Source organism: Plantactinospora sp. ZYX-F-223 (assembly GCF_039649625.1).
Classification (GTDB): domain Bacteria; phylum Actinomycetota; class Actinomycetes; order Mycobacteriales; family Micromonosporaceae; genus Plantactinospora.
The window spans coordinates 173,015-230,310 of record NZ_JBDJAV010000007.1 but is presented as its reverse complement, the minus strand read 5'-3'; the positions used below and the strand labels follow the sequence as shown (position 1 = coordinate 230,310).

Genomic DNA, 57,296 nt, shown 5'->3' with positions numbered 1-57,296 from the left:
GCACGGACGTCGGCGAAGACCGAGGTCTCGCCTCCGACGTGGACGGTGCTGCCGGCCGGCGCGGCGGCGTGTGCGGCCGGGCGCAGCTCGTGCACCATAGCGTCGAGCGCCTTCTCGCTGAACGGGGCGGCGGCGAGCAGCAGGTCGATCTGGGCCGCCTCGCCGGTGGTCCGCACCCCGCCGACCTCACCGACGATCGGCAGCGCGGCGAGCCGCTCGGCGTACGCGCCGACGGTCTGCTCGGTCAGGCCGGGACCGGACAGGTAGACCGAGGTGGGGCTGAGGGTGCCGGCCGGGAAGCCGGACTCCAGCCGCTGCATGGTGCGGGCCGACTCGGTACCGGCCGGCATCGTGGCGATGTCGTAGCTGGGGCGGTGCGCCAGTGCGGCCGCACCGAGCGCCGCCAGGATGGCGATCGCGGCCAGCGCCACCGCCGCCGGGCGCCGGGCCACGAGGTCACCGGTCCGGGCGGCCAGGCCCGCCCTCGGCTCGTTCCGCCATGCCTTCGACGGCCAGAACGCCCGGTGGCCGAGCAGCGAGAAGACCGCCGGGATCAGGGTCAGTCCGGCCAGCACCATCACGAGTACGGCGAACGCCAGCGCCGGCCCGAGGATCCGGAACGACCCGAACCCGGAGAGCAGCAGCGCGCCGAACGACACCGCCACCGCCAGCGCGGAGACCCCGATCGCCGAACCGACCCGCCCGAGCGCGGCCACCATCGCGGTACGCCGGTCCTCGCCGAGGCGCAACCGCTCGCGGTACCGGTACAGCAGGAACACCACGTAGTCGGTGCCCACCCCGAAGAGCACCACCGGCAGCAGCCCGGTCACCGAGCCGTCCAGGGTCGTCCCGGTCGCCTTGGCCACGATCGCGATCACCGCCACCGCGCCCTGACCGACCAGTGCGATGATCAGCAGGTTGAGCAGGGCCACCCACGGGCTCCGGAAGATCACCACCAGTAGCACCAGGATCATCACGATCATGCCGACGCTGACCAGCAGGTCCAGCAGTTCACTGTCCTTGGCCACGGCCGCCTCGCCGGTGTAGCCGGAGCGCAGCGGGGTACCGGAGAGCCGCTCCGACGTCTCCGCACGGAGCCGGCTGACCGCGCTGGACACCTCCGGCTGCCCCACGTCGTCCGCGAACGTCACCTGGGCGAGCATGACCTTGCCGTTGGGCGACAGCGTGGGTTCGCTGACCTCGCGTACGCCGGCACCGCCGAGACCGGCGACCGCGTCGCGCCCGCTGGCCTGGTCGTCCGCGCCCAGCGCCGCACCGTCGGCGCGGGACAGCACCAGTACGGCGCTCGCCCCCTCCGGCCCGTCGGACGGGAACGCCCGCTCGGCGAACCTGGCCGCCTGGACCGACTCGTACCGCTCCGGCAGGAAGTCCGCCTCGTTCTGTCCGGCGACCGCTGCCACCCCGTCCGGCCCGAGCACCAGATAGCCCAGGCCACCCAGCCCCATCACCAGCACCAGCCAGGCCGCGATGACCCGCACCGGGTGCCGGACCACGGCCGCCCCCCACCTCTCGAACACGTCCCGCTCCCTTCGACAAGGTCTCGGGGTCGACGCTATGGATCGCAGCGGGCGTCATCGATGGTGCGCGAGGGTCTCTTGACAGTGGTGCCAGCACCACCCTCCGCCCGGTGGGCGGTGCGTGGCCGCGACCAGGGCGCGCCGTGGCGCGAGCTGGTTACCGGGCGGGCTGGAAGAGTTCGACCAGGTTGCCGGCGGGATCGGCGAGCAGGATCTGCCGTCCGCCGGGCCCGGAGACCAGTTCGCTGCGGAACGAGACCCCGGCGTCGCGGAGTCGGTCGATCTCGGCGGCCAGGTCGTCGACGACGAGGTGGATGCGGTTGCGGCCCGGGTCGGCGGCGTCGGCGGGGGTGGCGCGGGCGCCGGAGCTGGCGGGACCGGACAGCAGCAGTCGCAGCGGACCGCGGACCACGTCGGCGAAGGCCGGAGCCGCGTCGCTGTTCGCTTGGAAGCCGAGGTGGGTGGTGTAGAAGTCGAGCGCCGCCTGGACGTCGTCGACGAGATAGCGGACGCTGGCGTACCGGTCGGCTGCGGTCACGGCTGGACCTCCGTAGGGTCGATGGTGGCGAGCACGGGTATCAGGTGTCGGATCCGGGTGTCGATATTGGCCGCCGTACGCGCGAAGGCCGGATAGTGCTGCCGGTCGGGGTCGCCGGACGGCGCGGGATCGGGAATGCTCCAGTGGATCCGGCGATCGTGGTCGACGAGTTCGGGGCCGACCTCGCGAGCCTTGTCGCAGAGGGTGATCAGGTAGTCGAAGCGCCGGCCGGTGAGCGTGTGCAGGTGTCGGGGGCGCCGGGGTGGCAGGTCGATGCCGTGCTCCCGGCGCAGCACCCGCGCGGTGTGTGGGTGCAGACGGGGCGCGGGGCGGGTGCCTGCGCTGGTCGCGGTGACCTGGCCGGAGGTGTGGTGCCGGAGCAGGGCTTCGGCCAGAGGTGAGCGGGCGCTGTTGCCGGTGCAGACGAAGAGCACCGTGACTGGCGCGACCGGACTTGCCGTCGTCGGTGCCGGGGCAAGGCGCAGCGCCGGATGCAGGGCCGTGCCGGTCGCCGCCAGCCCTTCGGCGCAGTGCTCCAGATCGAGGTGGTAGTAGCTGTCGCGGCCGTCGAAGGTGCTGCGGGTGGTGCTGACCAGGCCGGCCTCGCGGAGTAGCCGCAGGTGGTAGGAGACCAGGTTCTGGGGTTGGTCGACCAGGGCGACCAGCTCACGCACCCGCAGGTCGCTGCCGGCCAACTCGGTCAGCAGTTGCCAGCGCAGCGGGTGGCCGGCCAGCCGGACGAACGCCGGGGCGGATCGACTCGACATGACCATCCGCATACGATACATCAAACTAATTTGATGGATGGAGTGGAATCCCATGCGCGCCTGTCGGCCCGGCGGCGCGATGCCGGCGGTTCCCGGGGTCTGAGGCGGAGTCTCCGGTCAGGGCGTCGGGGTCGGCGGTGGCGGGTCCACCGCGATCCCGATGCGCGCGGGAGCGGAGAAGTTGCCCGAGCTGTCGAAGGCCCGGACCTCGAACAGGTAGGTGCCGTACCCACGGGAGATGCCGTAGCCGAAGGCGCCGCCGACCAGGGTGACTCCGGAGACGGTGCCGGTCTGCCGCACCTCGTATCCGGCGACGAAGACGTTGTCCCGGGAGGCGTCCCAGGTGAGGCGGTAGTGGCCGTCCTGCGGGCCGGTGAGCCGCAGGTTGCCCGGGGTGGTCGGGGGATCGCTGTCCGGCAGCGAGCCCAGCTTGATGATGGCGAACGGGGAGGAGTTGCCGGCGGCGTCGAGTGCCCGGATCCCGAAGGTGAAGATCATCGGCGGTGGGATCGGCATGGTGTGGCTGGTGCCGGTGGTAGTGGCGATCCGGCTGCCGTTGGAGAAGACCTCGTACCCGGTCACGCCCCGGTCGTCGGACGAGGCGTCCCAGAGCAGGGTGAGGGTCTGGCTGCCGAGGGCGCTGCGCGGGTTCGCCGGGATGGCCGGCGGGCTGACGTCCGGCCCGCCGCCGTCGCCGCCGTCGCACGCCACGCCGTTGACCAGGCAGGACTGGGGAGTGCCGGTGCCGGCCGCGAGCCAGCCGAAGCTGGTCGAGGCGCCGGCGGCGAGGGTGCCGTTCCAGGCCAGGCTGGTGAAGACGTGACGCGTCCCGACCCGGCTGAGTTCCGCGTTCCAGTGGTGGCCGACGCTGGTTCCGGCCGGCAACTCGAACTCCACCCGCCATCCGGTCATCGTCGCCGCGGTGTCGTTGCGGACGGTCATCTTCCCGAGGTAGCCGGTCGACCACTCGCGCTCCTTCTGGAACGCCGAGGTGGCCGCCTCGGCGGGAGCCGGGAGCAGCACCACCGCCGCGACGCCGAGAGTCAGTGCCGCCGCCAGGACCACCGCACATGCCGCGCGACGCGTCAGGATCGCCATGTGCGTACATTAATTGCCTTCGATTTAAATGGCAATCACGTCCCGTCATTCCGGGCGTACCTGCGGAATTCCGACTCCGCGGCTGAGCCCAAGGAGCGCTCGCGCACGAACTCACCGGCCTGGTCGATCGCACCGCTACCCGCCCCGGACCCGCCACGTCGTCCGCCGCGAGATTCCGCACCTCGGGGCGCAACTGTCGCCGTTCGACACCATCGCCCGTCGCCTACCTGGTCGCACAGACCTGCCGGCCCCTGGCGGGGCCGGCAGGCGATGACGCGGGCTCAGCGTTGCAGCATCCAGAGTTCATACGGCGTCAACGGCTTGTGCCTGTTCGTGGTGCATTCGAATCCACGCCACTTGTCGGGGTAGTAGTAATACAGATAGTAACCCTGATCTATGCAGTCCTCGATGTATCCATAGTCACCCCAGTGCACCCACGTATCGGCCGGCGCCTGCGTCGCGGCTGTGGTGATGCTGGCCGCAGACGCCTGTGCTCCGACGGCAATCGGTGCCATGAGCGTCACTGTTACGGCGAGTAGCGTCAGGATCCTTCGCATCGTTCGCTCCTTCATTCGGATGGTGCGCTTGAACCACCGTTGTCGGTGTCGTGCGAGCGGGGTCGTTCCAAGGGCTACCCCTCCAATATCCTTCCCCTCCCTTTGGTGCAATGCGTATCAGACGTGGTGGAGCCAGAGTTGCCAGGTGCCATCCGCGTTCAGGCTGCACTGCCAATTGTCGTAGAGGTGAGGGTAATGCATGGCAAACTTGGCTCCCCAGTCATTGCAAACGGTCCAATTTCCGAAATACGTCTGAGTGTCAAACCAGAATCCGCTGGCCGTACTCGCAGTTTGCGCCGACATGTGTTTGGCGGTCTGCGGCGACGTGGCCGCGGAGGCTGGTGCCGCAGTGGCAAGCGGGATAGCGATGGCGGCTACAATGATCGGCAGCAGGGTCAGGATCTTCCGCATTGGCTGTTCCTTTCGGGATTGGTTGTTCGGGCTTGCTGGCTTGCGTGTTGTGTGCGCTCAGCGATATTTCGTGGTTTCACCTCCCGTGACTTCAGGTTTCGGGTCGCGACCGCGCCGGATCACGCAGTGCGCGCCGGGTCAGCTCTCAATGACTGATCCGTACGGCGGAACCGCGATAGTGCGGGCTCCGGCCGTGCCGCCGAGGACGATCTTGCGTAGAACCGTGTTGTTGGATCCTGTTGTCTCGACGAGGTTCCCGTTCGGATTGGCGACGATTTCGACAAAATACTCGCCGTTGGGAAGGTCTGTAACGTCGAAGGACTGACCGGGAAGCGTCTGCGCGTACGTGTCTCCCCATCCAACGGCCAGCGCCTGGCTGACAGCGAGCGACGAGACCTTCCCGCAGGACGAGTGCAGGTCCCGATTCCCTGGGTCGAGGCTGGCATTTTCCACCAGGGTGTCCACGGCATCGGTATTCGCGAGACAGAAGGCTTCCTTCTGGCTGCGGACGATCTCCTGCCGATCGGCGCCGAGTAGGCTGTAGCGAGCGAAGTCCGTGAAGTGCCAGTGCTCGTGCCCCTGCCGCGGGTCCCATTCCATCGTGCCGACCGGCTCGAACGCGGCAGTCCGGCCAGCCCTGTCAACGGCGTACTGATATGCGTCCATCACGTCCTCGCCCGGCCGACGATAGCCACGCACGATCAACGGCGCTGGTCCGGCGTTCCAGACTGTCGCGCTGAATATGACATGGTCCCGGCCATTCTTGCTGTCGATGGTGAGCCCTCTGGGTGGCAGCGGCCGTAGATCCGGTCGTTGATGGTTGGCCTTGACCGCTGACGGTGCTTGTTGTGGTGGGTCCGCCGAAGGGACGCCAGCCGGGTGCGGGGCAAGACCTGCGGGCATGATCGGTCCCTGGCTGGTTGTTCGCACCGTGACGCGTACGATCTTCACCTCAGCGGGCATGTCGAGGAAACCGCGATAAGGCTCGTTGACAGAGATGGTCGCCGTGTATTCGCCATTCGGAATGTCAGGTCGGAGGCTCTCCGAGGAGTTGACCGGTGCGGCCCACCCGGCGTCAATTCCCCAAAGCGCGCCAAGAGCAAAAGGGTGCGTGGTGCACGCGGCCGGGAAAGATGAGTCCTGGACGGCGTCAGGTCGAGCCGCAACAGCTGCTGAGTTGGGACAGAAGGTCAGGTTCTGATCTAGGACAATCACACCGGCCGCATTGGTCAGGGTGATGTGGAAGAAGTCCGTCAGACCCGTGAGGTCCTTCACCAGACCAGTCGGAAGTGGCCTTTGGACAGTTCGGCCACGTTGGTCGATGACCTGAGTTGCCGTAACCGGTTTGTCGTACGAGCTGCGCACGGCCCGGACTTCGAACGATGATCCGTCAGCTCTGATGAATGTGCTCAGATCGAGCTTGGGTGGTATGACCACCCCTGGAGCCACCTGAACCCGGTCCAAGGTAACCGAGGCTGCTCCGACCACAAGCCGCAGCCCTGAGGCCCATGAAGGCGCGGCACCTCCCGGTGCCGGGCTGAACATGGTCAGCATCAGGGCGATGCTCACGACCAACCGGCAGACGACTCGCACGCGGCGCACCTCCGTTTGTGTCGATGCAGAGCCAGCGAGGGCACAGAATTCCAGCGTGACCTATCGTGTACAGTGAATCTTCTTTCAACCTCCCCTTGCGGTCCGGCAGACCGCAAGGTCGGACGCGTGGGTAGGCGCCGCGTGGTTCAGGTTGAAAAAGGTTTGGTGATCAGAGGGCTCTGTAGCTGTTACCGCAACCCTACGGTGAGCACCTTTCAGTGACCTTTCACAAAACTTTCAGAGAACGCGGTCATAGCTTCTAGGATGAAAGGCGCCGTCGCGCCGTCGCCGCCGCGCTCGTATACTTTTCCGGCCCAAGGACGTCCGACCTGCGGTCGGCATACCAAGGTGGACCGTTGACGACCCTCGCGCAGCTCCGCAAGACCGCACTCTCCCTGCTCGAAGCCGTCGAGCGGAGCGGCCGGGCCGGCAGAGTCGAGTTCACCGTGCGCGACAAATGGTTCGCCTCGGCGGGTGGGGACGGCGATGTGTGGCTCCATCTGCCCAACACGGAGGTGGACGCGGTCCTCGCGGCCCACCCGAACGCGCAGCGGCTGACCCGTGGTGCCGAAAGGCATCGGACGGCCGGCCACCCAGGCGCTACTCAGCGCCGGCATCACCACCCTCGGCCAGGTCCGCCCGGCTGACCGAGGGCGAGCTGCTGGCGATGCACGGGATCGGTCCGAAGGCGGTCCGGATACTCGGCGAGGCGCTGACCGCGTCCGGACGCTCCCTCCGGGCCTGACCCGGCACCTCCGGCGAGCCGGCACGCTGTCACGGTCCCGCCCCGGTATACCTCGTGCACCGTCACGGTGCATCCCGACAGCGCCGGTGGCACGTCGACAAGGGCTCCGGTCACCGTGACCCCACAGGCCGGGCGGGCTACGGTGCTAGTGATCGACAAGGACGGGCGTCGGCGGCACGTCGCCTCGGGGCGGTGCGAGCCGGCCGGGGCGACGGGCGGGAGAGGGAGTGGGCGTGGCACAGCGCAGGGCACTGGTGGTTCGCGGCGGCTGGGAGGGGCACCAGCCGGTCAGGGCGACGGAATTGTTCATCCCGTTCCTCGAACGCAACGGCTACGCCGTACGGGTCGAGGGGTCGACCGAGATCTACGCCGACGCCGCCGAACTGGCCGACACCGACCTCGTCGTGCAGTGCGTGACGATGTCGCAGATCACCCCGGAGCAGTTGAGCGGGCTCAGTGCCGCCGTCGTCGCCGGCACGGGCTTCACCGGCTGGCATGGTGGCATCGCGGACTCGTTCCGGGCCTCCTCCGACTACCTGCATCTGGTGGGCGGCCAGTTCGCGACCCATCCGGGCAAGGAGCCGTGCGAGCGGCGCGGAGGGGAGGAGGACAACTTCCTGCCGCACCGGGTGAACATCACCGAGCTGGGCCGGGAGCATCCGATCACCGCTGGGATCGAGGACTTCGACCTGGTCACCGAACAGTACTGGGTGCTGCACGACGACCTGATCGACGTACTGGCCACCACGACACACCCGACCCGGCAGTGGCACCCGTGGCACCGGCCGGTCACCTCGCCGGCGATCTGGACCCGCCAGTGGGGCGCCGGGCGGATCGTCGTGACGACTCCGGGACACAGCCTCGACGTGCTGGAGCACCCGAGCGTGCGCACGGTCATCGAGAGGGGGATGCTGTGGGCGGCTCGCACGGCGTCGGCGTCGTAGGTCTCGGAGTCATCTCCGGGGCGTACCTGGGCACGCTGGCCAACCACTCCGAGCTGCGCATCGCCGCGGTGGCCGACCTCGACGCCGCCCGGTCGGCGGCGGTCGCCGCCACGCTGCCCGGTGCCGAGGCGGTGAGCGTCGCCCGGCTGCTCGACCATCCCGACGTGCGGACGGTGCTCAACCTGACGATCCCCGCCGCGCACGCCGAGATCTCGCTCGCCGCGATCGACGCGGGCAAGAACGTCTACGTCGAGAAACCGCTCGCCGTCACGTTCGCGGAGGGCCGCGCGATCGTCGAGCGGGCCGGATCGGCCGGCGTCCGGCTGGGCTGCGCCCCGGACACCGTCCTGGGCACGGGTACCCAGACCGCCCGCGCGGCGATCGACGGCGGCCTGATCGGGCGCCCGTTTTCCGCCTCGGCCGTGATGGTCACGCCCGGGCACGAGCGCTGGCATCCGCACCCCGACTTCTACTACGCCCCGGGTGGCGGTCCACTGCTCGACATGGGTCCGTACTACATCTCGGCCCTGGTGCACCTGCTCGGGCCGGTACGCGCGGTGGTCGGCGCCGCCAGCCGGCTGCGCGCCGAGCGCGTCATCGGCTCCGGGCTACGCACCGGCCAGCGGATCCCGGTCGCGGTGGACAGTCATGTGACCGGCGTACTCGAACACGTCGGCGGCGCCCTGTCCACCATCACGACGAGCTTCGACGGCGTGGCGACCACGGCCGCACCGATCGAGGTGCACGGTGAGACGGGCAGCCTCGCGGTACCCGACCCGAACCGCTTCGACGGCGAGGTCCGGCTCTTCCCGCTCGGCGGCACCGGGTGGCGCACGCTCGAACCACGGGCGGGCTATGCCGACGGCTCCCGGGGGCTGGGCCTGATCGACCTGGTCAGGGCCGACGGTCAGCGCCCGCCGCGGGCCGGCGGCGACTTCGCGCTGCACGTGCTCGAGACGATGACCGCGCTGCTCCGGTCGGCCGCCGAAGGCCGGCGGATCGCGCTGACGACGGTGGTGGAGCGGCCGGCACCGATCCCGCACACCCGGGCCGAGGACTGGAAGGGAGAGCCGGCGACCGCGAGCTGAGCAGGGCCGTCAGGTGCGCCCGGCGGCCAGGAACTCCCGCGCCCGGTCGCGGTGGGGCTCGACCTTGCCCGGCGCGAGCACCCCGACCCCGTAGTTGGTGTACGGCACCTCGCGGTAGTCCGGGATGCGGGTGACCGAGCCGTACGGCACGGTGAAGTCGCCGAGCGGGTTGTCGGCCCAGACGACGTTGGTGTGCACCGGATGCTCGCCGTCGTCGAAGACGGGTGGCAGGGGCTCGAAGCCGGCCTGGACGCAGGGACGGGCGTTGAGCGAGTTGGCCTCGCCGATGACCAGTACGTGCCGCCCGTGCCGGTCGACGACCAGCGCGTTGGCCAGGAGCATCAGCACGGAGGCCACGCTCAGGTCGAGGATCGGCCCGAGCTGCCTCCGGTCGATGATCGTGTAGGTGGGCTCGAACCCCCACGGCCAGGCGGCCATCACGAACACGCACATCAGCCGCCCGTCGGGCCCGTTCATTCCGAAGAGGTAGTTCCCGCCGGGCGAGTACCCCCGGCCCCGCGCCATCCCGCGCGCGGTCTCCGGGTCGAGATAGAAGAAGTGCGTCACCAGCCGGACGAACTTTTCGACGTCGATGCCGCCGGATCCCCAGTCGCCGAACGGGTCGTGGCAGACCAGGCTCAGGCCGTGCTGCCGGGCCCGGTCCAGCATCGCGGTGGCCTGTTCGTGGAAGACACCGTCGAGTCCGCGCTGGTAGGCGCGCACCTCCTGGATCTCCCGGAAGACGTCGTCCCGGACGTGGCGGGCGGGCAGGCGGTCGGGGAGGTTCCGGGCGACCCAGAGGCAGGTTCGGGGTCGCCCGTCGACGACGGCGGGGGCCTGGCTGACCTCGATCGCCGTGTCGAGGGCGAGCACGTCGGCCACGTTCCGGGCCGAGACCGGTCCGTCGTCGACGAGTCCACGCAGTGACCACCTGCTGCCGCCGACGCCGTGGGTGTGCGCCTCCAGCGCCCGACAGGTCCGCAGGTACGCCCCGACCGGGACGGGCCGGGTCAGGTACGCACGGACCCGTCCCATCCCGTCCAGGGGCTGGTGCCGGACGTGGGGGGCACGGAGCGCTGATCCCGCATCCAGTTCTGCCGGCATGGCGACCTCCTCCGAGACGATGCGCGGTACGTCACGGCTTCGCGATGGAGGCTAGGTGTAGGCGCTGTCAGATCCCTTTCGCACAGCTGTCACGCCTCGGCGGCGATGGACGTGGTCGAGTCGGCGGGGCGGGAAAACCGGTTGCCGCACCCAGCCGGGTTCCAGGAGGCTGGGATCATGACGTTCTGACGGGTAGCACCCCAGTTGAGCCGAAGCCCCTACACCGCGCCGTCGCGCGGCCGGGCGAGCCGTAGCGCCTGTCCTTTCCTGCCTTTCTCGAAAAGAGAGCGTCCTTGTCGCAGCAGAAGTCCCGGCCGGAGTCCGCGCCGACCGCCGGGTCCGCCACCGTCACCGTCTTCGCCTCCGCCCGCAGTTGGATCGAGTCCGACGCCGTCGACCAGTGCCACCAGGTGGCCGCGCTCGACGGCATGCGCTCCGTGGCCGGCATGCCGGACCTGCACCCCGGCAAGGGTGCCCCGATCGGTGCCGCCATGACGTCGACCGTGCTGTACCCGTTCCTGGTCGGCTCCGACATCGGCTGCGGCATCGCCGTCTTCCCCGTCGGACTGAAGCGGGTCGTACCCGAGCAGGTCGCCCGCCGCTTCCCCGACCTCGACATCGCCCTGGACCCGGAGCGGGACGCCGACGACCCGGCCTGGGCCGTCGTGGACGGCGAGATCCCGGCCGGTCACCTCGAGGGCCTGGGAACCGTGGGCCGGGGCAACCACTTCGTGGAGTTGGCGCGGATCCAGACCGTCCTCGACCCCGGCCACACGGCCCGGCTCGGGCTCGCCGCCGACGATCTCGTACTGATCGTGCACAGTGGATCCCGAGGGCTGGGCGAGCGGATCCTGCGGGCGCACACCGAGCGGCACGGTGCGGGCCCCGCCGCCGACCCGGCCGGCTACCTCGAACTGCACGACGCCGCCGTACGCTGGGGATCGGTCAACCGTCGACTTCTCGCCGCCCGGGTGCTGCACGCCCTGGGCGCCAAGCCCACCGAGCCGATCGTCGACCAGTGCCACAACCTCGTCGAGGTCCGGGACGGGGCGTACCTGCACCGCAAGGGAGCCGCGCCGGGCGACGGCCGGGACGTGCTGATCGCCGGTACCCGGGGCACCTGCTCCTATCTGGTGGCCGCCCACTCCGGGCCGCAGGCCAACTTCTCCGTCGCGCACGGCGCCGGCCGCAAGATGTCCCGGGCCGACGCGCTGCGCCGGGGCCGGGCCAAGCACACCGTCGAGGAACTCCGCCGTACCCCGGTGGGGTCGCTGGTGGTCTGCGGCGACCGGCAACTGCTGTTCGAGGAGGCGCCGACGGCGTACAAGCGGATCGAGCAGGTGATCGCGGACCTGGTCGAGCACGGCCTCGCCACCCCGGCCGCCACGACGGTTCCGCTGGTGACGTACAAGACGGTCGACCGGGGCGGCGACGCCCGGCCGGCTGGGCGACGGGATCGCCACGACCACCGCCGCGGCCGGGGGCGGTCGTGACCGCGGCGCGGAGCCGGCACCACCTGCTGATCTCGGCCGGGCGCGGCCCGCAGGAGTGCGCCTGGGCGGTCGCCCAACTGCTCCACCGGTTGGAGGCGGAGGCCCTGCGGCGGGGTCTGCGCACGTCGCGGGTCGAGACGGTCCCGGGCGACCGGCCCGGCACCTACCGATCGGTGCTGGTGGAGATCTCCGGAGCCGGTGCCGAGGAGTTCGCCGGCTCGTGGACCGGCACCCTCTGCTGGCAGGCACCGAGCCCCTACCGGGCGAGCACCGGCCGGAAGAACTGGTACGTCGTCGCCCGCCCCTGCCAGGTCGACGCTCCCCGGACGTCGTTCGCGGAGTCCGACGTCGACATCGTCGGCTGCCGTACCGGTGGCCCGGGCGGGCAGCACCGGAACAAGGCCAGTACCGCCGTGCGGGCCACCCACCGTCCCTCCGGGATCGTCGTGGTGGTCGACACCGAGCGGCAGTTCAGCCAGAACCGCCGCCTCGCCCTGGAACTGATCCGGCAGCGCCTCGCGGACGGCGACCAGGCGGCGGGCCGGGCCGTCACCGCCGCCCGCTGGCGCATCCACGACGAACTCGTACGCGGCAACCCGGTACGGGTGGAACGACCGGACCTGCCGTCTGGCCAGCGGTAGCTGCTTAGTTGCACCCCTACACAGAGCGGCCCCGGCCTTTCCCAAGAGGTCGGGGCCCTCTTTCGGCATTGCTGTCCGTTTGGATGACACTCGCACCGTAGTTCGCTCGATACTCTCGGCTTCCGTTTAGGCTTGAGTGCAGGAAGGCGGACGACATGGCGTACACCTCTGCATTGACCGCAGCACTCGGCGGGGCCAGCGAGGGACAGCTTCGGAACTGGCGTCGTCAGCCAAACCCTGTACTTCTACCGGAGTATGCCGCGCCCGGCAAGATCCGCTACAGCTTCCGAGACTTGCTGGCCGTTCGCACACTGGCCAAGCTTCGCACCGATGTGTCCTTGCAGAAGATCCGCAGGGCGGTGGCGAACCTCAAGGACTTGGACAACTTCGATCATCTCTCCAACTACACACTGGTTGCCGAGCGGGACACGATCGTATGGGTCAAGGACGACCAGATGATCGACATCGTTCGACGTCCTGGGCAACACATGCTCGTAACCATGAACGACGTTCTCGGGGAGTTCGTCGGTTGGACGGGCGCTACCGTCGTTCCGTTGGAGCGTCCCAAGCCTGGCCTGCGGATCGATCCGGGAGTCTTGCGGGGATACCCCGTCATCGAGCAGACCCGCATCCCGTTCGACACCGTTTCCGCCCTTGCAGCTGATGGGCTCGACGCTCGGTCGATCCGCTACTTCTATCCATCTGTGACCGATGTCGGTGTGACCGGCGCGGTTGCCTTTGAGTAGTACGTGGATGAGTACAACCGGGCCGCGTGAGCCCGATGAAGATCCTTCTTGATGAGCAGACCCCTGAGCCAATCATGGGACCGCTTCGATCCATGATGCCCCAGCACACGTTCGACCATGTCCAACGGATCGGTTGGAAGGGCAAGCGGGACCTACAGCTAATACCGGATACGGCGCGACGCGGTTACGACATCCTTGTTACCGCCGACGTCGGACAGCTCGAAGATCCCGATGAATGCGATGCTCTGCGGAAGGCTCGCTTCCATCACGTGCGGTTCCAGCGCAACGGCATGGGTGTAGCGCAGACTGCGAGTGCGATCGCGACAGTCACCGCCGGCCTGCCGCTCGTGATCCCACAGCTGGAAGTCGTGACAGGGCAGAGGCTTGTCGAGTTGACGCTGGTTCGGTGCAGCGATCGAAAGACGCGTTACACGATCACGGACCCAGATAGGGACCCTCCTACGCAATACTGGTCTGGCCGGGCAGCCACGAACCGCCGCCGAGCACCGCGACAGCGCGGCGAACGAAACGACCAACCGGCTGCCGGCGCTCGCTGAGCCGCCGAGCCTGCAAGGCTGTTGGCCTCAACAGGGAGGGCGCCGCGTCCAGACATGATGCGGAGGTTGCCGGTTCGAGACCGGCCCAGAACACCGAGCGGCCTCGGTCGTCCCTACGGGATCGGACGGGGTCGCCTTCGTTATGACCTAGGTGACCGAAGCTCTACCTGTATTGCGGGCAGGTGACCTTGGGCGAGGTCGGTCGTCGTCCTCTCCGTCGGCGACAGTTTGCTGATCGGCTGGTCGCAGTTCGTTCGTCTGTTGCTGGACCTGACTCGATACACCACCACGTTCCTCTTTCTCTGGTCAGTCCATGCCGGTGATGCGGCGCAGGTCGTCATCGGTCGGGACCGCCGTGGGCCGGAGGGCCTGGACCGCAGGCGGCAGGTAGTTGTCCCGGACGACCTCCAGCCAGGTCGCGGCGACCTGCATCCGGGTGCAGTCCGGCAGTCCGCACGGACGGCAGCCGTCGACGCCGTACGGCCAGTGCGCCGTGAGCACCTGCCGGGCGACAGTGGTCACGAGCTTCTTCCCGCCCTCACCGGGCGGCGGGGTGTGTTCGGTGACGACGACCCAGAGTGCCCACTCGGCGGTCGGGCACCAGCGGGCCCGGCACTGGCCGCAGCCGCGACCCTCGGCGTGCTCGGTGATGATCCGGTGCGCCCAGGTGATCGCCAGGCCCGGCGCGCTCTCCGGCACCATGCTCACCGGACCCGCTCCAGTGCCGCCCGGACGTCGCCGGCCGTCACCGCCGCCGGCAGGGTGCCGCCGAGCAGCACCCGCACGGCGTGTTCCCGGCGGTGGACCTCGGTCGCCCACGACCAGAGCGGGCAGCCGTCCGGTCCGCACCGGCCACACTCCCGCAGCGCGTGCGTGCCGAGCACGAGGCGGGCGAAGGCACACTCGACCGGCACCGGCCACTCCACCGTCAGCCAGCGCCGCACCATCCGGATCACCACACCAGCCGCCCAGGGCCGGTCCGGATGCCCGTCCACGCGGCGAGGATGTCGGCGTACGCCTGGCGGCGGCGGATGACCCGGAGCATCCGCATGCAACCACCCTGGGGGGCGCACTCCGCACACCGGTGCCCGGCGAGATGCTCGGCCATGATCTGCTCGTCGGTCTGCTGCTGGGCCACGATGCTGTCCATGCCCGTCCTTCCCGGTCGTGGCGCCCCGGAGCGCTACGTCACGGAGCGCCACTCTCCACCTGATCGGCACCGGCCCGGGGCGTCCGGGGGACGGGGCCCCGGACCGGCCAGGACGCAACCCTGTCCGCCCGGACGGCTACAGGTCGTGTCGATGCGTCCCGTAACGGACCGTACGGGTTCGGGCACGCAGCACCGTCACGCCGCGGGGGAGTACCCCACCGCGTGGCAGTTGTCGGGGCTGATCAGCCGATGCCCAGGCGCTCGGCGAGGGGACGCACGACCGGCCGGGTCGTCGGGGTCTCACGTACCAGCAACTCCCGCAACACAGCCCGCATCATCACGTTCAGCTTGGACTCTTCGGGGATCTCCTGGTCGGCGCGTAGCAGCATGTGACCGGCCGCCAGATCTTCCCGCCGAATCGCGTACGCCCGAGCAAGATGCAAGTAGTGCGCGTGGCGCCGTTCCAAACTGGGCGTCTGCTCGATGTCGACGCGCTCCGCGATCCGAAGTGCCTCCGTGGCGCGGGACACCTCCAACGCCACCGCCGACCGGTGCACCCCGACGTTCGTCGGCCCGAAGAACAGATGATGGGTGGTCGTCTCGCCGGTCACCCCCGCCGTCCGCTCGGCAACGTCCAGCGCATCCGCCGCCGCGCCGTCGCGACGCAGCCGCGCGTCCTGGACCGCCAGCATCAGATGCAGGGCACCGAGCAGCACATGCCGATCAGCCTCGGTCACCCCGGAAACGTCCTTCAGGTCGGCGATCGCGTCCCGGCACAGCGCGGCAGACTCCTCGGTGTGGCCGGTCGCACTCAGCACGTTCGCCATGTGCCAGGCCGCGCTGGCCCGGTACAGCGGATCGTCCGCGTTGTGCGCGGCGGCCACCGCCCGGTCGGCACCGAGGATCGAGATGTCGAAGGCGCCGAGCCGCTTGCCGTAGGCCCGTACGAGTAGGTACACCTCGGCCGCCAGCCGTAGCGCGTCGCGCCGCTGCTCGCCGTCGACCGCGGCAACGGTTGCCCGGGTGGTGTGGATCAGTTCGGCGAGCAGGGGCCCGGTCCGGGTGTACCGTTCCCCCGAGCCGTACCAGGTGTCCCAGCCCCAGGCGATCGACCGCCTCAGCGCGTCGAGATCCGGCTCCGCTCCGTCGAGAGACGGCGCGTATGCGAGCAGCGCGGCCCGGATCGGCGCAACGCTCTCGTGCTCGCCCGGCTCGTCCGGTAGCTGCCCTACGGGCAGGCCGGTCAGCCGGTACAGGTCGCGGACCTTGAGGATCCGGGCGATGTCGATCCAGTCGCCGATGCTGTTGACGGAGCGTTCGCCGGACTCCCACTTTCGCCAGGCGCTGACGGTGCAGCCCTTGAGCTGGGCGGCCACCTCCTGGGTGATGCCGGCACGCTTACGGTAGAGCTTGATCCGCTGGCCCGGGGTCGTACCGGGCTCGATGACAGGCTCCATGGTGGGCCACCTCCCGCACGAGGTCATCGACTCCGACCGTACGCGCTGGTGGTCACCGCTGCTACGCTGGCGCGCACTGGGGTCGGCCCGCACGCCGGCGTCCGCTGCGACGCCGCGCTGTCCGCTACGCCGGCAGTGGCCGGTACGCCTCGTAGGCGTCGCGGAGATCCCGGGCCTCGCTGATCCCGGTCGCCTCCACGCTCGCGACCACCTCGGACGCCCGCCACCAGTTCGACACCACCACCCGGCCGGAGGTGATCGCCTCCTGGGCCGTCACGCTGGCCTCGTCCGGCTTCCCAGCGGCGACCAGCGCCAGGCCGAGATCCAGTCGAGCCGACGCAGTACGTCGTGGCCGGGCGGTTCCGTCCAGTTCCGCGACCGCCGCCCGGGCGTAGTCCTCGGCAGCCGGGTCGCCGGCCCAGGCGAGCGTTGTCGCGGTGTACGAGAGCGCCTTTGCGGGGTCGTACTGGTAGTGGTGCTCGGGTCTGTCCGGCACCGGCAGCGGCGCCACCAGCCGGGACAGCCGGCCGAGCGTCCGCCGCGTCTCCCGCTGGTCACCCATCCGGGCCCACGCCCGGCCTTCCTGCGCGGTCGCCTGGATGTACGCCGAGCTGCCACGCGGCGCCACCTCCTGTGCCTGGCGGGACAGGTTGAGCGCCCGCCGGTAGTCGCCTGCGGTGAGCACGTCCCACGCCACCGTCTCCAGGCACCACGCCTGGATCTCGCGGTGTCCGGTCTGCTGCGCCATCTGCTCGGCGATCGACAGGTGCGCGGCGGCGGCGCCCCGGTGGCGTAGGTCGATGTGCACCGTGGCTCGTAGCAGACTGAGCCACCCTCCGGCGACCAGCAGGCGCCGCCGCTGGTCGAGCGTCGTCCGGGCATCGAGGAGCCGGCCGACCTGGGCGAGCTGCTGGCGGATCGGGTCGAGCAGAAGGCCGGGTGGGGTGGTCGCGTACGCGCTCGCCAGGTCGTCGACGGCCAGCTCGACAGTAGCGAGCACGTCGGTGCCGACGTCGGTCGTGTCGATCAGGTGGGCGAGGGATGCTGCCTCGGTCTCGTCCCGGGTTGATCGCGCCGGGGTCAGGCAGCCGGTCAGCGCGCCGTCGGCGTCCAGTACACGGTCAAGATGCTGGGCGACGTGGAGGCTCGGCGGCTTCCGCCCGGTCTCCAGCTCGTGGATGTGACTCTTCGACCGATGGGCGAGCTGTGCGAGACCGCGCAGCGACAATCCGCGCTCGCGGCGTAGCCGGCGGAGCAGTGGCCCGAAGTACGGGTCGACGTCGTGCATCGTGACCGTCCCAGGTTACGGCTGGGGTGGTGGCGACCCGGGCCGTAACCCCGAGCCGCCACCTCGGACGGTACACCGGACCGGGTATAGCTTCCTCAACCCGGGACAAGGTGTGCGCCGCGCTGCGTTGCGGACGAGTCAGGCGGGCGGTAGCGCCGTCACGCCGAGACGTGCGCCACGCCCGGCCGCCCGCTCTGCACGTAGACGCTGGCCCGGGTCGAGACCGGGGCGTCCGGGGCATCGACGAACGGCACCACCCGGTAGTCGGTGCGCATCTCGTGCCGGCCCAGGTGGCACACCTGGTAGCCGCGCTGCGAGTTGTGGAACTTCATGTGCGGGTTCTCGGCCAGCCAGGTCACGCCGAGCGCGTCCATGTCCGTCCCGTTGCCGCCGGAGCTGATCGAGGTGCCGAGGAACTCGGTACCGATCGTGCGCGAGTTCGGGTCGGCGAAGTCCAGCAACAGGTCGGCGGCCACGCTGCGGTGCGCGTCGCCGGTGACGATCAGGAAGTTCTCGACCCGCCGCTGCACCACACCGTCGAAGAGCCGCTGCCGTGCGGCGGCGTACCCGTCCCAGGTGTCCATGCCGAACCTCTCGCCCTCGCCCGCCGTGTGGTCGGCCTCCATCGCGAAGATCTGGTTGCCGAGCACGTTCCAGCGGGCGGTGGAGGCGGCCAGCCCGGCCAGCAGCCACGCCTCCTGCTTGGCGCCGAGCATCTGCCGGTTCGGGTCCCACCGCAGCGACGGGTCGGTGAGCTGCTGGTCGCGGAACCGCCGGGTGTCGAGCACGTCGAGCTGCAACAGGTCGCCGAACCGCAGACGCCGGTAGACCTGCATCTCCGGGCCCCTGGGCATCGACGACCTGCGCAGCGGCAGGTTTTCGTAGTACGCCTGGTAGGCGGCGGCCCGGCGGAGCCGGAACACGGCCGGGTCCTGGTCCGGCTCGGTGTCCGGCTGCGAGTGGTCGCCGGCCCAGTTGTTCTCCACGTCGTGGTCGTCGGGGGCCACCACCCAGGGCGCGGAGGCGTGCGCCGCCTGCAACGCCGGGTCGAGCTTGTACTGGGCGTACCGGATCCGGTAATCGGTCAGCGAGAACGTCTCGGTGGCCGGCAGGTGGGCGCGCCCGATCGAGCCGGCGCCGCCGCCCTCGTAGATGTAGTCGCCGAGGTGGACGACCAGGTCCAACTCCTCCCGGGCCAGGTGCGCGAAGGCGGTGAAGTAGCCGTCGGTGTACGCCTGGCAGCTCGCGAACGCGAAGCTCATCGCGCGCAGCGCCGTCCTGGGCGCGGGCGCGGTACGGGTCCGTCCCACCGGGCTGACCTGGTCGGCGATCCGGAACCGGTACCAGTACACCCGGTCCGGCCGCAGGCCGTGCACCTCGGCGTGCACCGAGTGCGCCCACCCCGGGTCGGCCCGTTCGACTCCGCGCCGCACCACCCGGCGGAACCTCTCGTCCTCGGCCACCTCCCAGCGCACCTGCACGCTGTGGCCGGGCATCCCGCCGAGCCCGTCGAGGGCGAGCGGGTCCGGCGCCAACCGGGTCCAGAGCACGACGCCGTCCGGCGTCGGGTCGCCGGACGCGACGCCGAGCGTGAAGACGTACCCCGGCAGGGTGATCCGGTCGTTCGGGTCGGCGGAGGTCGCCGAGGCCGGCTCGGCGGCGAGCACCGCCGCACCGGCGGTGACACCGCCGAGGGCGAGGAAGGACCGACGGGGCAGCGTCAGCGGGGACTGCGACATGGGTGGGGTGCCTCCACAGGAGCGGTCGGTGTTGCCGTTGATCTCGCCCATCCCAACTTTTCGACGTGACACCCGCCGGAACTCACGATGAACAGCACGAACAGTCCGCCGAGGCCCGGTGCGGCGTGACCCGCCGGATGGGTCAGTTCAGGTCGGCGAGCGGGTGTTGCTCGACGAGTTCTTCGGGTGCGGAGAGGCACCAGGCCTCGTGGACCAGTTCGGCGAGCTCGTCGGCGTCGATCCAGGGCAGGTGGACCACGACCCAGCCGAAGCCGCCGGAGGTGAACTGCACCTCGAAGACGTCCGGCCGCTCGGCGACCAGCGCCGCCTGCTCGGAGAGCGTCTGCTTCAGCCCTACCGTCTTGGTCCGGGGCCAGTGGTAGCCGAAGCGCCTGCCCCGGACGCTGAACGAGGTGTAGTCGCGGGCTTGGGCCCGCTCGACCTCGGCGAGCCTGTCCACCATCCGCAGGAACTGCGCACCCGTCACCGCCACGTCGAACATTCTCGCCTGCCCGTCGCTCCGGCGGAAAAGCGCTGTCGTCGAGCTGGTCCGGTCGCTCGGTGCCGACCGCGTGATCGACTACACCCGGCAGGACGTCACCCGGGGACCGGACCGGTTCGTCGTCGTCGTCGACCTCGCGGGCGGCCAGCGCCTCTCCGCCATCCGCCGGCTGCTCACCCCGACCGGGGTGTACGTCTGCTCGACCGGCACCGGGGGCCCGCTGCTGGGTCCGCTGCCCCTGCTCGCCGGCGTCCTGGCGACCGCACCGTTCGTACGCCAGCGGTTGCGCGTGCTGACCGCGACGACCAGGGTGGACGACCTGGACCAGCTCGCCCGACTCGTGGCGGCGGGGGAGATCACGCCGATGATCGAGCGGACGTACCCGCTGCGCGAGACCGCCGAGGCGATCGCGCTCGTCGAGACCGTGCACGCCCGCGGCAAGATCGTGTTGACCGTGTGACCCCGTGCGGTGGCGGCACCCGAACGGGTGACGGCGGCCTCCGAAAAACTTTCGAGCGGTGCCGCGCCGGCCCTCGGCTGCGGGCGGCGCCGGCCGTAGGAACGTGACCTGCGAAGATCGCACAACGGGTCCGGGTGACCAGGGACCGGCCCGTCCGTCCGGTCATCGCCGACGGTGGCCGGCCGGTGGCTCTGGCCAAGACCCAATGGCATGCTTGGCGTCGGGAAGCAACCCGGAGGTGTGAGGTGAGCGGATCGGCACAGCCGGACGGACCCGGCGACGGCCCGATGGCCGTACGGATCCTGGTCGGGGCCCAACTACGACGACTGCGCGAGGAACGGGGACTGACCAGGGCGGAAGCGGGCGAGCCGATCCGTGCCTCGGAGTCGAAGATCAGCCGGATGGAGCTGGGCCGGGTCGGCTTCAAGGAGCGCGACGTACTGGACCTGCTGTCGCTCTACGGTGTGCACGACGAGCAGGAGCGGGCGATGCTGCTGGCGCGGGTCCGCGAGGCCAACACGTCGAGCTGGTGGCATCCGTACGCCGACGTCACGCCGAACTGGTTTCAGCGGTACCTGGGACTGGAGGCGACGGCGACACTGATCCGGACCTACGAGGTCCAGTTCGTCCCGGGGCTGCTCCAGACCGAGGAGTACGCCCGGGCGGTGGTGCGGCTCGGCCACGGCTCCGCCCGGGAGGAGGAGGTCGCCCGCCGGGTACGGCTGCGGATGGAGCGGCAGCAGCTGCTCAGCCGTCCCGATCCGCCGATGCTGTGGGCGGTGGTGGACGAGGCCGCGCTGCGCCGCCCGGTCGGTGGCCGGCAGGTGATGCGGGACCAGATCGAGGCGCTGATCGGCATCGTCACGAAGTTGCCGAACGTGAAGCTCCAGGTGATCCCGCTCGCCGCCGGTGGGCACGCCGCGGCCGGCGGCGCCTTCACCATCCTGCGTTTCCCCCAGCAGGACCTGGCCGACCTGGTCTACATCGAACAGTTGACCAGCGCGCTCTACCTCGACAAGCGCGAGGACGTCGACTGCTACTTCGAGGCGGTGAACCGGCTGTTCGTCGAGGCCGCGCCGCTCAAGGACACCTTCCAGATCCTGGACCGGATCATCCGCGACCTCGACGAGGCACCCCGGTGACCGGAGCTCTCCCGGGCCCCCGCCAGATCGATCGGCCGACCGGAGGGTCGTGTTCGTGACCGAGGAGATTCCCCAGTCCAGCGAGGAACAGGCGTCCAAGCCGAAGCTTGACGCCAACGTTCCACAGACGGCTCGGGTGTGGAACTACTGGCTCGGCGGCAAGGACAACTACGCCGTCGACCGGGCTCTCGGCGACGAGATCGCCGAGGCGTTTCCGATCATCGTCGAGATCGCCCGTGCCGACCGCGCCGTACTGAACCGGGTGGTGCGCCACCTCGCCGGCGAGGCCGGGGTCCGGCAGTTCCTGGACGTCGGCACCGGGCTGCCCACCGCCAACAACACGCACGAGGTGGCCCAGGCGGTGGCCCCGCGGTCCCGCATCGTCTACGTCGACTACGACCCGCTCGTACTCGTGCACGCCCGGACCCTGCTGACCAGCGGGCCGGAGGGCGCCACTGACTACATCGACGCCGACATCCGCGACACCGAGACGATCCTGCGCGAGGCGGGTCGTACCCTCGACCTCACCCAGCCGGTCGCGCTCATCCTCTCCGGGATCCTGGCCCACCTGCCCACCGTCGAGGAGGCACGGGCGGTCGTACGCCGGCTCATGGACGCCCTGCCCAGCGGCAGCTATCTGGTGGCCGTGGACGGCGCCGACACCAATCCGGAACTCAACGACGTGATGAAGATCTGGAACCAGTCGGCCAACCCGCCGTACGCGATGCGTACCCCGGAGGAGATCGCCAGCTACTTCGACGGGCTGGAGTTGGTCGAGCCGGGCCTGGTGGACGTCACCCGCTGGCGGCCCGACCCCAGCCCCGCCGGCCTGCCGCGTCCGCTGGACAATCTGGTCGGCGTCGGCCGCAAGCCCTGACCGCCCGGAGAACATGACGGCACCTATTACCTGGTCGTGACAATGCGCGGACCGCCTCCGGACATGGCGGTGGCACCTTCGCTCGGGTGAGTTCCGAGCCCCTTCCGCCAGCCCGGCCGGGCGCCGTCCCGTCGGCGTCCCGGGAGCGCTGGGCTGACGTCGCCAAGGGCGCCTGCATCGTCCTCGTGGTGCTCTGGCACGTCATCGTCAAGCACTACCTGCGGATCGAGTGGCATCTCGGCGTACCGCTGCCCGGGGTGTGGGGGACGCTGGGCGAGCAGTTGCTGCCGTTGCGGATGCCGCTGTTCTTCGCCATCTCCGGGCTCTTCGCGGCGAACGCCGTGGACCGGCCGTGGCGCCAGGTCACCCGGGCCCGGACAGCCAGGTTCCTCTACCTGTACGCCGGGTGGCTGCTGATCCACACCGCGCTGCTCGCCGCCGCGCCGGACTTCCCGACCGATCGGGCCAGCTCGGTCCCCGGCCTGCTGGCCGAACTCACCATCACCCCGTCCAACCTCTGGTATCTCTACGCCCTCGCGCTCTATTTCGCGATCGCCAAGCTGGCCCGCCGGATCCCCGCGCCGGTGTTGCTCGCCGCCGCGGCCGGCCTCTCCGCCGCCAGCACGGCGGGACTGCTCGCCACCCCGGGCAACCGGGGCGGTGTCTACCAGAACCTGGTGTTCTTCCTCGGCGGCCTGCACCTGCGGACGTACCTGTCAGGTTGGATCGCGACCGCGACCCGGCGCCGCCTGCTGCTCACCGCCGCCGGCTACCTGGCCGGGCTGGCCGGCATGGCCTGGGCCGGCGCGCAGAGCTGGCCGGGGGTGTGGCTGCTGGTCTCGGCCGCGGCGGTGGCCTTCGGCCTCACCGCCGCCGCGAGGCTGGCCCGGTGGCGCCGCGTCGGCGACCCGCTCGCCGCCCTCGGCCGGCGGACCCTGCCGGTGTACGTCCTGCACCTGCCACTGCTGGCACTCGCCGACCGGGCGCTACTCGGCCCGCTCTCCGGGCTGGGACGGTCCGGACAGCTCGCGGTGGCGCTGGGCTATCCCCTCCTGCTCACCGCGGCCCTGCTCGCCCTGACCCTGGTGCTGCACCGAGGACTGCTGGCCATGGGGGCCGGCTGGCTGTTCGACCTGCCGGTGCCACGTTACGCCGGCCGTCGGCGGCGCCCCTGGCCCCGGTGGCGGAACGCCGGGGCGGCGGCGGGTCGGGCCACGGCTCCGGTCGGGCCGCCGGACGGTCGGGCCGCCGAGGACGACGGCAGCACCGGCGACGGCACGGCTGTGCCTCGCCCGGTGGGGCGGCTGGCGCACGTCGTACCGCCGGGGCGGCCCGGATGAGCGTGCTGGCCGAGGCCGAGGTCGACCTGGCGGCGGTCGCGGCCAACCTGGATACGGTGGCCGGCGTCGCCGGGACCGAGCTGATGGCCGTGGTGAAGGCCGACGGGTTCGGGCACGGCGCGGTTCCGGTGGCCCGGGCCGCGCTGGCGGCCGGCGCGACCTGGCTCGGGGTGACCTCGACGGGCGAGGCGCTCGCCCTGCGCGCGGCGGGTTTCGCCGGGCCCGTCCTGAGCTGGCTGCACCGTCCGGACGACGACTTCGGCCGGCTGATCAGCGCGGACGTCGACCTGGGCGTCTCGACCGTGCCGCACCTGCACGCGATCGTCGAGGCGGCGAGCCGTTCGGGCCGGCCGGCCACGGTCCAGCTCAAGGCCGACACGGGGCTGTCCCGCAACGGCGCCAACCGGGTGGACTGGCCCGATCTGGTCGGCTGGGCCCGCAAGTACGAGGTCGAGGGGAGCGTCCGGGTCCGGGGGATCTGGTCGCACCTGGCCGGTGCCGACACGCTGGACGGTCGGGGGGTCGGCCGGCAGGTGGCGGCCTTCGAGGAGGCGCGGCGGATCGCCCGGACCGCCGGACTGCGGCCGGATCTGGCACACCTGGCGAACTCGGCGGCGGCGCTGGCCGCCCCGGCGACCCGGTACGACCTCTGCCGGATCGGACTGGCGCTGTACGGCGTCGACCCGTTCGGCGCGCCCGGCGGCGGGGCGTACCGGCTGCGGGCCGCGATGACGCTGCGCTCGACGGTGCTGAACGTCAAGCGGGTACCGGCCGGAACCGGCGTCTCCTACGGTCCGGACCGGGTGACCGAGCGGCCGACGACGTTGGCACTGCTGCCGCTCGGTTACGCGGACGGGCTGCCCCGGGCCGCCGAGGGGCGCGCCGAGGTGTGGCTGGGCGGCACCCGGCGGCCGATCGTCGGGCGGATTGCGATGGACCAGTGTGTTGTCGATGCCGGAGACCTGCCCGTGGCGATCGGTGACCCGGTCGTCGTCTTCGGCCCGGCCCCGGGAACGTGCCTGACCGGCGGCGGGTGCGTCGTGCGCCCGGGCTGTGCGGCGGGGACGGCCGGCGGCGGGTGCGTCGCCGGTCCGGGCTGTGCGGCGGGGGAGACCGATGCCGGGTGGCCGACGGTGGCGGAGTGGGCGGCGTGGGCCCGGACCAGCCCACACGAGATCTTGACCGGCATCGGCGCGCGGGTCGCCCGCCGGTACCGGCCGGTGGGGCGGTAGCCGAATGAGTGGGCGGATCGCGGGCCCGGTGGATGCGTGCCGGATGACCGCGTCGAGCGAAGGGAGTTCGGATGAGTATCCGGTTGGCGGTGCTGTACGGCGGGCGCAGCGGCGAGCACGAGGTGTCCCGCCGCTCGGCGGCGAGCATCCTCGCCCGCCTCGACCGCAACGCCTATCGGGTGACCGAGGTACTCGTCGAGCGGGACGGCCGGTGGCAGGTCGACGGCGTACCGGTGACGCTGTCGGCGGCGCTGCGGGTACTCGCCGGCCAGGACGTGGTGTTCCCGGCCCTGCACGGCCCGTACGGCGAGGACGGCACCGTCGGGTCGATGCTGGAGTGGCTCGGCGTTCCGTACGTCGGCAACGGGGTCTTCGCCAGCGCGGCCGGGATGGACAAGGAGGTCACCAAGAAACTGCTCGGTGCCGAGGGGCTGCGGGTCGCCGCCGGCGTGACGCTGCGGGGCGCCGAGCGGCTGTCCCGGGCCGACCGGCAGCGGCTGGGGCTGCCGGTCTTCGTCAAGCCGGCCCGGGCCGGCTCCAGCCTCGGCGTGTCCCGGGTCGACCAGTGGTGGCAACTGCCGGCCGCGCTCCGGCTGGCCCGCGAGGCCGACCCCAAGGTCCTCGTCGAACGGGCCGTACCCGGCCGGGAGATCGACGTCGCCGTACTCCAGCACCCGGACGGGCGGGTCGAGGCCGGTCCGCCCCTGGAGGTCGAAGTCCCGCCGACCGCCACCTTCTTCGACCATGCCGCCAAGTACGACGGCGGGGCCGTATTCCGGATTCCGGCCCCACTCGACGCCGCGACCACCCGGCTGGTGCAGGAGCGGGCGGTCCGGGCCTTCCACGCGCTCGGCTGCCGGGGGCTGCTCCGGGTCGACTTCTTCCTGCCCGCGCCGGACCACATCCCCGCCCGGTTGCCCCGCCACCCGGCGATGCGCGACTGGGGCGGCGACCCGGCGGAGCCGGTGGTGAACGAGGTCAACACGTTTCCGGGCTTCACCAGCGCGTCGCAGTACCCGCGGATCTGGGCCCGGGCCGGGATCACCTTTCCGAGCCTGCTCGACATCCTGATCGACGGCGCCCGGAGCGCCGCGACCGTGCGGTGATGCGCCGGGCCGGGAATCAGTGGCCGGACGTGGTGGCCCGGGGTACGGCACGGCCGAGGCCGGGCGGCGGGCACCAGACGGAACCGGGGGAGTCCTGGTCCGCCCCGCCGGGCGCGGTCGGGCAATCCGGCGGGTCGCAGCCGCGCGGCCCCCGGCTCCCGTCCGGACCGGTCAGGGTGACCAGGGTGCGGTCCGTCGGCTCGCCGTCCGGCAGGGCGTACCGGACGGTGCAGACGATCTGGTCGACCGCGGTCGCCGACAGCGCCGTCACGTCGGTGCCGAGCCGCACCGTCGTACCGGACGGGTCGGACGCCGCCACCGTGGCCGGCGCGGCGCCCGACGGGATCTCGGTGGTGTAGCCCAGCTCCCGCTCCGTCGGGTCCGGACCGGCCAGCAGCAGGGCCAGCGCGCCGTCGACCGAACCCGGCGGTGTGGACGGACGCAGCACCAGCGTGACGCGGTGCTCCGCCACGAAGAAGAGGCCGACCCCCTGGGCCGGTCCCGGCGGGGCGGCGCCCCCGGTGATGACCGCGCTCGGCCGTACCCCGCAGCCGGCGGCGAGCGCCGTCAGCAGCGCGAGGGCGGCGACCGCTACCCGGCACCACCCTCGACCCCCGCCTCGCGTCCGCCAGATCCCGGTCACCGACGTCCCCCTTCGGGCCCGGGCCGGCCCTCGGCGGGCGGCGCCGGGTCGACGCAGCGGCGCGGCAGCCGGAGCGTGAACACCGCGCCGCCGGCCGGATCGTTTCCGGCTACCAGACTGCCCCGGTCCGCGCCGGCCCGGTGCAGCCGGGCGTTCTCCCAGGCGATGGCGAGACCGAGACCGCTGCCCTCGGAGCGGGTCCGGGCGCTGTCCGCCTTGTAGAAGCGGTCGAAGACGCGCGGCAGCACCAGCGGGTCCAGGCCCGGGCCACGGTCGCCGACCGACAGGACGATCCAGTCCGGCTCGGCGCGGAGCCGTACCGATACCGGCGGGGCGCCGTGCCGGAGCGCGTTGCCGACCAGGTTCGCCAGGATCACGTCCAGCCGGCGAGGGTCGAGCCGGGCCAGTACGCCCGGCGGCAGGTCGGTCACCACCCGCTCGGTCCAGCCACGGGCGCGCAGCGTCGCCCGTACCGCCGCCGCCACGTCGATCTCGTCAAGGGCGAGTGCCGCAGTGCCGCTGTCGAACCTGCTCACCTCGATCAGGTCGTCGACCAGCCGGGTCAGGCTCTGCGTCTCCTGGCTGACCAGCCGGGCGGCCCGTCCGGCGTCGCCGGGCAGCCGGGGCGCCTCCTCGTCCAGTACTTCGGTGACCGCCGTCATCGCGGCCAGCGGCGTACGCAGTTCGTGCGAGACGTCGGCCACGAAGCGCCGGGCGTCCGCCTCCATCCGGCGCAACTCGCCGACCTGCCGTTCCAGCCGCTCGGCGGTGTGGTTGAAAGTACGCGCGACGCGAGCGAGCTCGTCGGAGCCGCGTACGGTCAGCCGGGTGCTCAGATCTCCCGCACCGAGCCGGCGGGCCGCCTGGCCGAGGTCCCGGACCGGCCGCAGCACACCTCGGGCGGCGAGCAGCGCCAGCAGCACGGCGAGGGCCAGCGACAGCCCACCCGTCAGCCAGGTCGACATCGCGAGCCGGTCGATGCTGCGCTGCTCGGCCTGGAGGCTGTGCAGGCGGTAGATCTCCAAACCGGACGGTCGCGGCGCACCGTCCGGCTGGCTGACCATCAGTTGGGTCCCGATCACCAGGTACGGGAAGCCCTGCGCGGCCTGCCGCTGCCAGACGACCCGGCCGGCACGTACCGCCGTGCGCAGCTCCGGCGAGAGTACGGCGGAGACCTGGTCGTGCCTGGAGCTGTGCCCCTGGTACGTGGCGATCGCGGTGTCGTCGCGGTCGGAGAGCTCCGCGGCGATCGCGTCGAGCTCGGCCTGGCTCGGTGGCAGGCTTCGGATCGGGGTGAGCTGGGCGATCTGCTCCGTCAACGTGACGACGGCCGCGTCCTGGGCGGTTTGCAGGATGACGTCCCGGGCCTGGACGTAGCTGGCCCCGGCCACCACCGCCGTGGTGGTCAGGCCGAGGGAGGCGAAGGCGAGCAGGAGTCGGACCCGCAGGCCCGCCGACCACCGAAGCCGGACCACCGATGCCGGTCGCATCACGAACCCCGACCGCGCCGGGAATCCCGGCCGCGCCCCGAACCCCGGTTGTGCCCCGAACCCCGGTTGTGCCCCGAACCCCGGTTGTGCCCCGAACCCCCCCGAACGCGCCGGGGAGCCTGCTGGCGGCACGGTTGACGGCGGCGCCGCCGGGCGCGGCTCACAGCGGGCCGAACCGGTAGCCGAAGCCGCGGACGGTCTGCACGTAGACCGGGGCGGCCGAATCGTCCTCGATCTTCGCCCGCAACCGCTGCACGCAGGCGTCGACCAGCCGCGAGTCGCCGAGATAGCCGTGCTCCCAGACCGCCTCCAGCAGTTGCTGCCGGCTCAGCACCCGGCCCGGCGTGCCGGAGAGTTCGAGCAGCAGGCGCAGTTCGGTCGGGGCGAGGCCGATCGGCACTCCGGCCCTGCTGACCACCAGCGCCGACCGGTCGATGGTCAGCGCGCCGTACCGCTGCACCGCCGGCTCCGGACCGGACCGCCGGGACTCGCCGCCGGTCCGCCGCAGCACCGCGCGGATCCGGGCCTCCAGGACCCGGGCCTGCACCGGCTTGACCACGTAGTCGTCGGCGCCGGCCTCCAGTCCGGCCACCACGTCGATGTCGTCGTTCCGGGCGGTGAGCATGATGATCGGCAGGTCCCCGGCCGACCGGATGCGGCGGCACACCTCGAAGCCGTCCATCCCGGGCAGCATGAGGTCGAGGACGATCACGTCGGCGGTGTCCGTACCCAGCCGGGCCAGCCCCTGCTCGCCGGTTGCCACGGCGTCCACGGTGTGACCCTGACGGGTCAGGGCGAGCTGGAGGCCGTCGCGCACCGTCTGGTGGTCCTCGATCAACAGCACCCGAGACATGTCACCAACTATCGCATTCCCGCCGAAGTTGCCCTGTCGATCATGATGCGTGGCAGGGAATCACACCTCCGCTGCCGCGCCGTCCGGTTTCCGAATCCGGCCAACGTCCCGGCGCCGTACCGGTCCCGTCCCGCCGGCGGTCCGGGATCGTGTCGCGGCCGGGCAACCAGCCGTTCCGAGCCCCGCCGATCCGGACCGGCCGGCGGCTCGGGCGGGGCCGACGAAATCCACCGAACGCACCAGGATCAGGACGGTGGCGACGACCAGGACGACCAACCCGCTTCCGGCCGCGATCGCGACGAAGAGCCCGCCGACGCCGCCGGACGCGGCGTACGGGGCGAGCGACGGCGCGAAGGCCAGCAGACCCAGCAGTGGCACCCCGCCGAGCAGCCCGAGCGGCCCGAACCCGGCAGCGGCCGGGGCTGCCCGGGTACCCACGCCGGGCCGGACCAGCGCGGCGGCGGCCAGACAGAACAGCGCCGCCGCCAGCAGTACACCGCCGAGGACGTCGCTGAACCGGTGCCATCCAGCGATCATCGTGGCCGCGGCGACCGTGCAGACCCCCACCGCACCCGGGACGGCGCACCACGGGCGGACCGGTGCGGGGAGCACGAGCAGGACGGCGAGCAGCAGCGCCATCGCCACCGCGACGTGGCCGCTGGGAAAACTGTTGTGCGTCGTCGAGGTGGCCACTCCGAGATCCGGCCGCAGGATCACCTGCTTGGCGACGCTCGCGGCGACCACCGCCGCACCGACCAGGCCGACGCCGGCCATCCCCGCCCAGGGCCGTCGCCGCAGCACACCGAGCAGCAGTACGGCAACCAGCAGCAGACCCAGCACGGCCGGATCGCCGAACCAGGCCAGTACGCTGCCGGCCGGCTCGACCAGCCCGGTCGGCTGCGCGTACCCGCCGCCCCGCTCGGCTCGGGGCAGCAGCCTGCCGTCGAGGGACTGGCCCGCGCCGGTGCCGACGAATCCGACGGCGATCAGCACGAACGCGAGCAGGTACCCGAGCGCGGCGCGGCGCAGCCGGCGGGCCGGCCCCCGCTCGGCGGGCACCGGCCGGCAGTCGGGCCGCCCCGGGGATCGGAGCGGTGTCGTGGACGGGTACGGCGATACCGGATGCACCAGCCAAGGATGGCGGGCCGGGGTCCGGAAAACGTGCGATTCATGTCATGGTTCTGTCACGGCCGCCCCGGCACCCGGCTGCCGCAGCGCCCCGGACGGCGGCGGGACGCGCCGACACGTCCCGCCCGCGCCCGGGGCGCCAGACCGCTACCAGCAGGTCCCGCAGACCGGACGGGGTCCCCAGTCCGGCGAGACGAGTCGGACCATCCGGTCGACCAGCGGGTCGCTGGTGTCCAGCGACCGCACGTCGAGTTCGTGGTCCAGCAGGTCCCACACCACCCGGACGCATTCGACCCGGACCAGGTAGTCGGTGACCACGCAGATCGCGAAGTCCACCTGCCCGGTCGGCACCTTCTTCCGGTCCGAGAACGGGCTGACCCCGGCCGGCGCGTACGGCCGCAGGTGCGACCCGTACACGATGCCGAGCGAGAAGCCGGGCTCGTAGACGGCGTACCCGAAGGCGGCGCCCGCCTTCTCCGCGACGCAGTCGAGCTGCCCCGCGAGGGTGAGGAAGTCACCCTCCTTGGCCTCGTCCACCGTCGCCACCTCGATGGTGCCGGAGGTGCAGTCGATCCGCTCCCAGACCGGCTCGGCGGCCATCGCCGGGCCGGCGGTGAGCGAGGCCAGCACAGCGGCGGCCAGCGCCGCGACCAGGCGTCTTCTCATCGAACCTTTCTCAGCCTGGACAGCGCGGCGGGTCCGCCCCGACTTCCACCTGAGGCGACGACGGATCGCAAAGGGAGGTTGCACCAGGTTCATTGGTGGTCTCCCTCGACAGGCGGTGTGTTCCTCGGTGGGCTCGCCGCCTGCATCGCGCCGAGGGCGAGACCGAGTTGGAAGCGGTTCTCCACGCCGAGCCGGTCCATCAGCGACCGCAGCGCGTAGGTGACCGAGCGGGTGGACATGCCGAGTTCCTTCGCGGCGCTGGTGTCGGTATGCCCCTCGGCGAGCAGCGCGACGACCGCCTTCTCTCGTGGTGTGAGCACGACCTCGGGTACTCCGTTCCGACGTGGATCCGTCGCGTCCGTCCAGTAGCGGACGAACAGCGAGACGAACGACTCGACCGCCGCGGGTTCGACGACCTCCCACGCGCCCCGGTGCAACCCGTTCGGGTCGACGGCGACCAGCGCGACACGGCGGTCGAAGATCATCAGCTTGTGTGGCAGCCGAGGCGCCTCGCGGTACTCCCCACCCAACCGGGCGAACTCGCTGGCGTGCCGCGACGACCGGTCGCCGTCGGCCGGCGCCCGACCCAGCGAGCGCAGCCGGATCCGGCGCCGGAGCAGCGCGATGTCCATCGGGGCGGCGATCGCCAGCGCGTCGGCGCTGAAGACCTCCTCCGGGTTCATCGCCAGGTGCTCGACCCGCTCCACCGCCACCAGTTCGGCGATACGCCGGCGGGTCGCGTCGCGGTCCGGCAGCCGCCGGGCCGGAAACGGGCGGACCATGCCCGGCCGTAACAGGCCGGCCGCGACCTCGGTCGCCGGGGCGGCCCGCCGGAGGGCGCGCCGTCGCAATGTGGTCACCGCCGCGTCCACCTCAGCCGCCCGCCAGGTCACCGCCTCGGCGCCGTGGCCGGCCGGCGCGGCGGCCGGCTCGACCAGGTTGGCCTCCGCCAACTCGTCCAGTGCCGCGCGGACCCGGCGCACCGCGAGACCGAGACTGGCGGCGATGCTGCCGGTGCTCCGAGAACCGAAGGTGACCAGGCAGCGGTAGACCAGATCGGCATCGGCGGAGACTCCCCAACGGACCAGTAGCGGCACCGCCCGCCCAACGGCCAGCGCCCCCGTGCCCCTGCCCGTCATGAACAACTCCCTCCCCCTGGGAATCGGTACGTCGCGATACAAACACAGGACGGCACCGATGTCTCGGGCCAGCAAGATCACCAAGTTGATTCGTTGCGTGATTACGCAACGCGGGGAGGTCGGCGAAGGCTCGTTGAACCGTAGGCCCGGAAATCCCGTTCTAGCTCACGGGCGGCGAGGCCGTTGCGAGCCTGGCCCGCCTCGCCAGTACGACCGCCAGGAGAGGATCCTCGGGTTGTCACTCTTCACACGCTTCCGCCAGGTGCCGGACCAGGAACGGACGCCCACCACGGACGACCCGTTGCCGGACGGACGCGCCGAGGACGACCCGGCCGGGGACGGGGAGAGTGCCGGTTCCGGAGGTGGCGGCGACGACACGGGCGGTGACGGTACGGGCGGTGACGGTACGGGCGGCGACGGTATAGGCGGCGAGGCGGCGGAACAGCGGCACCGCTCACCCGCTCGGCGGATCGTGACGCGGCTGACGACGGTACTGGCGGCCCTGCTCGTGCTGCTTGCCCTGACCGCGGGCAACAAGCCGGACCAGTTCACCCTCGGCACGCTCGCACGGATTCCGGTGGAGGCACTCCTCGGCGTCGTCCTCGTCCTCGCGTTGCGGACGGGGGCCCGACGGGCGGCGGCCGTACTCGGTGGCGTCGGTCTCGGCCTGTTGGGCCTGCTCAAGATCGTGGACATGGGCTTCCACGCCGTACTCGCCCGGCAGTTCGACCCGATCCTCGACTGGATCCTGCTGGACGACGCGATCTCGTTCCTCACCGACTCCTTCGGCCGGGGCGCCGCGATCGGTGCGGCGGTCGTGGCGGCGCTGCTCGCCGTCGCGGTGGTCGTGCTGACCACCCTGGCGGTGCTCCGCCTGACCGACCTGGTGGCCCGGCACAGCGTCGCCGCGACGCGTACCGTCGTGGTGCTCGGCGCGGCCTGGCTCGCCTGTGCGGTGCTCGGCGTACAGATCGTTCCCGGCGTACCGGTGGCGGCCCGGAACACGGCCGGCCTGGCGTACGGACGGGCGCAGCAGATCCGCGACGGCCTGCGCAGCCAGCAGGAGTTCAGCCGGCAGGTCGCCGTGGACGCCTTCCGCGACGTCCCCGGTGACCAGTTGCTCACCGGCCTGCGCGGCAAGGACGTCATGCTCGTCTTCGTCGAGAGCTACGGGCGGGACGCGGTCGAGGACCCGGAGTTCGCACCGCAGGTCGGTGCGGTACTCGACGCCGGTACGCAGCGGCTGGCCGCCGCCGGCTTCGCCGCGCGCAGCGCCTTCCTCACCTCACCGACGACGAGCAGCGGCAGTTGGCTGGCCCACTCCACGTTCCTGTCCGGTCTCTGGATCGACAACCAGCAGCGGTACCGCAACCTCGTCACGACCGACCGGCTGACCCTCACCGGCGCCTTCCGGCGGGCAAACTGGCGGACCGTCGGCATCATGCCGGGCGTCACCCGGGCCTGGCCAGAGGGAGAGCTGTACGACTACGAGAAGATCTACGATTCGAGCCAGCTCGGCTACCACGGCCCGAAGTTCAGCTGGGCCACCATGCCCGACCAGTACGCCCTGGCCGCCTTTGAACGGTACGAACACGGTACGCCGGACGCGGCCCCGCTGATGGCGGGGATAACCCTCGTGTCGAGCCACGCGCCCTGGACCCCCACTCCCCGGTTCGTCGACTGGGACGACCTCGGTGACGGATCCGTTTTCGCGCCGATGGCGAAGGAGGGTGAGCCGAAGCGCTCGCGCTGGGGCAACTCGGCGAAGGTACGTGCCGACTACCGGCAGTCCGTCGAGTACTCGCTGAACAGCCTGATCTCCTACATCGAGAAGTACGGCGACGACGACACCGTGGTCGTCTTCCTCGGGGACCACCAGCCCGCCCCGGTGGTGACCGGTGCCGGCGCCAGCCGGGACGTGCCGATCACCATCGTGGCGCACGACCCGGCGGTGCTGGACCGGATCTCCCGGTGGGACTGGCAGGACGGCCTGAAGCCGGGCCGGCGGGCGCCGGTCTGGCGGATGGACTCCTTCCGGGACCGCTTCCTGACCGCCTTCGGGCCACGGCCCGCTTCCTGACCGGGCCCGGACCGGGCACCGAACGGGGCTGGTGGGGCCCGGGCGTCAGGGTTTGCGGCCGACGCCGCCGTACCCGTCGACCGGTTCCGCGTCGGGGCTCTCCGGGCGCCACCGCGAGATGGAGACGATGCCCGGCTCCAGCAGGGTCAGGCCGTCGAAGCAGCGTTCGATCTGCTCCGGGCTGCGCAGGACGTACGGGACGGCGCCGGTGTCGTCGTAGCCCTGCTGTGCCTCGTCGAATCCGTCAGAGGTGTTGGTGCTGTCCCAGAGCACCAGGTAGCTGCCGCTGGGCACGGAGGCCATCACCCGGGCCACAATGGACCGTGCCTCCTCGTGGTCGGCGACGTGCCCGAGCACGCCCATGAACATGACCGCGATCGGCTGGGTGAAGTTCAGGATGTTCCGGGCGTCGGAGATGATCTGGTCGGGATCGTGGAAGTCCGCGTCGACGTAGCCGGTCACCCCCTCCGGGGTGGTGTTGCTGAGCAGGGCGCGGGCGTGGGCGAGCACGAGCGGGTCGTTGTCGACGTAGACGATCCGGGACTCCGGGGCGGCCCGCTGGGCCACCTGGTGGGTGTTGTCCAGGGTCGGCAGGCCGGTACCGATGTCGAGGAAGTTGCGGATCCCCGCCTCGGCCGCCAGGTGGTGCACGGCCCGGATCAGAAAGCGCCGGGACTGCTTGGCCAGTGGAACGATGCCGGGAAACTGCCGCCGGTAGGCGTCTCCGGCCTCTCGGTCGGCGGCGAAGTGGTCCTTGCCGCCCATCCAGTAGTTCCAGATCCGGGCCGAGTGCGGCACGCCGCTGTCGAGCCCGTCCGGCCATCCGCGATGTGCTGGCGGCGCTTCCTTCGTCACTTGGCTTCCCCAGGATTTCCGTAGTGAACGCGACCACTCCACCGTAGATCGTCGATCTGTCCCACGCACCCTCCGGGCGACCGTCCGCTGCTTCGGCCACCGTTCGGATACAGCTCAGACGGCGAGGAGGACGGTCATCCCGAGGTACGTGACCAGCAGCAGTACGCCCTCGAAGCCGAGTCGCCCCCAGCCGCAGGTCTGCCGGACGAGTAGCCCGGCGAGCAGGATCGCGGTCATGAACAGCCCGCTGGTCGTGATGAACAGGTCATCGCTGCCGGCGGCGTGATAGATGGAGCCCTGCCGGTACGCGACGTCGCCGACCACCAGGGTGATCACGTCGAGGATGTTCCCGCCGAGCACGGCGGCCACGGCGAGGGTGACCGCCCCCCGGCGTACGGCGGCGATCGCGGTGACCGTCTCCGGCAGCCCGTTCACGATGCCGAGCAGTACCCCGCCGGTGAACCCGGCAGTGAGGCCGGTGGTCTCGACGACGCTCTCGGCGGCCAGCGACACCGCCCAGCCGCTCGCCGCGACGAGTACGCCGACCAGCACGAACCGCCCCCACAGCGTGCCCATGCCGTGCTTGTCGAGGGCACCGTGGTCCTGTGGTACGTCGGGTTGCGTCTCCTTGGTGCCGACGGCCTGCCACATCGGTCTGGTGCCGGCGGTCCGGATCAGCCGGAGCCCGCCGAGGTAGCAGGCGACGATCGCGACGGAGACCGGGTGGATCCCGCCGACGGTGACGTTCGGGCTGTAACTGCCCAGCAGGGCGAGGGCGAGCAGGGCGATCAGCAGGCAGCCGAAGAGCAGGTTCGACGAGGAGGCGGCGGCGTGTTCGAGGTTGACCCGGCGGTAGAAGGCGTCCGCGACCGCGACGGCGGTGGTCTGGGCGGCGATCCCGCCGACCGCGTTGCTGTAGCCGAGCTGCGGATGGCCGCCCGCCGCGGTGACCGCGGTCATCACGATCCCGGATAGCCCGGTCGCGACGCCGAAGAAGACCACCCCGAAGACGGCCTCGCCCCAGCCGGTCCGGTCCGCCAGGGCGTCGCCCAGGGCGACGAGCCGGATGCTGCCGAGGATCGTGAGCAGGCCGGCGACGGCGAAGACGCCGACGCTCGGCCCGGGCGGCCAGGGCGTGGCGGGGAGAAGGCCCAGCATCGGGGGGTTATTCCCGAGTTGCCGGCTCCGAAGCATGTCGCCGGGAGCGGCGCGCCACCGCGACGGCGGGGCCGGCAGCCCTCGGCCGTCAGCCGGGAGCGGTCACGCCCTGGCGGTCAGCCGGGAGTCGTCACCGGTCCGGCCGGTCCAGCCACATCTCCAGCCCGTCGAGCAGCCGATCCAGCCCGAAGGTGAAACTCTCGTCCCAGATCCGCTCCGGGACGTACGCCGCCCCCCCGACCTCCTGCCGCCACTTGTCGTAGTGCGGATGCTCGCTGGCTATCCGCCCCAACTGGGGTTCCAGCTTCGCCGCGATCTCGGTCATCGACATTCCGGACTGCCGCATGCTGGTGACCATCGCCGAGATGGTCGTCGCCGAGCCGATCGCGTAGGAGGTCAGCAGCGCACTCGCGTGGGAGAGCTCCAGCCCGGAGAAGCCGGCCGCGGAGAGCAGTGCCACGGTGCGGTCGCCGATGCGCATCGCGTTGGGGCCGTAGTTCGGGCGTACGCCGAGCAGGCCGATCACCCACGGGTGGCGGAGCAGCATCTCCCGGGTGCCGGCGGTCAGCACCGAGGCGCCGATCCGCCAGCTCGTGTCGCCGACCTCCGGGACGTAGACCTCGCCCATCACCTCGTCGACCGCGAGTTCGAGCAGTTCGTCCTTGTTCGTCACGTACCAGTACACCGAGGTGGCGCCCGAACCCAGCCGGGTGCCGAGCCGGCGCATGCTCAGCCCGGCCAGGCCTTCGGCGTCCAGCAGTTCGATCGCCGCCCGGACGATCTGTTCACGGCTCAGCGAGGGCTGTTCGCCCCGGGTCCGGGGCGGGCGCAGCCACACCGAGTTGGTGAACGGGTCCGATTTCGGCGGCATCCACGGTCCTTTCGACCCGGCCAGTCTACCGACCGTCGTACGGTGTTCGAGATTGCTGGTACGGTGTTCGAGAATTCTCGCACGCTGTACGAGCGGAGGTTCCATGCCCACACCCCACCCGCGTCGCTGGTGGATCCTCGGCGTGCTCTGTCTGAGCCTGCTGGTGGCCGTCATCGACAACATGGTGCTCAACATCGCCGTCCCGTCGCTGATCCGCGACCTCGGGGCCAGCGCCTCGGACATCCAGTGGATCCTCGACTCGTACATCCTGGTCTTCGCCGGGCTGCTGCTGACCGCCGGCAGCCTCTCCGACCGGCACGGCCGGCGACGCGGCCTGGTGATCGGCCTGGTCGTGTTCGGCGGCGCGTCCGTGCTGGCCACGCTCTGCCAGACCCCTGGTCAACTCGTCGCGGCCCGGGCCCTGATGGGGGTGGGCGCCGCCTTCCTGATGCCCAGCACGCTCTCGATCCTCACCACCGTTTTCGACGAGTCCGAGCGGAAGAAGGCCATTGCGATCTGGAGTTCCGTGCTGGTGCTCGGCGCCCTGGGCGGCCCGACCGTCGGCGGCCTGCTGTTGCAGCACTTCTGGTGGGGATCGGTGTTCCTGCTCAACGTCCCGATCGCCATCCTCGGCATCGTCGCCGCGCTCGTGATCATCCCCGAGTCACGCGGTCCGGCCAGCCGGCCGGACGTGCTCGGTGCGCTGCTCTCCACGGTCGGCATGACGGCGCTGGTCTGGGCGGTGATCTCGTCGGCCAAGGACGGCTGGTCGTCCCCGCCGACCGTTGCCGGGCTGGTCGGCGCGGCCGTGCTGCTCACCGCGTTCGCGCTGTGGGAGCGGCGGGTCGCCGAGCCGATGCTGCCGATGGCGCTGTTCCGGGACCGCAACTTCGGCGGGGCCAGCCTCTCCATCGTGCTGCTTTCGCTCTCCGCCGGCGGCGTACTGCTCGCCCTGACCCAGTACCTCCAGTTCGTCCTCGGGTACGGGCCGATGCGGGCCGGCCTGGCGTTCGTGCCGATGCTGGTCACCGTGATGGCCTGTAACGGCCTCGGGGTACTGGTCGACAAGCGGTTCGGTGCCCGGGTCGCGGTCGCCGCCGGGCTGTCGCTGATGGCCGTCGGCTTCGGCGTACTCGCCTCGATCGGACCGACCGACGGCTATCCGACGCTGGCCGTCGCGCTGGTGCTGATCGGGGCGGGCAGCGGCGTCACCGGACCGGCGGCGGTCGGCACCCTGCTCGCCGCACTGCCCCCGGAACGGGCCGGCGTCGGCTCGGCGGTCAACGACACCGTGCAGCAGATCGGCGCGGCGCTCAGCGTCGCGGTGCTGGGCAGCGTACTGACCGCCGCCTACCGGGCCGCGGTGCCGGCGGAAGTCACCGGCCCGGCCCGGGAATCCATCGGCGACGCCCTGCGGATCGCCACCGCCACCGGCGACGACACGCTGGCTCGACTGGCCCGGGACGCCTTCGTCGAGGCGATGTCCAGCACCGCGATCGTCGGAGTGGTCGGTGGCATCGCCGCCGCCGTCGTCGCGGCGCTCGTGATCCGGCCGAAAGCGACCCCGCCGGCACCGCCGGCCGCGGAGCGGGAACCGATCGTGGCGGACGGAGCGGTCACGACCCGGTGAGGCCAGCACGATCCGACCCGCACCGGCCGTACTGGATGGAGGTGCGGGTCGGACGGCAATCCCTTCCGCGGGCTGCCTGCCGGGCACGGTTGGCCGGCCGAGCACCGTCGGCCGGACTCGGCCGGTCAGTCGGTGAACCGGAGCACCGGCTTGATCGTACGGCCGGCGTGGACGTCGTCGGCGGCGCGCTGGATCTGCCCGAAGTCGTACCCGGTGACGAGCCGGTCCACCGGTAGCCGGCCCTGCCGGTGCAGCCGCACCAGGGCCGGGATCAGCGACTGGGTCTCCGCGCCGCCGATGGTCACCATGTAGCGCTCGGGTCACCGGACGTCAAACCCGGCCCGCGCAGCGCGAACCGGCTGGCCGGGAGCCGCCCGGGACATGCCGGCTCGGCCAACGTCCTGTTCGGGGACGCCGGCCTCGAGGCCGGCCGGGCCGGGTCAGCCGGTGCGGCGACCGGGGTTGGCGTCCACCGCGTCGACCAGCGCGGCCAGTGCCCCGGCCACGGTGGCCAGGCCGCCGGTCGGCGCTCCGCCGGGTTCCACCAGGTAGCCGTCCCGCCGGATCTCCACCATCAGCGCGGTCACCCGCCGGTCCCGGCCGTAGTGCCGCAGCGGCACGTAGCAGCCCGCGAACGGGGTGTCCACTCCGGTGCCGCCGCAGCCGGCGAAGGCTGCCCGGCCGGCCGCCAGCAACCAGTCCGGGGTGTGCGCCGGATCGGTACCGAGGCAGACCGCCGGGCGTTCGGCGCCGCCGATCTCGTACGGCAGCCGCCGGCTCGGATAGGAGTGCACGTCCAGCACGGTCACCCGGCCGCGTACGGCCAACCGGGCGTCCACCAGGTCGGTGATGGCCCGGGCGTAGGGCCGGTACCAGCGGTCGAGCAGTTGCTCCTCGGCGACCGGGTCCTCGGCGCGCAGCGGGGAGCCGTTGCTGGTCCTGGTGTAGACGGCGGCCATTCCGACCGCCCGCATCGACTCCCGCTCGTCCGGGAAGCGCTCCGGGTCGACGACCAGCCGGGAGAGCAGGTTCACGAGCGTCCACGGAGTACGCCGGGCGGAGGTGGCGGCCCGGGCCGCGATCAGGTCGGTGTGCGCGTCGGTCATCCGGGCCAGCTCGGCCGCCAGGGCGGCGTCGTCGAGCAGCAGCCCGGCGCGTACGTCCGGCGGGACCAGCCGACCGGCGTGCGGGACGTGCAGGACCACGTCGCTGTCGGCGGCGCCCGGCACGACCCGGAAACCAACCGCCGGCTCCGCCCCGCTGTGCCGCACCGCTACCGCCGTCCCGTCGACCCGCTGCCGGCGGACGGTAGCACGGCGACGGCGTAACCGCTGGTGCTTCCGTGTGCCGTCGAACCTGGACGGATCAGGTTCCGACAGATGTGCGTTGTTCGATCGGCGCTCTCGCCCGTAACCTACGCACGCCCTTGACCGGCGAAAAAGGAGTGTGCATGGGTCGGATCAGTAGGATCTGGCGGGTCGGACTCGCGGTGCTTCCGATGGCGGCGGTGGCCGTGCTGGGCTCCGCGCCGCCGGCATTCGCCCACCGGGGACCGTCGATCGTGGTACGCGACGGCGTGACCCAGCCGGTGTTCGGGTACGCCGACGCGATCCGGGAACGGCTCTTCGTCGACTCGACGTTCGACAGCGACAACGACGGCGAGCGCGACATCATCGCGTTCGACGTGATGCGGCCCAGGGCCACGGCCGACGGGCTCAAGGTGCCGGTCATCATGGACGCCAGCCCTTACTACTCGACCGTCTGCCGGGGCAACGAGTCCGAGTGCAAGGCCGACCTGGACGGTGACGGCCTGCTCGACCGGTGGCCGCTTTTCTACGACAACTACTTCGTCCCGCGCGGCTATGCGGTGATCCTGCTGGACATGGTCGGCACCAACAACTCCACCGGCTGCCCGACCACCAACGGCACCCCGGACAACCTGAGCGCCAAGCAGGCGATCGACTGGCTGAACGGCCGGGCCACCGCGCGGAACGCGGCCGGGAAGGTCGTCAGGGCCGACTGGCACAACGGCCGTACCGGCATGGTCGGCAAGTCGTACGACGGCTCGCTGGCGATGGCGACGGCGGTGACCGGGGTGAAGGGCCTGACCACCATCGTGCCGATCAGCGGCCCGGCCGAGTACTACGACTACACCCGCAGCAACGGGGTGATCACCCGAGGCAACAGCTATGTGTCGTCGCTGGCCAACACGGTGACCAACCCGGACCGCCGGGACTACTGCAAGCCGGTCCGGGACGCGCTGGGCGCCGCCGACGGCGACGAGACCGGCGACTACTCGGCGTTCTGGACCGAGCGCAGCTACGTCCGGAACGTCGACAAGATCAAGGCCAGTGTGCTGCTCTACCACGGGCTCAACGACGACAACGTCCGGCCGGACCACTTCAGCAAGTTCTGGTACGAACTCGCCGAGCACCGGGTGCCGCGCAAGTTGTGGCTCTCCCAGGAGGGGCACGTCGACCCGTTCGACTCGCGCCGGGCGGTCTGGGTGGACACCCTGCACCGCTGGTTCGACTTCTGGCTGCACCGGGTGCGGAACGGGATCATGGACGAGCCCCGGGTCGACCTGGAGCGCTCCGCCGACGTCTGGGAGACGCACGCCGACTGGCCGATCCCGGGGACCCGTGGGACCGAGGTCTTCCTCCAGCCCGGCACCGGCGGTGCGGGCGGCCTCAAGCTGATGCCGGCGTGGAAGCCGAGCACCCAGACCTTCGCCGACGACCCGGCGCAGCGCCAGGACGCGATGATCACCAACCCGGAGACCGTCCAGCCGGGCCGGCTGGCGTACCTGTCGGAGCCGCTGCGTGCCCCGCTGCACATCTCCGGTACGCCGGTGGTGAAGCTGCGGGCCTCCGCCGACAAGACCGACACCAACTTCGGGGCGATCCTGGTCGACTACGGCACCGCCGAACGGGTGGCGCACCGGGCCTCCGGGGAGGGCATCATCACCCTGGAGACCCAGGACTGCTGGGGTGAGACCAGCCCGACCGACGACGGGTGCTACAAGCAGACCCAGAAGCGGGTGGCCACCGCCGACCTCGAACTGGTCACCAAGGGCATCCTGGACGCACAGAACCGGAAGTCGATCCGCACGGCGACCCCGTTGGTCCCCGGCAAGCTCTACGACTTCGACTTTCCGCTGCTGCCCGAGGACTACGTCTTCCCGCCGGGTCACCGGATCGGCGTGATCATCGTCGGCAGCTACCCGCAGTACTCCAGCCAGGCCGACCCGAACCGGGCCACCATCGACCTGGCGCTGAAGAACAGTCGTGTCGTGCTGCCGATCGTCGGTGGTGCCCGCGCCGGGTACGCCGCCGGACTGTGACCGTACGCCCCGCCGGCTGTCGGAGACTCCCCGGCGGGGCACCGGGACAGCTCCTCGGTGGCCGCCGGCCGTCCCCGTCCTGGTCCGGCGGTGCCCGGCCGGAGCGCCGGTACGGCTCGGCCGGGCCACCCCGCCGGGCCGCCGTCAGGTGTATGATCCGCCGGTTGAGCCCTACCCCTGCGGCGTGTGCCCCGGACGCCGGCACCGGGCTCGCGACCATATGGAGGATGGCGCATGTCCCAAGGCCAGGAGCTGTTCGACCTGCACGAGGACAAGACTTCGCGGCCCAGCTTCGAGACCACGCTGCGCGGTTACGACAAGCGGCAGGTGGAGCAGTATGTGGCGCAGACCGCCCACGAGCTCTCGAAACTGATCTCCGAACGTGAACAGGCGTTCAGCCACATCCAGGGGCTGACCGTCCATCTCCAGCAGGTACAGGCCGAGTTGACCGAGCTGCGAGACCGGCCGCCGCAGGTGGACCGGGCGTCGTTCCGCGACCTGGGTCCGATGGTCGACCAGATCATGGCACTGGCCGAGAAGCAGGCCGGAGTGATCGTCGACGCCGCCGCCCAGCGGGCCACCGAGCACCAGAACGAGGCGGAGCGGGTCCTCGCCGACGCCCGCGAGCAAGCCGAGAAGCTGGTGGCCGAGGGTGAGGCCGGCCGGGAGCGCGCCGAGCAGGAGGCGCAGCGGGTCAGCGAGCGGAGCGCCCAACAGGCCGAGCGGGCCCAGGCCCAGGCCGAGTCGATGCTGGAAGCGGCGCGCAACCAGATCCAGCAGGAGATCGAGGCCGCCCGGGCGCGTACCCAGCAGGAGCTGGGCCAGTGGCAGGCCAACGTGGAGCGGGAGCTGACCGAGCTGCGCAACAGCACCGAAGCGGAGCTGACCCGGGCGCAGAAGCAGGTCGAGGAGGAGAACGCGAACCTGCGGTCGGAGGCCCAGCAGTACGCCTCCGAACTGCGGCGCCGGGCGGACGAGCAGGCCACCGCGCAGCAGCAGCAGCTCGCGGCGCTCCAGGAGGAGGTCGAGACGCGACAGCAGTCGCTCAGCCAGTTGCTGGCCGCGCAGGAGACCGCGCAGCAGCGGCTGGCACAGTCCCGCCAGGAGGGTGCCACCGCGGAGCAGGAGTTCGCCCAGCTACAGCAGCGGCTCGGCGAGGTCCGCCAGGACCTGACTGCCGAACTCAACCGGCTGGACGAGGCGCGCCGGGCGGCGGAGCAGGCCGAGCGGCAGGCGGCCGAGGTGCGGGCCCGGACGCAGCGTGAGGCGAAGCGGCTGGCAGACCGGGCCGCCGCCGCGGTGATGGCGGCCGCCGCGATCACCGGAGAGACCGGCGAATACCAGATGGTGGCGGTGCGCCAGGAGGCCAACCGGGGGCCGGCCGAGCTGCCCGCGGAACCGGTCGAGCAGCCCGAGCAGCCGGAGCGGCGCGAGTCGGTCGAGCAGCCGGAGCCGGCGGTGCACATGTTCGGACCGGTCGAGCAGCCGGAGCCGCCGGCGAACATGTTCGGACCGGTCGAGCAGCCGGAGCCGCCGGCGAACATGTTCGGACCGGTCGAGCAGCCGGAGCCGCCGGCGAACATGTTCGAGCCGGTCGAGCAGCCGGAGCCGGCCGTGAACATGTTCGAACCGCAGCAGCCCCCGCACCAGCCGCAACACGGGCACTCGCCGCCCGTCTACACCCCCAACGGCGGCGACCCCAGCCGCTACTAGCGGCGCGCGGCGACGTCGGTGCCAGGGTTTGAGCTGGCGTGAGGATCGTTGCGGGTCGGAGGTCGTGATGTAGCGAGGTCTCCGGTAGATGGTTCAGCGACCAAGCAGAACCTGGAAAGCCGGAGACCTCGTGGACACCCTGGCGGTGACGAGGCGGTTCGACCTGGCCGATGCCCAGTGGGCAACGCTGGAGGCGTTGCTGCCGACGCCGAAGCCGCCAGGCCGACCGTCGTTGTGGAGCAGACGCCAGTTGACCGACGGATCCGGTGGCCTGCCCGGGTCGGAGCCCCATGGCGGGCTCCCACGGCGGCCAGGCGGCAGTCGGTCCTGAGCGCCTGGCCAGAAGTCTTCGCCGTAACCAGCGCGCGATCCGGCGGATGCCGGCGACCCACGACGGAACCGCGCGGTGCCCGAGGTCGTACGGGCGAGAGAGAGCACTCCTGCACGGGCTGTATCGCGATCCGCGACGGGCTCTCGTGCTGCCGAGCTGCTGACGCGTGACGACGAGCCGGACCGGTACCGGTGGTGCGGGCTGATCCGCCTGAGCCCGAGGTAGGCGCCGGTAACCGGCCGACATCCGCGTCGACAACAGCGTGGACAGTACCAATCTTCTCCGGGAGAGATGTGAAAGGGAAGTGAAAGTGGGCGTATTTACCATTGTTGTGAGAAGCGCCGCGCTATCCGAGGGCGAAGGCCGTCGTCCGACAACCGAGGCAAACCGGCACCCACCACGGAGGTATAAACATGCGAAAACTCCTGTCGAGATTTGTCGTCATCGCTTCGGTACTCGTCACCGCGCCACTTGTCGGCGGCGCCGCCCATGCGGCCGCGCCCGCCGGCCAGCAGTACGTGCAGTACAAGACCGGGACCCAGGCGGTTTTTGAACAGCAGGCCCGGGCGGCGGGTCTCACCCCGAGTCAAGCCGAGTACCTGGAGAAGCGGAGCGACTACTACCTGGCCGTCATGGGAGGGAAGCGGATATCCCCCAACCAGATCGACGTCAACGGGACCGCGACGGTGAACATCGCGCTTCCGGGCGAGAGTCGCCCTCGGAACCTCTCGTCCGAGGCTGGCCTCCGTCAAGCTGCCGAACCGTGTCCCTACCTGTACTTCTGCGCCTACCAGTACGAACACTGGACGGGCGACTCCATCAATATGTACAACTGCAGGTTCTATCCGATTCCATGGGTTTCGGCGGGCTCCTGGGAGAACGACCAGACCGTTGGCACCGAACCCATGCAATACCACAGCAACGGCGGCAGCCAGCGACTTCCCGCTGCGTACGCTTTGCAGGGGAGCGGCGTTACGTGGCTGACAATCACCGGCATCAGGCCCTGCGACTGACCGACTGGCGACCGTAGTCGCCACGCCCGCTTCCGGCTACGACATCCATGGCCGGCGGAGGGCCGAGGAGCCGGTGCCCAGTTTCGGACACCGGCTCCTCCGGGTGAGGCCGCGCAGTACCGCTGCCCACGCCGCGCCACCGCTCTGCGTGCCGTGATCCTGCTGCCGTGGCCATCCGCTTCAGGAACTCGCCCTCCGCCACGAAGCCACCATTCCACCTCGCCGCCATCAACGAATGGCTGCGGCCGACTTCGACACCGGCCCTGGTCGGCGGAGCGGGCGTTCAGCCGTCGGCCTGGTCGGGCCGCCGGCTGTCGGCCACCGCCGCGGGCGCGTCGGCGAGGGAGAACCGTTCACGCAACCGGGAGTAGAACCGGGACGGGCGCAGCCGGACCAGGTGGGCCGGTTCGCGCGCCGGCAGCACCGTCACCCAGTCTCCGGGATCGAGTACGCCACGGAGCTGCCCGTCCACGCTGACCGCCACCTGGCCGGACCGGTCGAGGACGCGTACCGTCACCGCCTCGTCGGCGGCCATCACCAGGCTGCGGTTGAAGACCATGTGCGGGGCGACCGGAGTGAAGGCCAGCGCGCGGAGCCGGGGGGAGAGGATCGGGCCGCCGGCCGCGAAGTTGTAGGCGGTGGAGCCGGTCGGGCTGGCCACCACGAGGGCGTCGGCCGAGTAGGAGGCGAAGAGCGTCTCGTCCAGGTACACCCCAAGGCTGGCCTGCCGGTCGCGGGCCAGCTTCTCGAAGACGATGTCGTTCAGCGCGGTGACGTCCAGCGCCACGCCTGGCTGGTCGACCGGTTCGGCGCTGCGGGGCAGTGGCGGGGGCGGCGGCAGCAGCGGCCCGCGCCCGTAGCGCAGCAGCGCCTCCATCCCGCCAGGAATCTCCAGCGGCCGGGAGGCACAGAGCGTCAGCATCAGCCGTTCGTCGAGCTGTACCCGGCCGGCGAAGAACGCGTCCAGCGCCGTGTCGATCTCGGCGGGCTCGATCTCGGTCAGGAAGCCCACCCGGCCGACGTTGATGCCGAGCACGGGTACGCCGTCCTTGGCGGCGATCCGGGCGCCCCGCAGGAAGGTCCCGTCCCCGCCGATCGTCACCACCAGCGCCGGATGGCCGGCGGCCTCGGCCTCGTCGCCCGCGTTGCGGCGTCGCCGCTGCCCCCAGGACGGCTCCCAGACGTCGATGTCGCTGACCCCGATCGAGTGGTCGGCCGCCCAGCGCCGGACCGCCCCGGCCGCCGTCACCGCCGCCGCCCGGCCCTCGTGCACCACCAAGCCGATCCGTTGACCCGTCATGCTCTCTCGTTTCTCCTGCCTGGCGTCCGCGCCACCGGCCCTCGGGCGGTGAACGATCCGGTCGCGGTCCCGGCCACTGCCTATCACGAACATGGTCGACCAGCCCGCACCGCCCCGTGTCGCGGGGCCGACCGCGCCGACCGGGAGCGCCCGCCGCACCCGAACCGGGGACAGTCCGGGCCCGGGGCGCGGTGGCCGTCCCGAGCGTGTCGAGCCGGGCCGACGGCGGCGAATTTCCCGGCCTGGCACCGCTTCGGCCCGACCGTCGTAACAGGACTCCGGGTAAGGTGCTGGCCCCGCTCGGCTTGACAGTGCTGCCGTACGGGGTCAGGCTGGGCCACTGTAAGCGCTTCCGGAAGCGGTCCGCCGCTCCGGATTCTGTAAGCGCTTCCGGACTGGTTTGACCATAGTTGCTTGGAGTTGGCAATGGCGGTGCAGGACCGACGACAGGCGACCATCTACGAGGTCGCCCAGCGGGTCGGCGTCTCGATCGCCACCGTGTCCCGAGCGCTGCGCGGCACCGACTACGTCGCACCGGAGACCCGCCGCCGGGTGCTGGCGGCGGTGGAGGAGTTGCAGTTCCGGCCCAGCCGGCTCGGGCAGTCCCTGGCCGAGGGGCGGCACGCGGCGAACGGCATCGTCTTCCCCGACCTGTCCGGCCCGTACTACTCCGAGGTGGTGCTCGGCTACGAGGAGGTCGCCGCCGAGCTGGGCAACAGCGTGCTCATCCTGGCCACGCACGGTCGGCCCGACCCTGCGCGCAAGGTGCTCGAACTGGCCCGCCGGGTGGACGGGATGGTCGTGATGGGCCGGACGGTCGCCGACGGGATCGTCGCGCAGGTGGCGGAGACCGGCGTCCCGACCGTGCTGCTGGCAAGGCCAGCCGTCGGCGCCCTGGACACCATCACCGCCGACAACGACAGCAGCGCCCGGCGGCTGGTCGAGCACCTGCTCGGACACGGCTACCGGCGCTTCGCCTACCTGGGCGACCCGGACTCCTCGCCGGACGTGACCGACCGGTACGCGGCGTTCCGGGCGGCACTCGCCGACGCCGGGCACACCCCGCCAGGGGCACCGGTGCGCTGCGCCTTCGACGTGGAGGCCGGGCACCGGGCCGCCCGGCAGGTACTCGCGGGCCGGTCCCGTCCGGCGGCGCTGGTCTGCGCGAACGACGAGGTGGCGCTCGGGGCCATGGCGGCGGCCGCGGAGCTGGGGCTGACCGTCCCCGGCGACGTCGCGATCACCGGGTGGGACGACGTGATGGCCGCGCGCTACGCCGGGCTCACCACCGTGCACCAGCCGATGCGGAAATTGGGCGCGACCGCGGCCCGGTGGCTGCAGGACCGGATGGCCGGCAGCCAGACAGCGGTACGTCGAGAGGTTCTCCCGACCCGGCTCGTCGTCCGGTCGAGCTGCGGTCCACATGGCGCCGAGACGGAGGTCTGAGATGAGGACATGGAGACGGGCCGGTACCGCCGTGGTGCTCGCGGCGATGCTCGCGGTGACTGGCTGCGGCCGGGACGCCGGTACCGGCGAGGAGGCGGCCGCGCCCGTCGCGGAGGGCAAGGCGAGCGGCGACATCACGGTCTGGGCGATGGGCACCGAGGGGGAGAAGCTCTCCGTCCTCGCCGCGGACTTCATGCGGGAGAACCCGGACGCGAAGGTGACGGTGACGCCGATTCCGTGGGACGGCGCGCACGACAAGCTCGCCACCGCCATCGCCGGGAAGCAGACCCCAGACCTCAGCCTGATCGGCACCACCTGGATGGGGGAGTTCGCCAAGACCGGCGGGCTGGACCCGACACCGGGTGAGCTGATCAAGAAGGAGGACTTCTTCGAGGGAGCCTGGAACACCACGGTCGTCGACGGCACCTCCTACGGCGTGCCCTGGTACGTCGAGACCCGGCTCTTCTACGTGAACTCCGCCGTTGCCGCCCGGGCCGGGATCACCACCCCGCCGAAGACCTGGGAGGAGTTCAAGTCCGCGATCGCCGCACTGAAGGCGAGGGGCGGCGCGAAGTGGGGCGTCAACCTGCAACCGCCGGGTTCGGCCATCGGTTCCTGGCAGAGCATCATGCCGTTCGTCTGGTCCAACGGCGGCGACGTGGCCACCGGCGACGGTTTCACCCTCGACAGCCCCCAGGCCGTCGAGGCGTACGGGTTCTACAAGTCGTTCTTCGACGAGGGGCTCGCCCCGAAGGACCTCGCGCAGGGCGCGCTCGAACCGGCCTTCCTCGCCGGCGAGATCGGGGCGTTCCCCTCCGGCCCCTGGCACATCGGCGTACTCGAAGAGCAGGGCGGCGCGGGCAAGTTCCAGCTCTGGCAGATGCCGGGCCGACAGTCGGCCACCTCCTTCGTCGGCGGCGGTGACCTGGCGGTCTTCTCCGACGCGAAGAACCGCGACGGTGCGTGGAAATTCGTCGCCTACCTGAGCCGGCCGGACGTGCAGACCACGTGGTACCAGACGGTCAGCGACCTGCCGGCGGTCAAGAAGGGCTGGGACGATCCGGCGCTGCGCGGCGACCCGCTGCTCTCCGCCTTCGGCAAGCAACTGGAGGACGCCAAGTCGCCACCGGCGATCGCCACCTGGGAGCAGATCGCGGCCGCGATCGACGGCGAGGTGGAGAAGATGGCCAAGGCCGGCGCGAAGCCGGAGGACGCGGCCAAGGCGATGCAGCAGCGGGCGACCTCGATCGGCACCGGGGTCTGAGATGACCGCCGTCGCCCCCGACGCGGGCACCCGGCGCGGGCGCAGCGGTCCGCGGCTGCGCCGGGCGGCGGTCGGCTGGGGCTTCGCCCTGCCGTTCACCGCGCTGCTCGTGGTCTTCCTGGCCGGCCCGGTGCTCGCCTCGCTGCTGATGAGCTTCACCGACCTGCGCAGCGCCGACGTCCGGAACCCGTTCGCCGTCAACATCGTCGGACTGCGCAACTACGCTCGGCTCTTCGGTGACGAACTCTTCGTCCGGGCCGCGGTGAACACCGCGATCTTCGTGCTCGTCGGCGTACCGCTGACCATGGTGGCCGGACTGGCGGCGGCGCTCGGGCTCAACTCGGGGCTGACCCGGTTCCGCACGGTCTTCCGGGTCGGCTACTACCTGCCGGTGGTGACCAGCATCGTGGCGGTCGCCGTGGTCTGGCGTTTTCTGCTCCAGCCGGACTCCGGGCTGGTCGACAGCCTGCTCCGGCTGGTCGGGCTGGACGGGCCGAACTGGCTGGGCCGGACCGACCTGGCCCTGCCGTCGCTGATCGTGATGGCGGCCTGGCGCAACCTCGGCTACCAGATGGTGATCTTCCTCGCCGGGTTGCAGGCGATCCCGCAGCACCTCTACGAGGCCGCCCGGATCGACGGGGCCACCGGATGGCAGCAGTTCCGGTACGTGACGCTGCCGTCGCTGCGCCCCACGCTGCTCTTCGTCGGGGTGATCGGGACCATCGGCTACCTCCAGTTCTTCGAGGAGCCGCTGGTGATGACCCGGGGCGGTCCGCTCAACTCGACGCTCTCGGTTTCGTACCACATCTACAACCAGTTCGGCTTCGGCAACTACGGGTACGCCTCGGCGATGAGCTATCTGCTGTTCCTGGCGATCGTGCTGCTGTCGATCCTCTGGTTCCGGCTGCTCCGCTCGTCCGAGGAGGTGTCGCGGTGACCGCCCCGGTGACGAGTCCGCGCCCGGCGGTCGCCGTACCGCCGGCGCCGCCCGCCGGTCCTGCCCGGCCGGTACGCCGCCGACGCGACCGGGTGGCCTCGGTCGTGCTGCACGTGGTGCTGGTGGCGGGGCTGCTTGCCATGGTGGGCCCGTTCGGCTGGATGCTGCTGTCGTCGTTCAAGCCGGAGGCCGAGATCCGGCTCGTCCCGCCGACCTGGTGGCCGGAGCAGTTCACCCTGGCGAACTACCGGGAGCTGTTCGGCCGGCTCGACTTCCCGACCTATTTCTTCAACTCGGCCCTGGTGGCCACCCTGGTCACCCTCGGCAACCTGGTGTTCTGCTCGGCCGTCGGCTACGCGCTGACCAAGCTGCGCTTTCCGGGCCGCCGGGCGCTGTTCGGGCTGGTACTCAGCTCGGTGATGGTGCCCAGCATGGTGACCTTCGTGCCGCTCTTCGTGCTGGTCGCCAACCTGGGGCTGACCAACACCTACGCCGCGCTGGTGCTGCCGTTCCTGGCCGGGGCGCTGGGCGCGTTCCTGATGCGCCAGTTCATGTTCTCCATCCCCGACGAACTGGTCGAGTCCGCCCGGGTCGACGGCGCCAGCGAGCTGCGGATCTTCGTCCGGATCGTGCTGCCGCTCTGCCGGCCGGCGCTGGCCGCGCTCGGCATCCTCACCTTCCTCGCCAACTGGAACAGCTTCATCTGGCCACTGGTGGTGGCCACCACCGAGGACAAGTACACCCTGCCGGTCGCGCTGGCGCTCTACAGCGTCGGGCAGAACCAGACCAAGTTCGGGCTGCTGCTCGCCGGCTCGGTCGTGGTGGTGCTCCCCGTGGTGATCGTCTTCCTCGTGTTGCAGCGGCACTTCGTGCGCGGCATCGCGACCACCGGACTGAAGTGACGTACCTCCGGAGGTAACCCCCATGATCCGTCCCCTCCGGGTCGCCCTGGCGGCGACCCTCACCCTCGCCCTGACCCTGCCGGCGGGCGCCGCCACGGCCGCGCCCGCCGCACCGACGGAGTCGGCCGTGCCGGCCGGGTCTCCGGCCGGGGCCGTCGACCGGGCGGCCGCGCTCCGCTGGGCGGCCGACACCTGGCGCTCCATGGTGGCGATGACCGACCCGGGTACCGGACTGCCGGCTGACAACATCGACGGCGACCTCGTCACCGGCAGCCGGGCGAAGTACACCTCGCCGACCAACATCGGCGCGTACCTCTGGTCGGCGCTGGTGGCGCGCGAGCTGAGGCTGATCGGCGAGCGGGAGCTGGTCGGGCGGGTCGGCGCCGCCCTGGACTCGCTGGCCCGGCTCGACCGGCACGCCGACTCCGGCATGTTCTTCAACTGGTACGACCCGGCGACCCTGGAACTGCTGCGTACCTGGCCGGTCGACGGCACGCCGGTCCACCCGTTCGCCTCCAGTGTGGACAACGCCTGGCTGGCGACCGCGCTGATGATCGTGCACAACGCGCTGCCGCAACTGCGCCGCAAGGCCGACCCGGTGCTGAACGCGATGGACTTCGGCTTCTACTACGACCGGCAGGCGCTCGGCGCCGACGTGCCGGTCGGGCTGATGCGGGGCGGCTTCTGGGTCGAGCCGCCGCCCGGCTGCTCGCTGCCGGGCAACTACCGGGGCCGGGGGCCGGACGTGCACTACACCTGCCACACCTACGGTGCCTTCAACAGCGAGACCCGCATGATCAGCTACGTCGCGATCGCCCGTGGTCAGGTGCCCCCGGCGCACTACTTCGGCCCGTGGCGGACCTTCCCCGACACCTGCGACTGGTCCTGGCAGGAGATGAAACCGGTCGGCGGCTGGCGGGAGTACGCCGGGGTGCGGGTCTTCGAGGGCGCCTACCGCTACCGGGGTCTCCAGTTCGTACCGTCCTGGGGCGGGGACATGTTCGAGGCGTTCATGCCGGACATCTTCGTGCCGGAGACCCGGTGGGGGCCGGACAGTTGGGCCCGCAACCACCCGGTGTACGTACGCGGCCAGATCGCGCACGGCCTGCACGACGCGAAGTACGGCCACTGGGGCTTCTCGCCCGCCTCCGACCCGGCCGGCGGATACCGCGAGTACGGCGTGGACGCGATGGGGCTGGACACCCCCGGCTACCCCAGTGACCAGGAGCGGACCAGCGTCGACTACGGGTTCGAGGGCTGCCCCGACCGTCCCGCCCAGCCGGAACCGGCGGCGTACGGCGACGGGGTGGTCACCCCGCACGCGGTCTTCCTGGCCCTCCAGTACGCGCCGGCCGAGGCGCAGACCGAACTGGCGAAGCTGCGCCGGGACTTCGACATCTACGGCCCCGGCGGCTACTACGACTCGGTGGCGGTGCGCAGCGGCACCGTCGCCAAGCGGTATCTCGCGCTCGACCAGGGCATGGTGCTGGGCGCGCTGGGCAACCTGCTCGGCGACGACGTGCTCCGCCGGCAGTTCACCCGGGGCGGGGCGGAGCGGCTGCTGCGGCCGGTGATGCGGCTGGAGGAGTTCTCCGTGCCGGCCCGGCAGTAATCCCAGATCGAGCAGAACAGCCAGACGGAGGATCGCGCGAGGATGAGCGAACAGACGACCAGCACCGAGAACGCGGAGCGGGCCCGGGCGGACTGGGAGGGGCGGATCGGGCGGCGCCGGACCGGTGCCGCCGACGACGGACCGCTCACCCTCGACGCCCCGACCGCCCTGGTGGCGAGGTCGGGCCGGGGACAGGTCACCCTCGACTGGACGCCGGTGCCGGAGGCGATCGGCTACCAGGTGTACCGGTCGACCGGGGACGCGCCGCCCGTGCCGCTGGACCATCACGGCGGCGACGTGCTGGCGGTGCCGCATCCGCCGTACGCGGACACCACCGGGGAGCCCGGCCGCCCCTACGAGTACGCCGTGGCGGCACTGCGCGACGTCGACCAGCCCGGGGTGCTGTCGGAGCCGGTCCGGGTGGCGGCGCTGCCCGAGACCGCTCCGGGCGCGGGTGGGGAGCGTCCGGCCGTCGCCCGAGCGGAACCGCTGGTGCGGGTGATGGTCGAGGCGTCCGGCCCGACCCGGCCGGTGCACCGCCCATGGCGCCCCATGGTCGGCTCCGAGCACCTGAGCCACCTGCTCAGCACGGAGACGACCGGCGGGCGGCCGATCGGGACGGAGTTCGCCGAGGCGCTGCGGATCATGCGTACCGAACTGGGCGTCGGCAGCGTACGGGCGCATGCCATCCTCGGCGACGACCTCGGCGTGTACCGGGAGGTCGACGGCGAGCCGGTGCACGACTTCAGCGGGGTGGACGCGGTCTACGACAGGCTGCTGAGTCTCGGCCTGCGTCCCGTGGTCGAGCTGTCGTTCATGCCCCGGGATCTCGCCAGCGACCCGTCGAAGACCGTCTTCGCGTACGGGGCGGTCGTGTCCCCGCCCCGGGACTGGCAGCGCTGGGCCGAGCTGATCCGTGCCCTGGTCAGCCACCTGATCGACCGGTACGGCCGGGCGGAGGTGCGGCACTGGCCGTTCGAGGTGTGGAACGAGGCGAACCTGGAGGTCTTCTGGTCCGGTACCCGGGCCGAGTTCCTGCGGCTCTACGAGGTGACCGTCCGGGCGGTCCGGGGCGTCGATCCGGGGCTCACGGTCGGCGGCCCGGCCTCGGCCGCCGCCGGCTGGGTGGGGGAGCTGCTCGACCACGTCGACGCCTCCGGTGCCCCGATCGACTTCGTCTCCACGCACACCTACGGCGCCCCGCCGCTGGACCTCCGCCCGCTCTGCGCCCGGCACGGCCGGCCGGACCTGGGCATCCTGTGGACCGAGTGGGGGGTGACGCCGACCCACTTCAACCCGGTCGGCGACGAGGTCTTCGCCGCCACCTTCCTGCTGCGCGGCATGCGTTCGGCGGCCAACCGGGTGGACGCGCTGGCCCACTGGGTCGCCTCCGACCACTTCGAGGAACTGGGCCGCCCGCCCCGGCTCTTCCACGGCGGCTTCGGCCTGCTGACCGTCGGCAACCTGCGCAAGCCCCGGTTCTGGGCGCTGGCCCTGGCCGACCGGCTCGGCGAGCACGAGTTGCCGGCCACGCTGACCGGGGACGGGGCGGAGAGTCTGGTCGAGGCGTGGGCGGCCCGGGACGACGACGGCACGGTGACGGTCCTGGCCTGGAACGGCACGCTCGACCAGTCCAAGGCCGGTGGGGACCGGCGGTTGGACCGCGACGTCCGGGTCGAGCTGCGTGGGCTGGACGCCGGCAGCTACCGGGTACGCCACTGGCGGGTCGACCAGGAGCACTCCAACATCCGCCGGGTCTGGCAGGACCTCGACGGCGGCGACTGGCCGACCGGCGAACAGTGGGAGCTGCTGCGCGCCCGGGACACCCTGGACGAGTACCGGCCGGAGCAGGTGGTGCGGGTGGTCGACGGCGGCTGCGACGTGGACTTTCCGCTGCCGATGCCCGGGGTGTCGTTCCTCCGTCTCGAACCGGCGCCGTAGCCGTCCGCCCATCGGACCCAGGCGCGGCTGGTCCTGTGTGGAGTGCGAGCATGGCGGCCATGGAAATCTACGAGGACGAGCGTTCGGTGTCGCGGGCGGACCTGGCGGGCTGGCTGCGCCAGTTGGCCCACCAGCTCGATTCGGAGGGAAAGATCTTCTACGGCGCGGCCGGTGCGGTCACCGTCACCGACCAGGTCGAGTGTGAGCTGGAGATCGAGCGCGACGGTGCGGAGATCTCCGTCGAGATCGAGTTCTCCTGGACGGATCCCACCGCTGCCACCGCCGCCGCCAGCGCCGACGACGGGGACGACGAAGAAGAGGACGAGGAAGAAGACGAAGAAGGGGACCAGGACGAGGAGTCGACCGAGGCGTCGGCCACCGAGCCGGGCGACGAGCCGGCGGCGGAGGGCGCACCGGCGGACGCCGAGCCGGTGAAGCCCGCGGAGCCGGTGGAGTCCGCGGAGCCGGTGGCGGAGACCAGCGAGCCCGCCAGCCCGGCGGCCACCACCACCGCAGCGGAGCCGTCCGGCACCGACGAGCCGAGCGGCGACGGACGGCCCGCCGGAGCGGCCTGACCATCCGATCAGGACAGTTGACGGGTGGGCCAGTCGGGGGTTCCGGGCCGGCCCACCCTTGCGGCCCGGCCCGCCGGTAATCCGGCCGGAACTGACCGTAGTGCTCCCTGGGGCGGCCGGCCTGGCGGCGCCGGAGCTACTCGTCGCCGACCCCCGGAGTCCTTCCGGCCAGTGCGCGACCTCCGGGCTCGGCGGTGCGGTCAGTCCCGGAGCTTGGCGCGCAGTACCCCGGCGTCCGGCGCGCCGAGTTCCTCGTAGACGGCGAGGGCCTGCTGCCAGACCGCCCGGCCGTCCCCGCGGCGCCCGGCCGTCCGCAGCGCGTCGCCGAGCCGATGCAGGGTGGCCGCCTGGTACCAGCGGTCGTCGAGGTCCTGGTAGATCTCGGCCGCCCGCCGGTAGTGGTCGATCGCCGCGCCGTGCCGGCCCAGTTGGCTGTGTGCGGTCGCGGCGGCCTGCAACGCGCGGGCCTCGCCCCGACGGTGGCCGAGCGACCGGAAGATCTCCAGGGATTCCGTGATCACCGGTACCGCCTCGGCGGGCCGGCCGGCGACGGTCAGGGTCAGCGCGATCTGGTAAAGCGAGATCGACATGTTCCCGGTCTCGCCGTGCGCCCGTTCCAGCGCGTACGCCTGCCGGCTGCACCGCAGCGAGCGGTGGTGCTCACCGGCGTCCCGGTACGCGGCGCCGAGGTTGCTCAGCACCGTCGCGATGCCCGCCGGGTCGTCCATCTCCCGGAAGATCTCCAGGGCCTGCCGGTGCGTCTGCACCGCCAGCGCGGTCTGCCGGGTCGACCGGTAGGCGGTGCCGATCCCACTGAGCATGTGCGCCTGGCCGATCGGGTCACCCGTGCGCTCGGCCGCGCAGAGTCCGGCCCGATGGGTGCGGATCAGGTCACCCCAGGCACGGGTCAGGTGCAGGTGGACCCAGCCGGCGTAGGCGAGGCGCCAGCAGAGGTCGTCGAAGCCTTGGGCCAGTGCCAGTTCCACCGCGGTGATCAGGTTGTGCCGCTCGGTCTCGTACCACTGCCGGGCCTGCCGCTCACCGGAGAAGGTCATCGGTGTGACGTCCCGGGGCGGTCCCGGTACCCTCACCTCGGACTCGCTCGGCTGGAGCAGCGGTCGGGCGTGCAGGGCGCTGCGGGTCAACCAGTCGACCAGCCGGCGTTGGCTGGCGGTCCGCACCCGTGGGGTGTCCTGCTCGGCGGTGAGTTCGGCGGCGTAGGTGTGCAGCAGGTCGTGCACCACGAACCGGCCCGGGGTGTGCTCGCTGACCAGGTGCGCGGCGGCGAGTTCGTCGATCAGCGCCCGGATCCGCGTCGCCTCGGCCCGGACCAGGGTCGCCGCGGCCGGGGCGGACAGCTCCGGGGTCGGATGTAGGCCGAGCCGCCGGAAGAGCCGGGCGGCCGGCGCGCTGAGGGTCCGGTACGACCAGGAGAAGACCGCCCGAACGTCGACGGCCGTGTCCGGGCTGGCGAACCTGTCCAGCCCGCCCTCGCTGTCGGCAAGTTGCCGGTCCAGTTCGGCCAGCGCAAAGGCGGGGCGGGCGACGGCCCGGGCGGCGACGATGGCCAGGGCCAGTGGCAGCCGGCCGCACGCGTCGACGATCCGGTCCACCGCCCCGGGTTCGGTGTCGATCCGCCGCCGACCGAGCCGCGAGCCGAGCATCTGCCGGGCCTGGTACGCGGTGAACGGGTCCAGCCGGACCGTCCGGGCTCCCTCGGTCACCACCAGCGCGGAGAGCTCGCTTCGGCTGGTGACCAGCACGAAGCACCCGGTCCCGCCGGGCAGCAGCGGCCGGACCTGCTCGGCGTCGCCCGCGTTGTCGAGTACGACCAGCATCCGGCGACCGTCCATCAGGGACCGGTACAGCCCGGTCTGCCCGTCGAGGTCGGCGGGGATCTCTGCGGCGGGCAGCCCGAGCGCACGGAGGAACAGCGTCAACGCGTGCTCCGGGGTCACCCTGGCGCGGTCGTCGTAGCCGCGCAGGTTCACCCAGAGCTGGCCGTCGGGGAAGTGCTCCGCGACCCGCCGGGACCAGTGCAGCGCCAGCGCGGTCTTGCCGACCCCGGCCGTACCGTTCAGGACCAGGACGCCGGGTGCGCCACCGGGGCGGAGGTCGCGGCTGTCGAGCAGGGTGTTCAACCGGGCCACCTCGGTGTCCCGGCCGGCGAAGCCGGAGACCTCCGGCGGCAGTTGCCGGGGTACCGGCGGCAGCCCCACCGCCTCGGTGGATGCCGTCGGGGTGCCGCCAAGCACCTGGGCGTGCAGCCGCTGGAACTCCTCGCCCGGGTCGA

General features: G+C 71.5%; 53 protein-coding genes (2 of these 53 running past the window's edge). 24 read left to right on the top strand and 29 right to left on the bottom strand.

The window, feature by feature from the left end:
* The 7 genes from AAH979_RS09950 to AAH979_RS09920 form a co-directional block, all read right to left on the bottom strand.
* Positions 1-1,538, bottom strand: the 5' portion of a protein-coding gene (locus tag AAH979_RS09950; protein ID WP_346257776.1) for an MMPL family transporter. It extends 592 nt beyond the left edge of the window; only the first 1,538 of its 2,130 coding nucleotides appear in the window; its start codon is at positions 1,536-1,538; the stop codon falls past the left edge of the window.
* Between the two features lie 157 nt (positions 1,539-1,695).
* Entirely contained in the window at positions 1,696-2,076 is a 381-nt protein-coding gene (locus tag AAH979_RS09945) for a VOC family protein (protein ID WP_346257775.1), read from the bottom strand.
* A complete protein-coding gene (locus AAH979_RS09940) occupies positions 2,073-2,843 on the bottom strand; it encodes an ArsR family transcriptional regulator (protein ID WP_346257774.1) in 771 nt (256 codons plus the stop codon). Before AAH979_RS09940 ends, AAH979_RS09945 begins: the two co-directional genes overlap by 4 nt.
* Before the next feature lie 117 nt (positions 2,844-2,960).
* Positions 2,961-3,941: a cellulose binding domain-containing protein gene (locus AAH979_RS09935; RefSeq protein WP_346257773.1), complete on the bottom strand. Its 981-nt coding sequence runs from the start codon at positions 3,939-3,941 to the stop codon at positions 2,961-2,963.
* A 281-nt stretch (positions 3,942-4,222) separates the two neighbouring features.
* Positions 4,223-4,498, bottom strand: coding sequence for a hypothetical protein (locus AAH979_RS09930; RefSeq protein ID WP_346257772.1), 276 nt, complete (start codon positions 4,496-4,498; stop codon positions 4,223-4,225).
* Between the two features lie 117 nt (positions 4,499-4,615).
* Positions 4,616-4,909: a hypothetical protein gene (locus AAH979_RS09925; RefSeq protein WP_346257771.1), complete on the bottom strand. Its 294-nt coding sequence runs from the start codon at positions 4,907-4,909 to the stop codon at positions 4,616-4,618.
* Positions 4,910-5,047: 138 nt separating this feature from the next.
* Complete coding sequence (locus AAH979_RS09920; protein WP_346257770.1) at positions 5,048-6,478, bottom strand: lysyl oxidase family protein; 1,431 nt, start codon at positions 6,476-6,478, stop codon at positions 5,048-5,050.
* Between the two features lie 380 nt (positions 6,479-6,858).
* Between AAH979_RS09920 and AAH979_RS09915 the strand changes: the two genes are divergently transcribed.
* The 3 genes from AAH979_RS09915 to AAH979_RS09905 all read left to right on the top strand — a co-directional run bounded on the left by AAH979_RS09915 (position 6,859) and on the right by AAH979_RS09905 (position 9,279).
* On the top strand, positions 6,859-7,149 hold the full coding sequence (locus AAH979_RS09915; RefSeq protein ID WP_346257769.1) for a hypothetical protein: 291 nt from the start codon (positions 6,859-6,861) through the stop codon (positions 7,147-7,149).
* Positions 7,150-7,480: 331 nt separating this feature from the next.
* Entirely contained in the window at positions 7,481-8,191 is a 711-nt protein-coding gene (locus tag AAH979_RS09910) for a ThuA domain-containing protein (RefSeq protein WP_346257768.1), read from the top strand.
* Positions 8,161-9,279 carry a Gfo/Idh/MocA family oxidoreductase gene (locus tag AAH979_RS09905; protein WP_346257767.1) on the top strand — a complete coding sequence of 373 codons (1,119 nt, stop codon included), beginning with the start codon at positions 8,161-8,163 and terminating at the stop codon, positions 9,277-9,279. The genes AAH979_RS09910 and AAH979_RS09905 overlap by 31 nt, the downstream gene beginning before the upstream one ends.
* A 9-nt stretch (positions 9,280-9,288) precedes the next feature.
* On the opposite strand, the gene AAH979_RS09900 is transcribed toward AAH979_RS09905, so the two are convergent.
* Positions 9,289-10,314: a hypothetical protein gene (locus AAH979_RS09900; protein ID WP_346257766.1), complete on the bottom strand. Its 1,026-nt coding sequence runs from the start codon at positions 10,312-10,314 to the stop codon at positions 9,289-9,291.
* A 362-nt stretch (positions 10,315-10,676) separates the two neighbouring features.
* Between AAH979_RS09900 and AAH979_RS09895 the strand changes: the two genes are divergently transcribed.
* From AAH979_RS09895 to AAH979_RS09885, 3 genes are all read left to right on the top strand, one after another.
* The gene (locus AAH979_RS09895) at positions 10,677-11,876 is read left to right on the top strand and encodes an RNA ligase RtcB family protein (RefSeq protein ID WP_346257765.1); all 1,200 of its coding nucleotides are present in this window, start codon (positions 10,677-10,679) and stop codon (positions 11,874-11,876) included.
* Positions 11,873-12,517 carry a peptide chain release factor H gene (gene prfH / locus AAH979_RS09890; protein WP_346257764.1) on the top strand — a complete coding sequence of 215 codons (645 nt, stop codon included), beginning with the start codon at positions 11,873-11,875 and terminating at the stop codon, positions 12,515-12,517. Before AAH979_RS09895 ends, prfH begins: the two co-directional genes overlap by 4 nt.
* Positions 12,518-12,672: 155 nt before the next feature.
* Positions 12,673-13,263 (top strand): DUF433 domain-containing protein, encoded by a 591-nt coding sequence (locus tag AAH979_RS09885; protein ID WP_346257763.1) that lies wholly within the window; start codon positions 12,673-12,675, stop codon positions 13,261-13,263.
* 863 nt (positions 13,264-14,126) lie between these two features.
* On the opposite strand, the gene AAH979_RS09880 is transcribed toward AAH979_RS09885, so the two are convergent.
* The 7 genes from AAH979_RS09880 to AAH979_RS09850 all read right to left on the bottom strand — a co-directional run bounded on the left by AAH979_RS09880 (position 14,127) and on the right by AAH979_RS09850 (position 19,956).
* On the bottom strand, positions 14,127-14,528 hold the full coding sequence (locus AAH979_RS09880; RefSeq protein WP_346257762.1) for a hypothetical protein: 402 nt from the start codon (positions 14,526-14,528) through the stop codon (positions 14,127-14,129).
* Positions 14,525-14,815: a hypothetical protein gene (locus AAH979_RS09875; RefSeq protein WP_346257761.1), complete on the bottom strand. Its 291-nt coding sequence runs from the start codon at positions 14,813-14,815 to the stop codon at positions 14,525-14,527. The genes AAH979_RS09880 and AAH979_RS09875 overlap by 4 nt, the downstream gene beginning before the upstream one ends.
* Positions 14,773-14,970, bottom strand: coding sequence for a hypothetical protein (locus AAH979_RS09870; protein ID WP_346257760.1), 198 nt, complete (start codon positions 14,968-14,970; stop codon positions 14,773-14,775). Before AAH979_RS09870 ends, AAH979_RS09875 begins: the two co-directional genes overlap by 43 nt.
* A gap of 242 nt (positions 14,971-15,212) precedes the next feature.
* Positions 15,213-16,427: a helix-turn-helix transcriptional regulator gene (locus tag AAH979_RS09865; protein ID WP_346257759.1), complete on the bottom strand. Its 1,215-nt coding sequence runs from the start codon at positions 16,425-16,427 to the stop codon at positions 15,213-15,215.
* Positions 16,428-16,551: 124 nt separating this feature from the next.
* On the bottom strand, positions 16,552-17,715 hold the full coding sequence (locus tag AAH979_RS09860) for a helix-turn-helix domain-containing protein (RefSeq protein ID WP_346257758.1): 1,164 nt from the start codon (positions 17,713-17,715) through the stop codon (positions 16,552-16,554).
* A gap of 158 nt (positions 17,716-17,873) precedes the next feature.
* Positions 17,874-19,505 carry an alkaline phosphatase D family protein gene (locus tag AAH979_RS09855; protein ID WP_346257757.1) on the bottom strand — a complete coding sequence of 544 codons (1,632 nt, stop codon included), beginning with the start codon at positions 19,503-19,505 and terminating at the stop codon, positions 17,874-17,876.
* 91 nt (positions 19,506-19,596) lie between these two features.
* A complete protein-coding gene (locus AAH979_RS09850) occupies positions 19,597-19,956 on the bottom strand; it encodes an MmcQ/YjbR family DNA-binding protein (RefSeq protein WP_346257756.1) in 360 nt (119 codons plus the stop codon).
* On the opposite strand from AAH979_RS09850, the gene AAH979_RS09845 reads away from it, so the two are divergent.
* The 6 genes from AAH979_RS09845 (at position 19,907) to AAH979_RS09820 (ending at position 26,113) form a co-directional block, all read left to right on the top strand.
* On the top strand, positions 19,907-20,416 hold the full coding sequence (locus AAH979_RS09845) for a zinc-binding dehydrogenase (RefSeq protein ID WP_346257813.1): 510 nt from the start codon (positions 19,907-19,909) through the stop codon (positions 20,414-20,416). The two genes, AAH979_RS09850 and AAH979_RS09845, sit on opposite strands and share 50 nt — an antisense overlap.
* A gap of 287 nt (positions 20,417-20,703) precedes the next feature.
* A complete protein-coding gene (locus AAH979_RS09840; RefSeq protein WP_346257812.1) occupies positions 20,704-21,558 on the top strand; it encodes a helix-turn-helix transcriptional regulator in 855 nt (284 codons plus the stop codon).
* 55 nt (positions 21,559-21,613) lie between these two features.
* Positions 21,614-22,435, top strand: a complete 822-nt coding sequence (locus AAH979_RS09835) for an SAM-dependent methyltransferase (protein WP_346257755.1) — start codon at positions 21,614-21,616, stop codon at positions 22,433-22,435.
* Positions 22,436-22,521: 86 nt separating this feature from the next.
* A complete protein-coding gene (locus AAH979_RS09830) occupies positions 22,522-23,775 on the top strand; it encodes an acyltransferase (RefSeq protein ID WP_346257754.1) in 1,254 nt (417 codons plus the stop codon).
* Positions 23,772-25,007, top strand: a complete 1,236-nt coding sequence (alr, locus tag AAH979_RS09825) for an alanine racemase (protein ID WP_346257752.1) — start codon at positions 23,772-23,774, stop codon at positions 25,005-25,007. Before AAH979_RS09830 ends, alr begins: the two co-directional genes overlap by 4 nt.
* Before the next feature lie 71 nt (positions 25,008-25,078).
* A complete protein-coding gene (locus AAH979_RS09820; protein WP_346257751.1) occupies positions 25,079-26,113 on the top strand; it encodes a D-alanine--D-alanine ligase family protein in 1,035 nt (344 codons plus the stop codon).
* A gap of 16 nt (positions 26,114-26,129) precedes the next feature.
* Here the strand turns inward: AAH979_RS09820 and AAH979_RS09815 are convergent, their stop codons facing one another.
* From AAH979_RS09815 to AAH979_RS09785, 7 genes are all read right to left on the bottom strand, one after another.
* Entirely contained in the window at positions 26,130-26,756 is a 627-nt protein-coding gene (locus tag AAH979_RS09815; RefSeq protein WP_346257750.1) for a hypothetical protein, read from the bottom strand.
* Positions 26,753-28,246 (bottom strand): HAMP domain-containing sensor histidine kinase, encoded by a 1,494-nt coding sequence (locus tag AAH979_RS09810; protein ID WP_346257749.1) that lies wholly within the window; start codon positions 28,244-28,246, stop codon positions 26,753-26,755. Before AAH979_RS09810 ends, AAH979_RS09815 begins: the two co-directional genes overlap by 4 nt.
* Positions 28,247-28,406: 160 nt before the next feature.
* On the bottom strand, positions 28,407-29,099 hold the full coding sequence (locus AAH979_RS09805; protein ID WP_346257748.1) for a response regulator transcription factor: 693 nt from the start codon (positions 29,097-29,099) through the stop codon (positions 28,407-28,409).
* A gap of 60 nt (positions 29,100-29,159) precedes the next feature.
* Complete coding sequence (locus tag AAH979_RS09800; protein ID WP_346257747.1) at positions 29,160-30,158, bottom strand: phosphatase PAP2 family protein; 999 nt, start codon at positions 30,156-30,158, stop codon at positions 29,160-29,162.
* Positions 30,159-30,374: 216 nt separating this feature from the next.
* Positions 30,375-30,893 carry a hypothetical protein gene (locus tag AAH979_RS09795; RefSeq protein ID WP_346257746.1) on the bottom strand — a complete coding sequence of 173 codons (519 nt, stop codon included), beginning with the start codon at positions 30,891-30,893 and terminating at the stop codon, positions 30,375-30,377.
* A gap of 89 nt (positions 30,894-30,982) precedes the next feature.
* Positions 30,983-32,032 carry a helix-turn-helix transcriptional regulator gene (locus tag AAH979_RS09790; RefSeq protein ID WP_346257745.1) on the bottom strand — a complete coding sequence of 350 codons (1,050 nt, stop codon included), beginning with the start codon at positions 32,030-32,032 and terminating at the stop codon, positions 30,983-30,985.
* Between the two features lie 238 nt (positions 32,033-32,270).
* Positions 32,271-32,483, bottom strand: coding sequence for a hypothetical protein (locus AAH979_RS09785; RefSeq protein WP_346257744.1), 213 nt, complete (start codon positions 32,481-32,483; stop codon positions 32,271-32,273).
* 21 nt (positions 32,484-32,504) lie between these two features.
* On the opposite strand from AAH979_RS09785, the gene AAH979_RS09780 reads away from it, so the two are divergent.
* On the top strand, positions 32,505-34,112 hold the full coding sequence (locus tag AAH979_RS09780; RefSeq protein ID WP_346257743.1) for a sulfatase: 1,608 nt from the start codon (positions 32,505-32,507) through the stop codon (positions 34,110-34,112).
* Between the two features lie 45 nt (positions 34,113-34,157).
* On the opposite strand, the gene AAH979_RS09775 is transcribed toward AAH979_RS09780, so the two are convergent.
* From AAH979_RS09775 to AAH979_RS09765, 3 genes are all read right to left on the bottom strand, one after another.
* Positions 34,158-34,967 (bottom strand): SAM-dependent methyltransferase, encoded by an 810-nt coding sequence (locus AAH979_RS09775; RefSeq protein ID WP_346257742.1) that lies wholly within the window; start codon positions 34,965-34,967, stop codon positions 34,158-34,160.
* Positions 34,968-35,081: 114 nt separating this feature from the next.
* Positions 35,082-36,125, bottom strand: coding sequence for a cation transporter (locus tag AAH979_RS09770; protein ID WP_346257741.1), 1,044 nt, complete (start codon positions 36,123-36,125; stop codon positions 35,082-35,084).
* A gap of 130 nt (positions 36,126-36,255) precedes the next feature.
* Positions 36,256-36,996, bottom strand: a complete 741-nt coding sequence (locus tag AAH979_RS09765; protein ID WP_346257740.1) for a TetR/AcrR family transcriptional regulator — start codon at positions 36,994-36,996, stop codon at positions 36,256-36,258.
* Between the two features lie 103 nt (positions 36,997-37,099).
* On the opposite strand from AAH979_RS09765, the gene AAH979_RS09760 reads away from it, so the two are divergent.
* Positions 37,100-38,626: an MFS transporter gene (locus AAH979_RS09760; RefSeq protein ID WP_346257739.1), complete on the top strand. Its 1,527-nt coding sequence runs from the start codon at positions 37,100-37,102 to the stop codon at positions 38,624-38,626.
* A 125-nt stretch (positions 38,627-38,751) separates the two neighbouring features.
* Here the strand turns inward: AAH979_RS09760 and AAH979_RS09755 are convergent, their stop codons facing one another.
* Positions 38,752-38,934: a hypothetical protein gene (locus AAH979_RS09755; protein ID WP_346257738.1), complete on the bottom strand. Its 183-nt coding sequence runs from the start codon at positions 38,932-38,934 to the stop codon at positions 38,752-38,754.
* A 132-nt stretch (positions 38,935-39,066) separates the two neighbouring features.
* Positions 39,067-39,897 carry an N-formylglutamate amidohydrolase gene (locus AAH979_RS09750; RefSeq protein ID WP_346257737.1) on the bottom strand — a complete coding sequence of 277 codons (831 nt, stop codon included), beginning with the start codon at positions 39,895-39,897 and terminating at the stop codon, positions 39,067-39,069.
* A 179-nt stretch (positions 39,898-40,076) separates the two neighbouring features.
* Here AAH979_RS09750 and AAH979_RS09745 point away from each other — a divergent pair, with 179 nt between their 5' ends.
* From AAH979_RS09745 to AAH979_RS09735, 3 genes are all read left to right on the top strand, one after another.
* Positions 40,077-41,969: a CocE/NonD family hydrolase gene (locus tag AAH979_RS09745; RefSeq protein WP_346257736.1), complete on the top strand. Its 1,893-nt coding sequence runs from the start codon at positions 40,077-40,079 to the stop codon at positions 41,967-41,969.
* 234 nt (positions 41,970-42,203) lie between these two features.
* Positions 42,204-43,682, top strand: a complete 1,479-nt coding sequence (locus tag AAH979_RS09740; protein WP_346257735.1) for a hypothetical protein — start codon at positions 42,204-42,206, stop codon at positions 43,680-43,682.
* Between the two features lie 744 nt (positions 43,683-44,426).
* On the top strand, positions 44,427-45,026 hold the full coding sequence (locus AAH979_RS09735) for a hypothetical protein (protein WP_346257734.1): 600 nt from the start codon (positions 44,427-44,429) through the stop codon (positions 45,024-45,026).
* A 283-nt stretch (positions 45,027-45,309) separates the two neighbouring features.
* Here AAH979_RS09735 and AAH979_RS09730 read toward each other — a convergent pair whose 3' ends face one another.
* Complete coding sequence (locus AAH979_RS09730) at positions 45,310-46,326, bottom strand: NAD(+)/NADH kinase (protein ID WP_346257733.1); 1,017 nt, start codon at positions 46,324-46,326, stop codon at positions 45,310-45,312.
* Between the two features lie 426 nt (positions 46,327-46,752).
* Here AAH979_RS09730 and AAH979_RS09725 point away from each other — a divergent pair, with 426 nt between their 5' ends.
* The 7 genes from AAH979_RS09725 to AAH979_RS09695 are packed head-to-tail and all read left to right on the top strand — an operon-like array spanning position 46,753 to position 55,003.
* On the top strand, positions 46,753-47,772 hold the full coding sequence (locus AAH979_RS09725; RefSeq protein WP_346257732.1) for a LacI family DNA-binding transcriptional regulator: 1,020 nt from the start codon (positions 46,753-46,755) through the stop codon (positions 47,770-47,772).
* Position 47,773: 1 nt separating this feature from the next.
* Positions 47,774-49,036 carry a sugar ABC transporter substrate-binding protein gene (locus AAH979_RS09720; protein WP_346257731.1) on the top strand — a complete coding sequence of 421 codons (1,263 nt, stop codon included), beginning with the start codon at positions 47,774-47,776 and terminating at the stop codon, positions 49,034-49,036.
* Position 49,037: 1 nt separating this feature from the next.
* Complete coding sequence (locus AAH979_RS09715) at positions 49,038-49,973, top strand: sugar ABC transporter permease (RefSeq protein WP_346257730.1); 936 nt, start codon at positions 49,038-49,040, stop codon at positions 49,971-49,973.
* Entirely contained in the window at positions 49,970-50,875 is a 906-nt protein-coding gene (locus tag AAH979_RS09710; protein WP_346257729.1) for a carbohydrate ABC transporter permease, read from the top strand. The genes AAH979_RS09715 and AAH979_RS09710 overlap by 4 nt, the downstream gene beginning before the upstream one ends.
* Positions 50,876-50,897: 22 nt before the next feature.
* Complete coding sequence (locus AAH979_RS09705; protein WP_346257728.1) at positions 50,898-52,487, top strand: glucoamylase family protein; 1,590 nt, start codon at positions 50,898-50,900, stop codon at positions 52,485-52,487.
* Between the two features lie 42 nt (positions 52,488-52,529).
* Complete coding sequence (locus AAH979_RS09700) at positions 52,530-54,428, top strand: xylan 1,4-beta-xylosidase (protein WP_346257727.1); 1,899 nt, start codon at positions 52,530-52,532, stop codon at positions 54,426-54,428.
* A 59-nt stretch (positions 54,429-54,487) separates the two neighbouring features.
* Entirely contained in the window at positions 54,488-55,003 is a 516-nt protein-coding gene (locus AAH979_RS09695) for an amphi-Trp domain-containing protein (protein ID WP_346257726.1), read from the top strand.
* A gap of 200 nt (positions 55,004-55,203) precedes the next feature.
* On the opposite strand, the gene AAH979_RS09690 is transcribed toward AAH979_RS09695, so the two are convergent.
* Positions 55,204-57,296, bottom strand: the 3' portion of a protein-coding gene (locus tag AAH979_RS09690) for a BTAD domain-containing putative transcriptional regulator (RefSeq protein WP_346257725.1). Its footprint extends 697 nt past the window's final position; the window shows 2,093 of its 2,790 coding nt (coding positions 698-2,790); the start codon falls outside the window, past its right edge — the gene reads right to left on this strand; it ends in the stop codon at positions 55,204-55,206.

Coding starts and splice junctions, on each gene's coding strand:
- AAH979_RS09740 (WP_346257735.1), top strand. CDS start 42,204: ATGTCCCAAGGCCAGGAGCTGTTCGACCTGCACGAGGACAAGACTTCG.
- AAH979_RS09765 (WP_346257740.1), bottom strand. CDS start 36,996: ATGCCGCCGAAATCGGACCCGTTCACCAACTCGGTGTGGCTGCGCCCG.
- AAH979_RS09840 (WP_346257812.1), top strand. CDS start 20,704: ATGGCCGTACGGATCCTGGTCGGGGCCCAACTACGACGACTGCGCGAG.
- AAH979_RS09745 (WP_346257736.1), top strand. CDS start 40,077: ATGGGTCGGATCAGTAGGATCTGGCGGGTCGGACTCGCGGTGCTTCCG.
- AAH979_RS09860 (WP_346257758.1), bottom strand. CDS start 17,715: ATGCACGACGTCGACCCGTACTTCGGGCCACTGCTCCGCCGGCTACGC.
- AAH979_RS09805 (WP_346257748.1), bottom strand. CDS start 29,099: ATGTCTCGGGTGCTGTTGATCGAGGACCACCAGACGGTGCGCGACGGC.
- AAH979_RS09885 (WP_346257763.1), top strand. CDS start 12,673: ATGGCGTACACCTCTGCATTGACCGCAGCACTCGGCGGGGCCAGCGAG.
- AAH979_RS09870 (WP_346257760.1), bottom strand. CDS start 14,970: ATGGACAGCATCGTGGCCCAGCAGCAGACCGACGAGCAGATCATGGCC.
- AAH979_RS09695 (WP_346257726.1), top strand. CDS start 54,488: ATGGAAATCTACGAGGACGAGCGTTCGGTGTCGCGGGCGGACCTGGCG.
- AAH979_RS09935 (WP_346257773.1), bottom strand. CDS start 3,941: ATGGCGATCCTGACGCGTCGCGCGGCATGTGCGGTGGTCCTGGCGGCG.
- AAH979_RS09735 (WP_346257734.1), top strand. CDS start 44,427: ATGCGAAAACTCCTGTCGAGATTTGTCGTCATCGCTTCGGTACTCGTC.
- AAH979_RS09940 (WP_346257774.1), bottom strand. CDS start 2,843: ATGTCGAGTCGATCCGCCCCGGCGTTCGTCCGGCTGGCCGGCCACCCG.
- AAH979_RS09855 (WP_346257757.1), bottom strand. CDS start 19,505: ATGGGCGAGATCAACGGCAACACCGACCGCTCCTGTGGAGGCACCCCA.
- AAH979_RS09810 (WP_346257749.1), bottom strand. CDS start 28,246: ATGCGACCGGCATCGGTGGTCCGGCTTCGGTGGTCGGCGGGCCTGCGG.
- AAH979_RS09795 (WP_346257746.1), bottom strand. CDS start 30,893: ATGAGAAGACGCCTGGTCGCGGCGCTGGCCGCCGCTGTGCTGGCCTCG.
- AAH979_RS09705 (WP_346257728.1), top strand. CDS start 50,898: ATGATCCGTCCCCTCCGGGTCGCCCTGGCGGCGACCCTCACCCTCGCC.
- AAH979_RS09760 (WP_346257739.1), top strand. CDS start 37,100: ATGCCCACACCCCACCCGCGTCGCTGGTGGATCCTCGGCGTGCTCTGT.
- alr (WP_346257752.1), top strand. CDS start 23,772: ATGAGCGTGCTGGCCGAGGCCGAGGTCGACCTGGCGGCGGTCGCGGCC.
- AAH979_RS09725 (WP_346257732.1), top strand. CDS start 46,753: ATGGCGGTGCAGGACCGACGACAGGCGACCATCTACGAGGTCGCCCAG.
- AAH979_RS09770 (WP_346257741.1), bottom strand. CDS start 36,125: ATGCTGGGCCTTCTCCCCGCCACGCCCTGGCCGCCCGGGCCGAGCGTC.
- AAH979_RS09755 (WP_346257738.1), bottom strand. CDS start 38,934: ATGGTGACCATCGGCGGCGCGGAGACCCAGTCGCTGATCCCGGCCCTG.
- AAH979_RS09700 (WP_346257727.1), top strand. CDS start 52,530: ATGAGCGAACAGACGACCAGCACCGAGAACGCGGAGCGGGCCCGGGCG.
- AAH979_RS09715 (WP_346257730.1), top strand. CDS start 49,038: ATGACCGCCGTCGCCCCCGACGCGGGCACCCGGCGCGGGCGCAGCGGT.
- AAH979_RS09790 (WP_346257745.1), bottom strand. CDS start 32,032: ATGACGGGCAGGGGCACGGGGGCGCTGGCCGTTGGGCGGGCGGTGCCG.
- AAH979_RS09730 (WP_346257733.1), bottom strand. CDS start 46,326: ATGACGGGTCAACGGATCGGCTTGGTGGTGCACGAGGGCCGGGCGGCG.
- AAH979_RS09865 (WP_346257759.1), bottom strand. CDS start 16,427: ATGGAGCCTGTCATCGAGCCCGGTACGACCCCGGGCCAGCGGATCAAG.
- AAH979_RS09930 (WP_346257772.1), bottom strand. CDS start 4,498: ATGCGAAGGATCCTGACGCTACTCGCCGTAACAGTGACGCTCATGGCA.
- AAH979_RS09900 (WP_346257766.1), bottom strand. CDS start 10,314: ATGGGACGGGTCCGTGCGTACCTGACCCGGCCCGTCCCGGTCGGGGCG.
- AAH979_RS09720 (WP_346257731.1), top strand. CDS start 47,774: ATGAGGACATGGAGACGGGCCGGTACCGCCGTGGTGCTCGCGGCGATG.
- AAH979_RS09850 (WP_346257756.1), bottom strand. CDS start 19,956: ATGTTCGACGTGGCGGTGACGGGTGCGCAGTTCCTGCGGATGGTGGAC.
- AAH979_RS09820 (WP_346257751.1), top strand. CDS start 25,079: ATGAGTATCCGGTTGGCGGTGCTGTACGGCGGGCGCAGCGGCGAGCAC.
- AAH979_RS09925 (WP_346257771.1), bottom strand. CDS start 4,909: ATGCGGAAGATCCTGACCCTGCTGCCGATCATTGTAGCCGCCATCGCT.